Here is a 57,671-nt window from a genome sequence, read left to right as displayed (position 1 = left end):
AGGATGCGGGGGATTCCCAGGTGTGGGTCGTGGCCGTACCGGCCGACCCTCTCGTGCGTGCCCGGCGTAGCTGCAGGGCTGCCTTCGTGCGCGGTGTCACCGTGGTCGTGCGTCCAGCTCATACTCCGAGCTGTGCCCGGGCCCCAAGGTCCGTAATCCCCCGCGGGGCGGCCAATTGGCCTATGCGCCGGGCAATTGAATGCTCATAAGACGAACGGCCGGGTGAACTGCCGTTCGTGCAGCGGGTGGTCAGCGGTCCGGCTCGGGGTCCTTCAGCCAGTTGACCAGCTCGGTCGAGAAGGCGACGGGGTCCTCCTCGTGCGGGAAGTGCCCCAGCCCGTCGAACAGCCGCCACCGGTAGGGGGCTTCGACGTACTCGCCGGATCCCGCGGCGCTGCGGGTGCGCATCACCGGGTCGAGCGAACCGTGCAGGTGCAGCGTGGGCACCCGGACCGGCCGCTTCATGCGTCGGTTGAACTGCAGGCCGTCGGGCCGGGCCATGGACCGCATCATCCAGCGGTACGGCTCGATCGAGCAGTGGGCGGTGGACGGGATGCACATCGCCCGCCGGTACACGGCGAGGTCCTCCTCCTCGGGAGGTCGCGGCCCCGACCAGTCGCGGATCAGGTCGCCCACGAGGGCCCCGCCGTCGGCGACGAGCTGCCGCTCGGGCACGAACGGCCGCTGGAAGCCCCAGATGTGCGAACTCGCCCGGGTCTGACCGAAGTCCGACAGCATCGCCGAGCGCCACCGCCGGGGATGCGGCATGGAGGAGACGACGAGCCGGCGCACCAGCTTGGGCCGCATCACGGCCGCCGTCCAGGCGAGGTACCCGCCCAGGTCGTGCCCGACGAGCGCGGCGTCCGGCTCGCCGAGCGACCGTACGACTCCGGTGATGTCGAGGGCCAGGTTGGCGGGGTCGTAACCGCGCGGGGTGCGGTCGCTGCCGCCGACCCCGCGCAGGTCCATCGCGACGGCCCGGTACCCGGCGTCGGCGAGCGCGGTCAGCTGGTGCCGCCAGGTCCACCAGAACTGCGGGAAGCCGTGCAGCAGCAGGACCAGCGGGCCGTCACCGAGCTCGGCGACGTGGAAGCGTGCGCCGTTGGCGGCCACGTCCCGGTGCGTCACCGCTTCCCCGCCGGGGAGGTCGAGCCGCACCGCCGTGGCAGCGGTGGGCGGAATGCTGGGGTCCGGCGTGGGCGCTGTCATGAGGACGAGCGTGCCACACCCACAGCCTTGTCACTGACCGGCCGCGGGTGCGGCTTGACGGTCCCGACCAGCGCGGCGGTCTGCTTGACCGAGGCGATGGACTTCTCCGGCGGCTTGACCTTCTTGAACTTCCGCACGGCGATCAGCGCGAGGACGCCCGCGATCAGCAGGAACGCGCCACCGACGATCAGGAAGGACCAGGCGAGGCCGAGCCCGAGGTTGTGGATCCCGTACGCCGCGGCGAAGGTCAGCACCGGGAGGGAGAAGACCGCGAACACCCCCGCGGCGGCGATCGAGGCGGAGCCGCTGCCCACGCGCTTGGCGTCCTCGCGCAGTTCCGCCTTGGCCAGGGCGATCTCGTCGTGAACCAGGGCGGACATCTCGGCGGTGGCCGAGGCGACCAGCTGGCCGAGTGTGCGCTCGGCTCCCTGCGCCTCTTGGTCCACTGCGCTCATCGCTCTCTCCCTCTGTCGTCTGCTGCCGGGCGGCTGTCCCCGCGGCCGCCGACCGGCCGGCGTGCGGCTGTCCCGCGTCGGTCCTGCGTCGTCACTCAGATCATGCCGGACGGTCGGCCTCGGTGGTGGACCCGGCTGCGGTTTGGAGCGCGGCGGCGGCCGCCTCCTCCGCCTTGCGGCGGTGTTCCGCGGCCCGGTCCTCGTAGATCTTCGCCATCCTCAGGTGGTACTCGGGTTTGTCCTCCTCGTAGATGTCCGGGATGCCGTCGTGGTCCTCGTCGCGCTCCTCGGCCTCGGTGAGCAACCGGTAGCGGCGGTTGCGGAGCTTGAGCAGGACGCAGGCGATCAGGGCGGAGATCAGGGAGCCGAGCAGGACGGCGGCCTTGATCTCGTCGGTGAGGGTCGCGTCGCCGGCGAAGGCGAGTTCGCCGATGAGGAGGGAGACGGTGAAGCCGATGCCGGCGAGCGTGGCCACGGCGAGTACGTCCGGCCAGGCCAGGTCCTCGTTCAGTTCGGCCCGGGTGAAGCGGGCGGCCAGCCAGGTCCCGCCGAAGATGCCCGCGGCCTTGCCGACGACGAGGCCGAGGACCACGCCGAGGGTCTCGGGGCGGGTGAAGACCTGGGCGATGGCCTCGTCGGAGAGGGAGACCCCGGCGGAGAAGAGCGCGAAGAGGGGCACGGCGAGACCGGCGGAGACGGGCCGGACCAGGTGCTCGATGTGCTCGCCGGGAGAGGTCCCCTCGCCGTCCCGGCGGGTGCAGCGGAGCATCAGGCCCATGGCCACGCCGGCGATCGTGGCGTGGACGCCGCTGTTGTACATGAGGCCCCAGATGACCAGAGCGAGCGGTACGTAGACGTACCAGCCCCGGACGCCGCGGCGCAGCAGGAACCAGAAGAGGACCAGCCCCACGAGGGCGCCGCCGAGGGCCAGGAAGTCGATCTCGCTGGTGAAGAACACCGCGATGATCAGGATCGCGAAGAGGTCGTCGACGACGGCGAGGGTCAGCAGGAAGGCGCGCAGGGCCGAGGGCAGGGAGGTGCCGATGACGGCGAGGACGGCGAGCGCGAAGGCGATGTCGGTGGCCGTCGGGACGGCCCAGCCGTCCATCGATCCGTTGCCGGTGAGGTTGACCAGTGCGTAGACGAGCGCGGGCACGGCCATGCCGCAGAGGGCGGCGATCACCGGGAGGGCGGCGGCCTTGGGATCGCGCAGGTCGCCCGCGACGAGTTCGCGCTTGAGCTCGATGCCGGCGACGAAGAAGAAGATGGCGAGGAGTCCGTCGGCGGCCCAGTGCTGGAGCGAGAGGTCCAGGCCGAGGGAGGCGGGTCCGATGTGGAAGGACCGCACGCTGGCGTAGCTGTCCGCGAGGGCGGGGATGTTGGCCCAGAGCAGGGCGGCGATCGCGGCCACGAGCAGCAGGACGCCACCCACCGTCTCGGTGCGCAGGGCATCGGCGATGTAGCGGCTCTCGGGCAGCGAGAGACGGCCGAGCAGCTTGCGGCTCTTGTGGTGGGCGGGGCTGGGCGCGGCCACGAGGGGCACCTCCGGGGGCGGTTGGACGGCATGGCGGAACTCGTTGCCGACCAGACTTCCCGGCGCACCCTGTGGTCTTTCTTTTACGCTTTCAATATTTTACAGGGTGTACGCGAGGGCGTATCCGGCGATCATCACTTTATGCGCGAAAGGGGCACCCGGCGCGTCGCGCCGCATGCCCCTTCCGGTCCCGGAGTGTCGCGGAGAGTTCCCGAGTGTCTCGGCGCGTCAGTCCTCGCTGCCCGCGGCCGGGAGCTTGCTCTGGATCAGGTCCATGACGGACGAGTCCGCCAGCGTGGTGACGTCGCCGACCGCGCGGTTCTCCGCCACGTCGCGCAGCAGGCGACGCATGATCTTGCCCGAGCGGGTCTTCGGCAGCTCCTGCACCGGCAGGATCCGCTGGGGCTTCGCGATCGGGCCGAGCGTGCTGCCCACGTGGCTGCGCAGGTCCGCGACCAGGCCCTCGGTCTCCGAGGCGCTGCCGCGCAGGATGACGAAGGCCACGATGGCCTGGCCGGTCGTCTCGTCGGCGGCCCCGACCACGGCCGCCTCGGCGACCGACGGGTGCGAGACGAGGGCCGACTCGACCTCGGTGGTGGAGATGTTGTGGCCCGACACCAGCATCACGTCGTCCACCCGGCCGAGCAGCCAGATGTCGCCGTCGTCGTCCTTCTTGGCGCCGTCGCCCGCGAAGTACTTGCCCTCGAAGCGCGACCAGTAGGTGTCGATGAAGCGCTGGTCGTCGCCCCAGATGGTGCGCAGCATCGACGGCCACGGCTCGGTGAGGACCAGGTAGCCGCCCCCGCCGTTCGGGACCTCGTGCGCCTCGTCGTCCACCACGGTGGCGGCGATCCCGGGCAGGGCGCGCTGGGCGGAGCCGGGCTTGGTGTGCGTGACGCCCGGCAGCGGGGAGATCATCATCGCGCCGGTCTCGGTCTGCCACCAGGTGTCCACGATCGGGCAGCGGTCGCCGCCGATGTGCTTGCGGTACCAGACCCATGCCTCGGGGTTGATGGGCTCGCCGACCGAGCCCAGGACGCGCAGGCTCGACAGGTCGAACTTCGCGGGGATGTCGTCGCCCCACTTCATGAACGTACGGATGGCCGTGGGCGCCGTGTAGAGGATCGTGACGCCGTACTTCTGCACGACCTCCCAGAAGCGGCCCTGGTGCGGGGTGTCCGGGGTGCCCTCGTACATCACCTGCGTGGCGCCGTTCGCGAGCGGCCCGTAGACGATGTAGGAGTGTCCGGTCACCCAGCCGATGTCGGCCGTGCACCAGTAGACGTCGCTCTCCGGCTTCAGGTCGAAGACGGCGTGGTGGGTGTACGCCGCCTGGGTGAGGTAGCCGCCGGAGGTGTGCAGGATGCCCTTGGGCTTACCCGTCGTCCCCGAGGTGTAGAGGATGAACAGCGGGTGCTCGGCGTCGAAGGCCTGCGGGGTGTGCTCGGCGGACTGGCGGCCGACCACGTCGTGCCACCAGACGTCGCGGCCCTCGGTGAAGGCGGTGTCCTGGCCGGTGCGGCGCACGACGAGCACGTGCTCGACCTGCGGGCACTTGGCGACGGCCTCGTCGATGGCGGGCTTCAGGGCGCTGGGCCTGCCGCGGCGGTAGCCGCCGTCGGCGGTGATGACCAGCTTGGCGTCGGCGTCCTGGATGCGGGAGGCGACGGCGTCGGCGGAGAACCCGCCGAAGACCACGGAGTGCGCGGCGCCGATGCGGGCGCACGCGAGCATGGCGACGACCGCCTCGGGGATCATCGGGAGGTAGACGGCGACGCGGTCGCCGGCCTGGACGCCCAGTTCGGTGAGGGCGTTGGCGGCCTTGGAGACCTCGTCCTTGAGCTCGCGGTAGGTGATCGCGCGGCTGTCGCCGGGCTCGCCCTCGAAGTGGATGGCGACGCGCTCGCCGTTGCCTGCCTCGACGTGGCGGTCGACGCAGTTGTACGCGACGTTCAGCCTGCCGTCGGCGAACCACTTCGCGAAGGGCGGGTTCGACCAGTCGAGCGTCTCGGTCGGTTCGGTCGCCCAGGTCAGCCGCCGGGCCTGCTCGGCCCAGAAGCCCAGCCGGTCCGCGTCGGCCTGTGCGTACGCAGCCTCTTTCACGTTGGCGGCGGCGGCCAGATCGGCGGGCGGTGCGAACCGCCGCTCCTCCTTGAGCAGATTGGCCAGGCTCTCATTGCTCACGACATCTCCCTTTCCCAGGGTGTCCGTTGTGTCCCCGGGCATAGCTCATCAGTCTGCGGCCCAGGTGACAAGGGGTAACCTGAAATTGGTTTAGACCTATATCACGCAGACGGCCCGCACGAGAACGGCGTGCGAACGGCCCCTGCCCGCTGCAGGGCGCGGGAAGGGGCCAGTCGATGGCACGGATACCGGAGGGTATCGGTTCAGGCGTGCTGGCCGACGGTGTCGAAGACGCGGCAGTCGAAGAAGTCCTCACCCTCGGACAGCAGGTACGCCTGGGCCTCGCCCACGTGGAAGTACATCCCGTGCAGCTCCAGGGTGCCCTCGGCGAGCCGTCTGGCCACGGCTTCGTGGGCCTTCAGGTGCTCCAGCTGCTGGACCACGTTGGTCAGGCACAGCTGCTCGACGGCATCGGCGGGAGCCGGCCCGAGATCCGGGCCCAGGCGTGGTGGCGGCTGCCCATCCGCTCCAGGCTCGGCAGCCCGTGGCGCAACCAGCGGCGCAGCGGGGTCACGGGCGCGTCGGGCGTCGAGCTGAGCAGGGCCTGCATGGCACCGCAGCCCGAGTGCCCGCAGACGGTGATGCTGTCGACCTTCAGCACGTCCACCGCGTACTCGATGGCCGCCGCGACGGAGTCGTCCGTGGACTCGGCGCCGGGCAGCGGCACGAGATTGCCGACGTTGCGGACGGTGAAGAGGTCTCCCGGGCCGCTCGCCGTGATCATGCTGGTCACCAGCCGGGAGTCCGCGCAGGTGATGAAGAGCTGCGAGGGGCGCTGCCCCTCGCGGGCCAGCCGGGCCAGCTCGTCCCGTACGTGCGGTGCGGTGTCCCGCTGGAAGGCGCTGATCCCGCTGGCCAGTTGGCCGGCGCCGCGCCGCCGGCGCGCCGGCGAGAGCTCCGGCGTTCCGTCGCCCCGGGCCGCGTCCTGCCCGTCCGTGGCTGCTGCTGCCGCCGTGGACGCGGCGGTGGCGGCACGGGTGCTCGTCGCGCGGTGGTCGCAGTGGTTCTGCCATGGGGTCCAGGGGCGGCAGCACGCGTGCGTCCCGCGGTGCTGGCCGCGACGGGACCGGTCCGACCGGTCGGGGCGGCCGCCCGGGTGGTCGGCTTCGGCGTGGGGGGTGACGTGGCCGCTCCCGGTGCCGTCGGCCCCGTCCGCCGCGTCCGGCCCGTCGGGGGATCCGGCTCCGCCGGCCGCGGCCGGGTCCGCCCCGGTGATGCGGGCGGCCTGCCCGGACCGGCCGGTGACCTCCAGGGTGCCCCCGTGGGCCAGGTGGGACTGCTGCCAGTCCTGGATCGTCTCGTACGCCGCGTGGTCCATGAAGGAGCCGTCGAGCTCGACCACGGCGTGCGCGTCGTGCGGGATCTGGTTCAGTGCCCGGCTCAGCCGCGGCACCGCCAGGAAGGTCAACTGCCCGCGAGCCCGCACCCGGTGGACCCCGCCGTCCAGGTGCTCCAGACTGATCCGGGTCCGGGCGAGCCGGTGCAGGGCCAGCGCGACGGCCACCGCGATGCCCACGGCCACGCCCTCCAGCACTCCGCCGAGCACCACTGCGACGATGGTCGTCCCGTAGACGAGGGCCTCCCGGTGCCGGGTGACGCTGCGCAGGTGCGTGATGTTGACCATCTGCACGCCCACCGCCATCACCAGGGCCGCCAGCGTGGCCAGCGGAATCAGATCGAGCAGCGGGACCAGCAGGAAGGCCGCGAGCAGCACCCAGAAGCCGTGCATCATCGACGACTTCCGGCTCGCCGCACCGGACTTGACGTTCGCCACGCTGCGCACGGCCACACCGGTGATGGGCAGCCCGCCCAGGGCTCCGGAGACGATGTTCGCCGCGCCCTGGCCGCGCAGTTCGCGGTCGAGGTCGGCGCGCGGCGGGCGGTCGTCCGTGCCCCGCTCGGAGGCGATCAGCTTGTCGGTCGCGACGGCCGAGAGCAGGGACTCCACGCTCCCGACCAGGGTGATGGTCAGGACGGCGGCGATGAGCCCGAGGACCGGCCCCTCGGGCATCTCGGGAAGTGCGTGGCTGCGCCAGGACGGCAGGTCCACCCGGGGCAGGCTGAGCCCGGCCAGAGCGGCGAAGGCGGTGGCCGAGGCGACGGCGGCGAGGGGCGCCGGCAGCTTGCGCAGGGCGCGGCCGGTCCGTCCCGGCAGCCGCGGCCAGCCCAGCAGGACGATCAGGGTCAGGGCGCTGACCCCGAGCGCCACCGGGTGCAGGTCGGCCAACTGCGCCGGCAGGCCGAGCACGTTCGCCACGGCCGAGCTCTGGGGTGTGCCGCCGAGCACGATGTGCAGCTGGGCCAGTGCGATGGTCACGCCGATGCCCGCGAGCATGCCGTGCACGATGGCCGGGCTGACCATGAGCGCGGAGCGGGCGGTGCGCAGGGCGGCGAGGCCGAGCTGGCAGATCCCGGCGAGCACGGTGATGGCGCACGTGGTGCGCCATCCGTACCGCTGGATCAACTCCGCGGTGACCACGGTCAGTCCGGCGGCGGGTCCGCTCACCTGGAGCGGAGCGCCACCGAGGCGTCCGGCCACGATCCCGCCCGCCGCGGCTGCGACCAGACCCGCCTGGAGCGGGGCCCCGGTGGCCAGGGCGATGCCGAGGGAGAGCGGCATGGCGATCAGGAAGACGGCGATGGAGGCGGAGAGGTCCGCCGGGAAGTCCTTGCGCACCGTGCGGGGCGCGCGGGTGGGGGAAGTGGCTGTCATCGGGTCCCGTCTCCTCTGGGATGAGGGTCGAAGGGGCGGGAATCTCAACACTCGGTAAATGAACGGTAATGGAGAGTAAAGATGAGTGGTGGAGAATTCGGGCAAATGGCTTACGAATTAGCACCCAGGAGTGATTAAGCATTTTGTCCGGCTTGTCATACCTTCCTCACGGTGGACCGCATGGGACGTTGCGGCGCGGAAGTCCTGCGATGGAACTGCGAGGGAGAGGTGGGGCGGATGATCGCCGCCACGAAGAAGATCGCCGGCGGCCTGGTCGCCACGGCGCTGGTCCTGGGTGTGGCCGGGTGCACCGCCTCGGAACCCGCGAAGTCCCCGCCCGCCGGCGGTCCGAACGCGCGGAAGGGCGCTGCCGAGGCTCCCGGCAGTGTCAACCGCCCCATCGGCGACGGTTCGACCGCGTACACCGGCCCGCAGCCGAACGTCGTGAAGCCGCAGAAGCTGAAGCCCGGTGAGAAGCCCCCGCAGTTCGTGGTGTTCTCGTGGGACGGGGCCGGCGAGGACAGCCAGAAGCTGTTCTCGCACTTCCGCGAGGTCGGCAAGAAGTACAACGCCCGCATGACGTACTTCCTCAGCGGCGTGTACATGCTTCCGGAGGAGAAGCGTTTCCTCTACACCGCCCCCCAGCATGCGCCGGGCCGCTCCGACATCGGTTTCGGTGACCTCCAGGGCATCAAGGACACCGCCGCACAGGTCCGCGGGGCCTGGCTGGAGGGCAACGAGATCGGCACCCACTTCAACGGCCACTTCTGCGGGCCCGACGGCGGTGTCGGCACCTGGTCCGTGGAGGAGTGGAAGAGCGAGATCAGCCAGGCCAAGTCCTTCGTCAAGAACTGGAAGACCAACGCGGGCCTGAAGCAGGAGGAGGCGCTCCCCTTCGACTACGACAAGGAACTCGTCGGCGCCCGCACCCCCTGCCTCGAAGGCCAGAAGAACTTCATGCTGGCGGCGAAGGGCATGGGGTTCCGCTACGACTCCAGCGGGATCAGCAAGCAGATCTGGCCCAAGAAGACGGACGGGCTCTGGGACGTCCCGCTCCAGCTGGTGCCCATGCCGGGCCGTGCCTTCGACACGCTGAGCATGGACTACAACTACATGGTCAACCAGTCCGGGACGACGTCGCAGGGCGACCCCTCGCAGCACACCTACTGGGGCGACCAGATGCGGGACGGCCTGCGGCAGGCCTTCGACCGCGTCTACCAGGGCAACCGGGCGCCGCTGATCATCGGCAACCACTTCGAGTCCTGGAACGGCGGCACCTACATGCGTGCCGTCGAGGAGTCGATCAAGGGCATGTGCACCCAGAAGGAGGTCCGCTGCGTGCCGTTCCGGGAGCTGGTGGACTGGCTGGACGCCCAGGACCCGAAGGTCCTGGAGTGGATGCGCACCCTCGACGTCGGCGAGGCACCGAAGGAGGGCTGGACGAAGTTCCTGACGGCGGGGCCGCCGGCGCCGCCGGCCGCCCCCGCGGGCGTCAAGCCGGCTGCGGAGCCGGCCGAGGGGTCTGGGGACGAGGGCTGACGATCTCCTCGACGCCCGCGCCGTCGTCGAACGCATCGAGGGCGTCGAGGCCTTCGCGCAGGACGAAGTCGGGGTCGACCTGTTCCGCCAGGTCGGCACCCGTCTTGGTGTTGCCCCAGCTCTCCGCGTTCTTGAGGTGGAAGTCCACCATCTGCTCGGTGTACCGGGCCCAGTCGCGGTGCGCGTAGGAGTCGTCGGCGGCGTCCTGCAGCGCCTGGAGGGCGAACCGGTTGGTCGCCTCCAGCAGTTCGAAGGGCGCCGGGCGGCCCTTCTCCATCGCCCGCACCCAGTCGGAGTGCCCGACGGTGACGAGCAGGTCCTCGCCCACCTCGTCCTGGAGGAACTCGATGTCCTCGGGGCCCTGCACCTTGTTGCCGATGACCTTGAGCGCGACGCCGAAGTCCCGGGCGTACTCCTTGTACTGGCGGTAGACGGAGACGCCCTTGCGGGTCGGCTCGGCGACGAGGAAGGTCACGTCGAAGCGGGTGAACATGCCCGAGGCGAAGGAGTCCGAGCCCGCCGTCATGTCGACGACCACGTACTCGTCCGGACCGTCGACGAGGTGGTTGAGGCAGAGCTCGACCGCCCCGACCTTGGAGTGGTAGCAGGCCACGCCCAGGTCGGCCTCGGTGAACGGCCCGGTGGCCATCAGCCGTACGGGGTCCCCGTCGAGCAGGACCGTGCGCGCGCAGGCCTCGTAGACCGGGTTGTCCTCGGTGACGCGCAGCAGGCGCGAGCCCCGTCCGGGCGGAGTGGTCTTGATCATCGTGTCGGCGGACGCGATGCGCGGGTTGGAGCCCCGCAGGTACTCCTTGATCAGGGGCAGGTGCGCCCCCAGGGCGGGCAGCGCGGCGGCCTCGTCCTCGGCGAGCCCGAGCGCTGCGCCCAGGTGCTGGTTGATGTCGGCGTCCACCGCGACGACGGGGGCTTCGTTGGCGGCGAGGTGGCGGATGAAGAGGGAGGACAGGGTCGTCTTGCCGCTGCCGCCCTTTCCCACGAAAGCGATCTTCATGTTCACCAAGCGTAGTGGGTAAGTAGCACTGTGTTGTCAAGCTGAGTGAAGAAGACCACTCCAAGGAGGGGTCGGTACCGTGCTCGCGCGGTCGTAGGCTCCCTACTTATGAGTAGCGCTTCTGACCCGTTGGCCGCCCTGGCCGGGCTGCCGGGTGTCGCCGATTCCGTGGATTCCGTACGCAAGGCCGTGGACCGGGTCTACGGGCACCGGGTGATGCGCCGCCGCAGCGGTGAGATCACCTCGGAGGCCGCGCTGCGCGGCGCCCGTGGCAGCGCGGCGCTGTCCGGGGCGGACTGGGCGCTGGAGGAGGTGCGCCGGCGGACCGACTTCGGCTCCGAGCCGGAGGCGCTGACCGTGGGCGCCGCCCTGCGCCTCACGGCGGAGGCCGGCCAGCTGCTGAGCATCTGGCGCCAGTCGCCGCTGCGGGTCCTGGCGCGCCTGCACCTGGTGGCGGTCGGCTCGACGGCCGAGGGGGACGTGGTGGGACGTCCGCGCCTCGCGGGCGAGCCGGTGGACGAGCCCCTGGTGGAGTCTCCGTTGCCCGATGCCGACGAGGTCGCCGGACGGCTGGACGGCCTCTCGCGGATCGTCATCGCGGGCGGTTCGGCCCCGGCGCTGGTGACGGCGGCGGTGGTGCACGGCGAGCTGCTGGCCCTGCGGCCGTTCGGCTCCTACAACGGGCTGGTCGCGAGGGCCGCCGAGCGCATCGTCCTGATCAACAGCGGGCTGGACCCCAAGGCGATCTGTCCGGCGGAGGTGGGTCACGCGGAGCAGGGGACCGAGGCCTACCTGGCGGCCTTCGGCGGCTACCTGTCCGGGACCGCGGAGGGCATGGCCGCCTGGATCGGTCACTGCGGTCGGGCGATCGAGCTCGGGGTGCGTGAGTCGACGGCCGTCTGCGAGGCGCTGCAGCGCGGCGCGGCCTGAGCCTGCGCGGGGCCCGCGGCCGGTCCGGGATCGGTCGGCCACAGGCCCCGACATGGGTTGCGGCGACACCGTCTAGCTCTGGTGTCGCCGCTGGCATTCACGCCCAGGTACCAAGCGTCCTCGAAATGTGCCCATCAGGTCGGGTGCTTTGCCCGCTACCTGGTGCGGCTGGCCCGTAATCGACGGGTCGACGTCGCGTGGGTGCTCGGCGTTCATGCTTCGGTCCGTGGGCCTTACTGCGTTTTAAAGATGATCCTCTCGGATGTTCTTTGGTCTCGCGGGCCGTTGCTTTATTTGTACTCCGCTTTGCTCCCGGGCGAAACCCCTGGCTCCACTTTTTACTTTCCAGGACGAGCGGGGATGAACCGGACAGCCCGAACCGGTACAGGTGGGGCCGTTTCAGGCGGACGCGGCCGAGAGGGCGGCCCGGCGCCGGCTCGCGTACCAGACCAGCCCGGCGGTGGCGGCGGCCGCGCCTACGGCGGCCGCCGCGATCAGTGCCGGGCGGGCCGGCATCGACAGTCCGGGGAGGCGCTGCTTGAGTCGCACCGGCCGGTTGAAGACCAGCACCGGCCAATCCCGCGCCGTGGCCTCGCGGCGCAGCGCACGGTCGGGGTTCACGGCGTGCGGGTGTCCGACCGCCTCCAGCATCGGGATGTCGGTCGCCGAGTCGCTGTAGGCGTAGCACCGGGAGAGGTCGTAGCCCTCGGACTCGGCGAGCTCCCGCACGGCCTCGGCCTTGGTGGGCCCGTAGGCGTAGTAGTCGATCTCGCCGGTGAAACAGCCGTCCTCGCCCACGACCATGCGCGTGGCGACGACCCGGTCGGCGCCGAGCATCTCCCCGATCGGCTCGACCACCTCCGCGCCGGACGTCGACACGATCACCACGTCGCGGCCGGCCGTGTGGTGGGCCTCGATCAGGGACGCGGCCTCGTCGTAGATGATCGGGTCGATGAGGTCGTGCAGCGTCTCGGCGACGATCTCCCGCACCTGCTGCACGTTCCATCCCTTGCAGAGGGCGGACAGGTACTCCCGCATCCGCTCCATCTGATCGTGGTCGGCGCCGCCGGCGAGGAAGATGAACTGGATGTAGGCGGTGCGCAACACGGCTCGCCGGTTGATCAGGCCGCCTTGGTAGAAGGACTTGCTGAACGTCAGGGTGCTCGACTTCGCAATGACCGTCTTGTCCAGATCGAAGAAGGCTGCGGTGCGGGGCGAGGAGTGCGGCAAGGGCTGATTTTCCACGCCCCGAGCATATGCGCCCACCATTCGGCGTAAGGTGTGGCGCGTGGGTTTGCCTGAGAGGGCTCTCGGGTACACCATGGAAGTCACGGATCGTTCGCGACCGTGCTAACCCGGTCTGGCTCCTCCCCCCCCGAGTCGGACCGTGGGGACGACCCCCGCTCTCCCCCCCGGCGGGGGTCGTCGCTTGTCCGGACGCGGTTCGCGTCCACGGCCTCGGCCCCGAACGACCATTCTCCTGGTCCTTCCTCTTCGGTGCGGCCCGTCCGCCGCACGCCCTCACCACGTCGAACTCGTCACGCTGCGTAGTGGTTCCGCCGCGCTCCGGAACTCACCTGTGAGGGTGACCGGGTTATTCACAATCGATGGGTTGTCCACAGTTATTGGGCAAGATCCACTTCTTTTTCCGGATCGCTGCACGGTGATTCCAGCCGCGAAGTCCGCGGCGCTGGGATTTGCAGTGAGAAGGGGGCGGAGATCGTGGCTCGATCGAAGTCGTGCGAAACGCCGAAGGCCGTGATGACCGGAAGGGCGGCGGGTGGGGAGAGGGCGGCTGCGGGAGCGGTCGCGGCCGCGCCCGCCGGGGGGCGGCCGCTGATCATCACCGAGGACCCCCTGCTGCTGGACGACTTGTTGAGGCTGTGCGCGGCGGCGGGAGCCGATCCGCACGTGCTGCACGCACCGCCGGGCTGTGGTGGCGGGGGCGTCGAAGCGGAGGCCGCTCCCGAAGCGGGCGACGGTGCGGCGCCGGTTTCGCCAATTGGCCTCAATGAAACGGGAATTGGCTGGGAGTCGGCCCCACTGGTGCTGGTCGGGGACGACGCCGCGCGCCGCGTGCGGGGCGCGCCGCGCAGGGCCGGGGTCTTCCTCGTCGGCCGGGACCTCGACGACCCCCTCGTATGGCAGCGGGCCGTGGAGATCGGGGCGGAGGGGGTGCTGCGCCTTCCCGACGCCGAGAGCCGGCTCGTGGACCGGATCGCCGACGTCGTCGAAGGGGCCGGCCGCCCGCCCTCGCGGTCGGCGTGATCGGGGGCAGCGGCGGGGCGGGAGCCTCCACCCTCGCCTGCGCCCTGGCCGTCCGGGCCGCCCGCGCGGGTGAACGGACCATGCTCATCGACGGTGATCCCCTCGGCGGCGGCATGGACGTGCTGCTCGGCGGCGAATGCGCCGAAGGGCTGCGGTGGCCGGACTTCGCGGCTTCCCGGGGGCGGGTGGGCGCCGGTGCGCTGGAGGAGTCCCTGCCCGAACTGCACGCGCTGCGCGTGCTCAGCTGGGACCGGGGGGACCGGGTGGTCGTGCCGCCCGCCGCCGTGCGGTCGGTGGTCGCCGCTGCGCGCCGCCGGGGTGGCGTGGTCGTGGTCGACCTTCCCCGCCGGGTGGACGAAGCGGTGGCCGAGGTGCTGTCCCAGCTCGACCTGGTGCTGATGGTCGTCCCCGGCGAGCTGAGGTCGGTGGCCGCGGCGGGCCGGGTGGCCGCCGGGGTGCGGATGGTGGCCCGGGACGTCCGCGTCGTCGTACGGGGACGCTGCCCCGGCGGGCTGGATCCCGAGGACGTCGCCGGGCTGCTGGGGGCGCCACTGGCCGGTGAGGTGCCGGTCGAGGTGGGACTCCCGGGGCGGGTGGCCGAGGGGGAGCCGCCGGGGTCGCAGGAGCGCGGAGCCCTGGCCCGATTCTGCGACGGCTTCTGGCAGCGGGCCCTCGGCGCCGCCCAGGGGGTGCCGGCATGAGCGCCGTACTGCTGGACGCGGTGCGCAGGCGGCTCGCCGAGAGCGGGGCGGAGCCGACGCCGGCGCGGGTCGCGGCGGCCCTGCGCGCCCAGGGCAGGCTCCTGGGCGACGCGGAAGTGCTGGGAGCGGCGGCCGAGTTGCGCTCCGAACTGGTCGGCGCGGGTCTCCTGGAGCCGCTGCTGGCCGATCCGGCGGTGACCGACGTCCTGGTGGCGGCCCCCGACCGGGTGTGGGTGGACCGCGGCGGCGGACTGGAGCTGACCGGGGTGACCTTCGCCGACGCGGGGGCCGTGCGCAGGCTCGCCCAGCGGCTGGCCGCCGTGGCCGGCCGGCGACTTGACGACGCCCGGCCGTGGGTGGACGCCCGGCTGCCCGACGGGACCCGGCTGCACGCCGTGCTGCCGCCGGTGTCGGTCGGCTCGGCCTGCCTGTCGCTGCGGGTGGTGCGACCACGGGCGTTCACGCTGGAAGAGCTGGTCGCGGCGGGCACGCTGCCGCCCGGCGGGCAGCGGCTGCTCCGGGACATGGTGGAGGCCCGGCTGTCGTTCCTCGTCTCCGGCGGAACGGGGACCGGCAAGACCACCCTGCTCAGTGCCTTGTTGGGGCTGGTGGGGCCCGCCGAACGGATCGTGCTCGCCGAGGACTCGGCCGAACTGCGCCCCGACCATCCGCACGTGGTGCGGCTGGAGACCCGCCCGGCCAACCAGGAGGGGGCCGGTCTGGTCACTCTGGCGGACCTGGTCCGCCAGGCGCTGCGGATGAGGCCCGACCGGCTGGTGGTCGGCGAGGTGCGCGGAGCCGAGGTGGCGGACCTGCTCGCCGCCCTGAACACCGGCCACGAGGGCGGCTGCGGCACGGTGCACGCCAACGCCGCCGCCCATGTCCCGGCCCGGCTGGAGGCGCTGGGCACGGCCGCCGGACTCGACCGGGGCGCCCTCCACAGCCAGTTGGCCGCCGCGCTGACCCTGGTACTGCACCTGGTGCGGGACCGGGAGGGGCGGCGCCGGGTGGCCGAGGTGCACGTGCTGGAGCGGGATCCCGCCGGACTGGTGGTGACCGTGCCCGCGCTGCGGTGGGGCGCCCGGGGTTTCGTACGGGAGCAGGGCTGGGAGCGGCTGCGGCCACTGCTGCGGGGTGCCCGGTGAGCGCCGGGGCGGGGCTGCCCGTGCCGCTGTTCGCCGGGGTGTTGTGCGCGGGCGCGGCCGTCTGGGGAAGCGCCGGAGGCGACCGTGTGTCCCGGCGGGCCCGGGCGGTACTCGCCGGAGGGGGGCGGGCGCCGCTCGGGTGCGGGCCGCCGCGGCGCGAGGTGCTGCTGGGCGCCGTCCGGGTGCGGGCCGAGCGGTGGCGGGAGTGGGCCTGCCTCGGGGGCGCCCTGGTGATCGCGGTCCTGGGCGGGTCGGTGCTCCCGCTGCTGGCGGGAGCGGCCGCGGTGCCCCTGGTACGGAGATGGCTGCGGGTGCGGGCGCGCGAGCGGGCCCGGTCCGCTCGGGCCGCCGAGGTGGTGGCCCTGTGCGGGGCGACCGTGGGAGAACTGCGGGCCGGGGCTCAGCCCGGCCAGGCACTGATGGCGGCCCTGCGGAGGACGGCCGCGGCTCCGGGCGGGCCGGGTGCGGCCGAGGCGGGGGTACTGGCGGCTGCGGCATTCGGCGGGGACGTGCCCGGAGCCCTGCGGCAGGCGGCGCGGGAGCGGGGGGCGGAGGGGCTGGCCGGGATGGCCGCCTGCTGGCGTGTGTCGGTGGACGGAGGAGCGGGGCTGGCCGCCGGACTGGACCGGCTGGAGGGAGCCCTGCGGGCCGAACGGGACCGGGAGGAGTCATTGCGGGCCCAGTTGGCGGGGGCGCGGTCGACGGTGCTGGTGCTCGCCCTGCTGCCGCTGGTGGGCCTCTTGATCGGTACCGGCCTGGGCGCGGATCCGCTGCGGGTGCTGCTGCACACGCCCATGGGATGGGGCTGTCTGGCGGCGGGCGGGGTGCTGGAGGCGCTGGGGCTGCTGTGGTGCCGGCGGATCGTCCGGGCGGGGGAGCGGTGATGGGCGGGCTCTTCGTCCACAGGCTGGGGATCGTTCTGGGCGTGGCGGCGGCCCTGTGGATGGTGTCGGCCATGGTGGCGCGGGTCCGGGCGCGTGCCGTCCGGCGCAGGACCGCCGCACTGCTGGGGGCGCGCCCCCGGCCGCGCGGGCCGGTGGCCGGTGCCGCGCTGCGGCGGGCGGCGGTGGCGTGGGCCGGTCCGGGCGGGGCGGTGCTGGCGGGCTGGGTGCTCGTGGGCGGGGTGGCCGGGGTGGTGGTCGGCTGCCTGCTGGCGGTCGGGGTGGGGCGCTGGCAGGCCCGGCCACGACGGCCGGCCGGGCTGGATCCGCGGGAGGCGGAGCGCCAGCTGCCGTTCGCCGCCGACCTGCTGGCCGCGTGCCTGGCGGCCGGAGCCGGGCCGGTGGAGGCCGCGGAGGTGGTGGGCGAGTCGCTGGGTGGCCCGGTGGGCGAGCGGCTTGCGAGCGCCGGGGCGGAGCTGCGGCTCGGCGGCGAACCGGGCGCCGGGTGGGGAAGGCTGGCGGAGATACCGGGGGCCCGGGCGCTTGCCGACTGCTTGGAGCGTGCCGCCCGGACCGGGGCGCCCGCGGCGGAGCCGATGTCCCGGCTCGCCACCGGGCTGCGGGAGGAGCGGGCCCGCCGGGCCGGAGCCAGGGCGCAGCGGGCGGCGGTCCTCGTCACCGCCCCGGTGGGGCTGTGTTTTCTCCCCGCTTTTCTCTCGATCGGGGTCGCGCCGGTGGTGATCGGTATGGCCTCGGGACTTCTCTCCAGTCACTGAAGTCGCATTGACCACACATCAAAAACGGAAATACACAGGAGGTTGCCATGAGGATCATCTGGTTTCGTGTGCGGACGGCGCTCGGCGGTCGCCGGAGCGACGCGGGGATGTCCACTTCGGAATACGCCATGGGCACGATCGCGGCCTGCGCATTCGCGGCTGTTCTCTACAAGGTGGTGACGAGTGAAGTCGTCGCCACGGCCCTTCAGTCGACCATCGGGAAGGCACTCGATGTGCCGTTCTGAGGGGAAGTCCCGGGGAGCCCGTGGAATGCGCGACCGTGGATATGTGACGGCCGAGGCCGCCCTGGTGATTCCGGCGCTGGTGCTCTTCGCGGCCATGCTGGTGTGGGCGCTGATGGCGGCCGCCGGGCAGATCCGGTGCGTGGACGCGGCCCGGGCCGGTGCCCGAGCGGCGTCGAGGTCGGAGCCGACGGAGGTGGCGGTGGCGGCGGCTCGCGAGGCCGCGCCACCGCGGGCGCGGGTGGAGCTGGAGCGGGTGGGCGATCTCTGGCGGGTGCGGGTGATGGCGCCGGCTCCGGGGCCGGCCGGGGTGCCGCTGAGGCTCGGCGCGCAGGCGGTGGCGCTCGCCGAGGACAGCGTGGGGCCGCCGCCGTGAGCCGGGACCGGGGCTCGGCGACGGTCTGGGCGGCGCTCGTGGCGACGGTGCTGGGGGCTGTCTTCGGGGGCGTGCTGCTGCTCGGACAGGCCGTCGTGGCCCGCCACCGGGCGGCGGCGGCAGCCGACCTGGCAGCGCTCGCGGCGGCGGCGACCTGGGCGCACGGCCCGGACACCGCCTGCGGCACGGCGCGCCGGGTGGCCCGGGCGCAGGGTGCGGAGCTTGCCGTGTGCCACGTCGGCGGCGAGGTCGCCGAGGTGGAGGCTCGGGTCTCGGCGGGCCCCTTCACCCCCGGCATCCGTGCCCGCGCAGGCCCGCCCCGAGACCCACCGCCCCGAGACCCACCGCCCCGAGACCCACCGCCCCGAGACCCACCGCGCCGAGACCCACGGCCCCGAGACGCACTGCCCCCAGACGCACCGCGCCGAGACCCACCGCCCCCAGACGCACCGCCCTGAGCCCCGGCGGGACTGCGGGCCGGCAGCCGTCCCGGCGCGGCCACGGACACGCCCGGACCGGCAGCCGGCCCGGAGCGGCCGAGGACACGCCACCCGACCCGGCAGGCCGGCCCGGAGCGGCTGGCGACACGCGCGGGCCGCCGGGCGCCCTGGGGCCTACCGTTCCCGCTCGCCCCCCGGCGGGTGGCGGTCCAGGGCAGCCGGGGCCTCGGCAGGGGGCGGCGGGCACTGGAAGGCAATGCAGGGCCCCGGTCAGGGGCTTTCGGAGAGGAGGCGGGTCAGGAGGCGGATGGCGCCGCGCTTGTGGAGGGGGTCGTTGCCGTTGCCGCACTTGGGGGACTGGATGCAGGAGGGGCAGCCGGCCTCGCACTCGCAGGCGGCGATGGCATCGCGGGTGGCCGTCAGCCAGGCGCGGGCCGTGTGGAAGGCCCGCTCCGCGAAGCCGGCGCCGCCGGGGTGGCCGTCGTAGACGAAGACCGTGGGGAGGAGGGTGTCGGGATGCAGCGGCACGGACACGCCGCCGATGTCCCAGCGGTCGCAGGTGGCGAACAGCGGCAGCATGCCGATGGAGGCGTGCTCCGCCGCGTGCAGGGCGCCGCCGAGGATCTCCGGGTTGATCCGGGCCTCGTCGAGCTGGTCCTCGGTCACCGTCCACCAGACGGCCCTGGTGCGCAGGGTGCGGGGAGGCAGGTCCAGTTTGGCCTCGCCGAGGACCTCGCCGGTGATCAGTTTGCGGCGCAGGTAGGAGACGACCTGGTTGGTCACCTCCACGGAGCCGAAGCAGAGCCGGGCCGAGCCCCATGGGATCTCGGTCTCGGTCTCCAGGACGGAGATGGAGGTGGTGTCACGGGCCGTGGTGGAGAAGGGCGGATCGGCCGCCTCCACGAGGGCCGCCGAGCCCTCCAGGTCCAGGTGCCGCACGAGGTACGTGCGGCCCTGGTGGAGGTGGACGGCCCCCTCGTGGACGGTGGTGTGGGCCGCCGACTCGTCGACCGTGCCCAGCAGCCGGCCGGTGGAGGCCTCGACGATCTGGACCGGGCGGCCGCCGCCGCCCCGGATGTCGGTCAGGTCCGAGGCCCGCTCCCGGCGGGTCCAGTGCCAGCCGGACGCCCGGCGGCGCAGCAGCTTCGCCGCTTCCAGCTGGGGGAGGAGCTCCTCGGTGGTCGGGCCGAAGAGGTCCAGGTCGGCCTCGGTCAGCGGGCAGCTCCTCCGCCGCCGCGCACAGGTGCGGGGCGAGGACGTAGGGGTTGTCGGGGTCCAGGACGGTGGCCTCCACCGGTTGGCGGAACAGTGCCTCCGGATGGTGGACCAGGTAGGTGTCCAGCGGGTCGTCGCGGGCGACCAGCACGGCCAGGGCTCCCTGGCCCGAGCGCCCGGCCCGGCCCGCCTGCTGCCACAGGGAGGCACGCGTGCCCGGGTACCCGGTGATCAGCACGGCGTCCAGGCCGGAGACGTCCACGCCCAGCTCCAGGGCGGTCGTGGCGGCCAGCCCCAGCAGCTCGCCGGAGTGCAGGGCCCGCTCCAGGGCCCGCCGCTCCTCGGGCAGGTAGCCGCCCCGGTAGGCCGCGACCCGCCGGGGCAGGGACCGGTCCACCTCCGCGAGGCGCTCCTGCGTGATCACGGAGATCAGCTCGGCGCCGCGCCGGGAGCGCACGAAGGCGACCGTACGGACGCCCTGCACCACCAGGTCGGTCAGCAGGTCGGCGGTCTCCGCGGTGGCCGTACGGCGCACGGGAGCGCCCTTCTCGCCCCGCAGCTCGGTGAGCAGCGGGGGTTCCCAGAGGGCGAAGACGACCTCGCCCCGCGGCGAGGCGTCGTCGGTGATCTCGGTCACTGGCACGCCGGTCAGCCGGGACGCGGCGGCGGCGGGGTCGCTCGCGGTGGCGGAGGCCAGCAGGAACACCGGCTGCGAGCCGTAGCGGGCGCACAGCCGCCGCAGCCGGCGCAGGACCTGGGCCACGTGGGAGCCGAAAACCCCGCGGTAGGTGTGGCACTCGTCGATCACCACGTAGCGCAGCGCGCGCAGGAAGGAGGCCCAGCGGGGGTGGGCGGGGAGGATCCCGCGGTGCAGCATGTCGGGGTTGGTGAGGACGTGGTTGGCGTACTGGCGGACCCATTCCCGCTCCTCGAAGGGGGTGTCCCCGTCGTACACGGCCGGGCGGACGGCGTTGCCCAGCGGGGCGGCCAGCTCCCGCACGGCGCGCCGCTGGTCGGCCGCCAGCGCCTTGGTGGGGGCCAGGTACAGGGTGGTGGCGCCCCTGCCGTTCGGTGCCTGAGCGCCGTCCACGAGGGCGGAGAGCACGGGTGCCAGGTACGCCAGGGACTTGCCGGAGGCCGTCCCGGTGGCCACGACGACGGATTCGCCGTCCAGCGCGTGTTCGGCGGCCGCGGCCTGGTGTTCCCACGGATGGCCGATCCCGGCGGACTGGATGGCGGCGACGACATCCGACCGGATGCGGTCGGGCCAGACTGCATGACGGCCCGCCCGAGGGGGCAAGTGCTCCGTATGGGTGATGCGCGCAGAGCGGAAAGGCCCCCGTGACAGGCGGTCCAGGACCGTGCCGGGGGTGGGTCGGGAGTCCGCGTCTGCCGTGGGCCGTCCGGGACCGTGAGTGTTGGCCATCGGAACCGAGTGTGTCACCGGCGTGCGGGACAATGGTCGGAAGGCGTCGTGCGCGCCTGCCGGTAAGTGATTGAATGCCATTGCGGCAGCCAATCCCTCACCTACCTTCGGGTGGGGAGGCCCCTGGGGGGCGCCGCTCGATAGCAAGGTGCTGGAGGATCCGTGGACCTGTCCCTGTCGACTCGCACTGTCGGCGACCGTACGGTCGTGGAGGTCGGTGGCGAGATTGATGTGTATACCGCGCCCAAGCTGCGCGAGCAGTTGGTCGAGTTGGTGAACGACGGCAGCTACCACCTGGTCGTCGACATGGAGCGAGTGGACTTCCTCGACTCCACCGGACTCGGTGTGCTCGTGGGCGGACTCAAGCGCGTCCGCGCGCACGAGGGTTCGCTCCGCCTGGTGTGCAACCAGGAGCGCATTCTGAAGATCTTCCGTATCACCGGTCTGACCAAGGTGTTCCCGATCCACACCTCGGTGGACGACGCCGTCAACGCCACCGACTGACGGCTCCAGGCGGCCCCCGGCAGTCTCCGGGCAGCTGGGGGCCGGCAAGGAGAGCGGGGGTACCGGACCACGGATGGCCCGGGCCCCTGTCAAGGCACGCCCGTAGTCCGAGGGGGACGCGCATGGCCACCGTTGAACTGCGCTTCAGCGCCCAGCCCGAACACGTCCGGACGGCCCGCCTGGTCGCGGCCGCCGTGGCGCGCAGGGCCGGTGTGGAGGAAGCCGTCCTCGACGAGGTCCGCCTCGCCGTGGGTGAGGCCTGCTCGCGTGCCGTCGGACTCCACCGGACGAACGGGCTGACCGCGCCCGTGCGGGTGGTGCTGACCGAAGAGGACAAGGCGTTCTCCATCGAGGTCGGCGACGAGGTTCCCGGCCCGGGCGGGGGCCCCGCAGAGACCGTGTCCGGGATCGAGGCGGTCCAGGACCCCGACGTGGAGACCGAGGACGAGATGGGTCTCGCGGTGATCAGTGGGCTCGTCGACGACGTCGAGGTGACCAGTGGGGAATCGGGCGGGACCATCCGGATGAGCTGGCCCGTTTCTCCGTCCCCCGATCTTCACTGAGATCACCGGCGCGCTTGAACCTCTTATCTTCTGATCTTTATCAAGGCCCTGCTGAGCAGGGCCTTTTTCATTCCTCTGGATCAATGAGGATCCGTCAATGCCTTTGCCCCATTACCGCTTTCGAGGGTATTGGAGTGACGCGATCTATTGCTGAGGAGCAGGAGCACGCCAATTGTGTTTCCTGCGCACTGTTTTGATCGGGGCGCGCTCCCTACAATCCGTCCACATCTTGAGCTCATCACGTCAAGGAGGACGAATGACGGGGCTCTTCACCCCTCTCGCGCCGGACAGCACCGCTGAACTGGCATCCGCAGTACTAACCGATGACAATCGGCTCATCGTGATGGTCATTGCGGCCGTGGCACTCGTCGCTCTCGTCGTCGCGCAGTTCCTGGTCCGCCAGGTCCTCGCCGCAGACGAGGGGACCGACAGCATGAAGAAGATCGCCGCGGCCGTCCAGGAAGGCGCCAACGCCTATCTCGGCCGACAGCTGCGCACCCTCGGCATCTTCGCCGTCGTGGTCTTCTTCCTGCTCTTCCTGCTCCCCGCCGACGACTGGAACCAGCGGGCCGGCCGCTCCGCCTTCTTCCTCGTCGGCGCCATCTTCTCGGCGGCCACCGGCTACATCGGCATGCGCCTCGCGGTCCGCGCCAACGTCCGCGTCGCGGCCGCGGCCCGGCAGGCCACCCCGGCCGAGGGCGAGCCCGCCAAGGACCTGACCGAGGTCTCCCACCAGGCGATGAAGATCGCCTTCCGCACGGGTGGCGTCGTCGGCATGTTCACCGTCGGCCTCGGTCTCCTCGGCGCCTCCTGCGTCGTCCTGGTCTACGCCGCGGACGCCCCCAAGGTCCTGGAGGGCTTCGGTCTCGGCGCCGCCCTGATCGCGATGTTCATGCGCGTGGGCGGCGGAATCTTCACCAAGGCCGCCGACGTCGGCGCCGACCTGGTCGGCAAGGTCGAACAGGGCATTCCGGAGGACGACCCGCGCAATGCCGCGACCATCGCCGACAACGTGGGCGACAACGTCGGAGACTGCGCCGGAATGGCGGCCGACCTCTTCGAGTCCTACGCCGTCACCCTCGTGGCCGCGCTCATCCTCGGCAAGGCGGCCTTCGGTGACCTGGGCCTCGCCTTCCCGCTGATCGTCCCCGCCATCGGCGTCGTCACCGCGATGATCGGCATCTTCGCCGTGTCGCCGCGGCGCAGCGACCGCAGCGGAATGACCGCCATCAACCGCGGCTTCTTCATCTCGGCCGTGATCTCCCTGGTGCTGGTCGCGATCGCCGTCTACGCCTACCTCCCGGCCACCTACAAGGACCTCGTCGGCGTCGAGAACGCGGCCATCTCCAACCACTCCGGTGACCCGCGCGTCCTGGCCGTCGTCGCCGTCGCCATCGGCATCGTGCTGGCGGCCCTGATCCAGCAGCTCACCGGCTACTTCACCGAGACCAACCGGCGCCCCGTCCGGGACATCGGCAAGTCCTCCCTCACGGGCGCCGCGACCGTCGTCCTCGCCGGCATCTCCGTCGGCCTGGAGTCGGCCGTCTACACGGCGCTGCTCATCGGTCTCGGCGTCTACGGGGCGTTCCTCCTCGGCGGCACGTCCATCCTGCTCGCCCTCTTCGCGGTGGCCCTGGCCGGCACCGGTCTGCTCACCACCGTCGGGGTCATCGTCGCCATGGACACCTTCGGGCCCGTCTCCGACAACGCCCAGGGCATCGCCGAGATGTCGGGCGACGTCGAGGGCGCGGGGGCCCAGGTCCTCACCGACCTGGACGCCGTCGGCAACACCACCAAGGCCATCACCAAGGGCATCGCCATCGCCACGGCCGTGCTCGCCGCCGCGGCGCTCTTCGGCTCGTACAACGACGCGATCGCCACCGCAGTCAAGGAAGTCGGGGCCAAGGCCGGGGAGATGAACCTCAGCCTGGACATCGCCCAGCCCAACAACCTCGTCGGGCTGATCCTCGGCGCGGCCGTGGTCTTCCTGTTCTCCGGCCTCGCCATCAACGCCGTCTCCCGCTCCGCGGGCTCGGTGGTCTACGAGGTGCGCCGCCAGTTCCGCGAGCACCCCGGGATCATGGACTACAGCGAGAAGCCCGAGTACGGGCGCGTCGTCGACATCTGCACCAAGGACGCGCTGCGCGAGCTCGCCACGCCCGGCCTGCTCGCCGTCCTGACGCCGATCGCGGTGGGCTTCAGCCTCGGCGTCGGCGCGCTCGGGTCCTTCCTCGCCGGCGCCATCGGCACGGGCACGCTGATGGCGGTCTTCCTCGCCAACTCCGGCGGCGCGTGGGACAACGCGAAGAAGCTGGTGGAGGACGGCCACCACGGCGGCAAGGGCAGCGAGGCGCACGAGGCGGTCGTCATCGGCGACACGGTCGGCGACCCCTTCAAGGACACCGCCGGTCCCGCGATCAACCCGCTGCTCAAGGTCATGAACCTGGTGGCGCTGCTGATCGCGCCCGCCGTCGTGCAGTTCAGCTTCGGCGAGGACACCAGCGCGACCGTACGGGCGATCGTCGCGGTCCTCGCGATCGGCGTCATCATCGGCGCCGTGTACGTCTCCAAGCGCCGCGGCATCGCCGTCGGCGACGAGACCGACGGGACGGCCGAGCGGGTGGCCCAGTCGGCGGACCCGGCGACGGTCTCCTGACCGAGGCACCGACCGGAGAACGGGCCGGGCCGGGCAGGGCCGGTCGTGCGCCCGAACGGCGGACGGGCGGCGCGGACTGACGCGCCGTCCGTCCGCCTTTCTGCGTCCCCCGATGGCAGGCGTGTATCTTCCGGGCCGAGAGCCTTCGAAGGGACCAATCCGGTGAACAAGAAGCTTGCGGCCGCGTTGTCGGGCAGTGCGGTGCTGATGCTCGTCCTGTCCGGCTGCGGCGGAGACGACGGCGACGAGAAGGCCAACGCCTGGGCCAAGAAGGTCTGCGACCAGTGGCAGCCCGAACTCAAGAAGATCGAGACCGCCAACGCCGACATCAAGCGGGTGGCGACGGAGAGCAGCAAGCCCGACGAGGTCAAGCAGACCGACGCGGCGGCCTTCGCGACCATGTCCGAGTCGTACAAGACGATGGGCAGCGCCCTGCAGCAGGCGGGGGTGCCGCCGGTCAAGGACGGCGCCACGACCCAGGCGGCGGCGGTCAAGGGCTTCGAGTCGACCTCCAAGGGGTACGCCGACCTGAAGGCGAAGATGGACACCCTCGACCCCGCGGACCAGACGAAGTTCGCCGACGGCCTCAAGGAGGTCGCGGGCGGTCTGGAAGCGGCGACGAAGGGCGGCCAGGACGCGCTCGCCACGCTCAACGAGGGCGGCCTGGACAAGGCCATCAACAGCCAGAAGGGCTGCCAGGTCGCGGCGCCCTCGGCATCGCCCAAGTAACCCTGACCCGCAGGGCCGCGCAGCGCCGTACGAAGACCCGGGCGGCCGGGGCTCCCGCGAGGGGCCCCGGCCGCCCGTTCGTGCGTACGGGCCCGTGGTGACCCGCAGGACGGTGCCCAGCGGACACAATGGACCCGTGAGTACCACCAGCCTCCCCACCCCCGACCACGCCGCCGGGCTCCGCAGCGCCATGCTGGCCGCCGGCTTCACCGCCGACGGGCTGCTCGACCTCCTCGGCGCCCCCGCCTACGCCGCGCTGGCCCGCAGTGAGACCGTGCCCGCCCTGTGCGCCACCCGGGGCGGCGGCGACGGCCCGCTCGCGACCCTGGTCCGGCTGTTCCTGCTCCAGCAGCCCGTGCCCCACGCGCACGCCGCGGCGGCGATGCCGGTGGAGGCCGCCCTGGCCGACGGCTGGCTGCGGCGCGGGGATGCCGCCGACGGCGGGGACACCGTGCACGCCACCGTCGACGTGCGCCCGTACGGCGGCCCGGACGGCGAGGACTGGTTCATCGTCTCGGACCTCGGCTGCGCCGTGGGCGGGGCCGGCGGCATCGGCAGCCGCGAGGAGGGCGTCGTCCTCGGTGTCGGCGGAGCCTCCACCACCCTGGCCGGGATCACCGTGCGCACCCCGGTCGGCTCGGCCCTCGACGTCGGCACCGGATCCGGCATCCAGGCGCTGCACGCCACCCGGCACGCGACGCGGGTCACGGCCACCGACGTCAACCCCAGGGCGCTCGGATTCACCCGTCTGACGCTGGCGCTCTCCGGGGCGCCGGAGGCCGAGCTGCTCACCGGCTCGCTCTTCGAGCCGGTCGGCGGGGCCACGTACGACCTGATCGTGTCGAACCCGCCGTTCGTGATCTCCCCCGGCGCCCGTCTGACCTACCGCGACGGCGGGATGGGCGGCGACGACCTGTGCCGGACCCTGGTCCAGGAGGCGGGCGCGCGGCTCAACCCCGGCGGCTACGCGCAGTTCCTCGGCAACTGGCAGCACGTGGAGGGCGAGGACTGGCACGACAGGCTCCGCTCCTGGGTGCCGCGCGGCTGCGACGCCTGGATCGTGCAGCGTGACGTGCAGGACGTGACGCAGTACGCGGAGCTGTGGCTGCGTGACGCGGGCGACCACCGCACCGACCCCGCCGAGTACGCGCGGCGCTACGAGGACTGGCTGGACGAGTTCGACGCCCGTAGGACGAAGTCCGTCGGCTTCGGATGGATCACCTTGCGCCGGACGGACGCGGCCGAGCCCTCGATCGTGATCGAGGAATGGCCGCACTCGGTGGAGCAGCCGCTCGGCGATGCCGTCCTCGCCCACTTCGCCCGCCAGGACTACCTGCGCCGGCACGACGACGCCGCCCTGCTGGAGGCCCACTTCACGCTGGTGGAGGAAGTGGTCCAGGAGCAGGTCGGCCCGCCCGGCGCGGAGGACCCGGAACACGTCGTGCTCCGGCAGAACCGCGGCATGCGGCGCGCCACGAAGGTCGACACGGTCGGCGCGGGCTTCGCGGGGGTGTGTGACGGCTCACTGAGCGCCGGGCGGATCCTGGACGCGATCGCCCAGCTGATGCAGGAGGACCCCGTGGTGCTGCGGGACCGGACCCCGGAGGCCATCCGGCTGCTGGTCGAGCAGGGCTTCCTGGAGCCCGCGGCGCGCCCGGGGCAGGAGCCGACACCCTGATGTAACCGGGGGTTCGCCCTGCGTATGCCCGGGGTCGGCAGGGTGGAGGACAGCGGGGTCCGGGGGGGTCCCGGGAGTGGCCCCGGGGGGTGAGGGGAACGGCGCGGAACGCGGTCCGGCGATCTTCGCGGGGGCCGTGTTCCCGCTGTTCGGGGCCGCTCTGCGGGCCTGGACGGGAGCGCGCGCCGCCCGTGGTGCGCCGGGGCGCCGGTGCGCGCCCCGTCATGGTCGAAGCAGTGGTTCCGCATGGTCGAAGCAGTTGTTCCGCTTTCGGCGGGGCCTCGCGGGGTGCTGCCGGCGGAGCCTTTCGGTAGGCCTGCGGCGGGGTCCGCGCAAAGGCTGCGGCCGGGCTCGCGCGAGGGCTTTCAGGGGGGGCTCCGGTGAGGGCTTCGCCACCTTTCGGGTTCGGCGCGCCGCACGGCCGGTGCGCCGCCGCGGGGAGTCCGCCGCGGCCGCGGCACCGGCCCCGTGAGCCCCCGCGGGGCGGGGTGCGGGGGCGGGGCCAGACGGCCCCCCGGCCACCCGGCCCGGTGATCGGGAAGGGTCGGGCGCGGCATCCGGGCGGCAGAAACGGCACTTGTCGGGTTACCGTTCGAGTGGCCGTTGCGGGCTTGTGCCGTTTGACACGGGGGCGGGTTGTACCGTCACACTCCGCAGCGTCGCCGTACTGCGACCGAGTGCCGACCGGAGAGAAGAGCCAAGTTGTCCCCGACTAGCGAGACCGCAAAGGGCGGCCGCCGACTCGTCATCGTCGAGTCCCCAGCCAAGGCGAAGACGATCAAGGGCTACCTCGGCCCCGGATACGTCGTCGAGGCGAGCGTCGGGCACATCCGCGACCTCCCCAGCGGCGCGGCCGAGGTCCCCGACAAGTACACCGGCGAGGTCCGCCGCCTCGGTGTGGACGTCGAGCACGACTTCGCACCGATCTACGTCGTCAACGCCGACAAGAAGGCCCAGGTCCGCAAGCTCAAGGAGCTGCTGGCCGAGTCCGACGAACTCTTCCTCGCCACCGATGAGGACCGCGAGGGCGAAGCCATCGCGTGGCACCTGCAGGAAGTCCTCAAGCCCAAGGTCCCCGTCCACCGGATGGTCTTCCACGAGATCACCAAGGACGCCATCCGCGACGCCGTCGCCAACCCGCGCGAGCTCAACCAGCGCATGGTCGACGCCCAGGAGACCCGCCGCATCCTCGACCGCCTCTACGGCTACGAGGTCTCGCCGGTCCTGTGGAAGAAGGTCATGCCGAAGCTGTCGGCGGGCCGCGTCCAGTCGGTGGCCACCCGCCTCGTCGTCGAGCGGGAGCGCGAGCGCATCGCCTTCCGCACCGCCGAGTACTGGGACCTGACCGGAACCTTCGCCACCGGCCGCGCCGGCGACCCCTCCGACCCGTCGTCGCTGGTCGCCCGCCTGAACACGGTGGACGGCAAGCGCATCGCGCAGGGCCGTGACTTCGGTGCGAACGGGCAGCTCAAGAGCGAGGTGCTGCACCTCGACGAGGCGGGCGCCCGGGCGCTGGCCGCCGCGCTGGAAGGCGCCTCGTTCGCCGTCCGGTCCGTCGAGTCCAAGCCGTACCGCCGCTCCCCGTACGCCCCGTTCCGTACGACGACGCTCCAGCAGGAGGCCTCGCGGAAGCTGGGCTTCGGCGCGAAGGCGACGATGCAGGTGGCGCAGAAGCTGTACGAGAACGGCTTCATCACCTACATGCGTACGGACTCCACCACGCTGTCCGACACCGCGGTGGCGGCCGCCCGGGCGCAGGTCACCCAGCTCTACGGGGCCGACTACCTGCCGGAGAAGCCGCGTGTCTACGCGGGCAAGGTCAAGAACGCGCAGGAGGCGCACGAGGCGATCCGTCCTTCGGGTGATCGTTTCCGCACCCCGGCCGAGACGGGCCTGACCGGCGACCAGTTCCGCCTGTACGAGCTGATCTGGAAGCGCACCGTCGCCTCCCAGATGAAGGACGCGGTCGGAAACAGCGTCACCGTGAAGATCGGCGGCCGGGCGTCCGACGGCCGCGACGCCGAGTTCAGCGCGTCCGGCAAGACCATCACCTTCCACGGCTTCATGAAGGCGTACGTCGAGGGCGCGGACGACCCCAACGCCGAGCTCGACGACCGCGAGAAGCGGCTGCCGCAGGTCGCGGAGGGCGACGCGCTGTCCGCCGAGGAGATCACGGCGGACGGCCACTCGACCAAGCCGCCGGCCCGCTACACCGAGGCCTCGCTGGTCAAGGAGCTCGAAGAGCGGGAGATCGGCCGGCCGTCGACGTACGCGTCGATCATCGGCACGATCCTCGACCGCGGCTACGTCTTCAAGAAGGGCACGGCCCTGGTGCCGTCCTTCCTCTCGTTCGCCGTGGTCAACCTGCTGGAGAAGCACTTCGGCCGGCTCGTCGACTACGACTTCACCGCGAAGATGGAGGACGACCTCGACCGCATCGCGCGGGGCGAGGCCCAGTCCGTGCCGTGGCTGAAGCGGTTCTACTTCGGCTCCGAGGACGCCACCGAGGTCGTACCGGCCGGCGGTGACCACCTCGGCGGCCTGAAGGAGCTGGTCACGGACCTGGGCGCGATCGACGCCCGGGAGATCTCCTCCTTCCCGGTCGGCGAGGGCGTCGTGCTGCGCGTCGGCCGCTACGGGCCCTACGTGGAGCGGGGCGAGAAGGACGCCGAGGGCCACCAGCGCGCGGACGTCCCCGACGACATGGCGCCGGACGAGCTGACGGTCGCGTATGCCGAGGAGCTGTTCGCCAAGCCGAGCGGCGAGTTCCAGCTCGGGAAGGACCCGGTCAGCGGGAACGAGATCGTCGCCAAGGACGGCCGCTACGGGCCGTACGTGACGGAGATCCTGCCCGAGGGCACGCCGAAGACCGGCAAGAACGCGGTCAAGGCCCGTACGGCCTCGCTCTTCAAGTCGATGAGCCTGGACACGGTCACCCTCGACGACGCCCTGAAGCTGATGTCGCTGCCGCGGGTCGTCGGCGCCGACGCCGAGGGCGTGGAGATCACGGCCCAGAACGGCCGCTACGGCCCGTACCTGAAGAAGGGCACGGACTCGCGGTCGCTGGAGACCGAGGACCAGCTCTTCACGATCACGCTGGACGAGGCGCTCGCCATCTACGCGCAGCCCAAGCAGCGCGGGCGGGCCGCGGCCAAGCCGCCGCTGAAGGAGCTGGGCACCGACCCGGTGAGCGAGAAGCCGGTGGTGGTCAAGGACGGCCGCTTCGGGCCGTACGTGACGGACGGCGAGACGAACGCGACGCTGCGGCGGGACGACGACGTCGAGACGATCACGCCGGAGCGGGGCTACGAGCTGCTCGCGGAGAAGCGGGCGAAGGGCCCGGCCAAGAAGACGGCGAAGAAGGCCGCCAAGAAGGCTCCGGCGAAGAAGGCGACCGCGACGAAGACCGCGGCCGCGAAGAAGACCGCCGCCACGAAGACGACGACGGCCAAGAAGACGGTCGCGAAGAAGACGGTCGCGAAGACGGCGGCGAAGAAGACGGCGGCGAAGAAGACGGCCGCCGCTCCGGCCGCGGACGAGTAGTCACCCGGCAAGCAGTCACCACGAGAGCCCCGTGCCCCGGCGCGGGGCTCCCGTGCGTCCGGGCCGGGCTCGCCCCGGCGAGCGGGGTACGGAGGGCGGGTGCGGCAGGTGGCCTGCGTGAGGTGGGTCGGGGGTCACACCCGGGCTTGTCCACAGGCCTCCGCAGCCGCCAAGCGCAGCGGATAGGCTGGGCGGATGACGCGAGCCGAGCAGCCGGCGGTCGTGACCGCCCCGGCGAACCCCACCTACGACGAAGCCCTAGCCGCGGATTCCCGCGAGCGTGCGGTGCGCGCACTGCTGCGCACCCCCCGGCTGCGCCGGCTGTGGAGCGCCCAGCTGGTGAGCGGCATCGGTGATGCCCTCGCCCTGCTGGTGCTGGTTCTGCTGGCCCTTCAGGCAGCCGCCACCGAGGGAGCCTTCGGCGGCGGATACCGCGGTGCCGCCCTCGCCGTCGCCGCCGTCTTCGGCGTCCGGATCCTCGCCACCCTGCTCTTCGGCGCCGTCCTGCTCGGCCCTCTGACCGGACTCGTCGGCGCGGGCGGCAAGCTGGACCGCCGCTGGACGATGATCGGGGCCGACGGGGTCCGCCTCGCGCTGTTCGTCGTCGCTCCGCTGTGGCTCGACTGGATCCCGGCCGACGCGCTCATCGCGCTGCTGGCCACCGTCTTCGTCTCCGGCGCCGCCGAACGGCTGTGGACGCTGGCCAAGGAGAGCGCGGCGCCCGCCCTGCTGCCGGAGCCGCCGCCGGAGGGGGCCACCGTACGGCCGCTCCCGGACCACCTGGACGCGCTGCGCCGGCTGACCCTGCGGACCGCGTTCGCGGCGCTGCCCGTCGCGGCGGCCGCGCTGCTCGCCGCGACCCTCGTCGGCAAGGCCCTCGGCCTCGGCGTGGACTGGTTCGCCGCGAACCAGGCCGCGCTCGGCTCGTACGTGGCCTCCGGCCTGTTCGCCGCGTCGGTCTCCCTGCTGCTGCCGCTGGTGCTGCCCACCGGGACGACCCCGCGGCCCCGTTCCCCGCTGGAGGGCCTGCGCGCGCCCAAGGCGGGCGACCGGCCCGACAAGGGCCGAACCGGCGCCGTCCCCCTGCTGGTCCTCAGCTGCGCCGCGGTCGCCGGAGCGGTGTCCAGCGCGGCCGCCGTGGCGGTCCTGCACGCCTTCGACCTGGGCGGCGGCCCGGCCGCCTTCGCGCTCTTCGTCCTCGCGCTGGTCGGCGGCACCGCCGTCGGCATCCGCGCCACCCAGGCCGGCAAGGTGCTGCCCGGCCTGTCCCGGCGCCGGCTGCTGGCCCTCGCCATAGCGGTGACCGGTCTGGCGCTGCTGCTGAGCGGTCTCGTCCCGGACACGGCGACGGTGCTGCTCCTCTCGCTGCTCGCCGGCACCACCGCGGGCATCGCCGCCAACACCGGGCACACGCTGCTGGACCAGGAGACCGAGGAGTTCCGCCGGGCCCGGGTCACCGAGCACCTCCAAGCCGTCGTACGCGTGGCCGTGGCCGTCGGCGCCGTCGCCGCACCGGTCCTGGCCGCGGTGATCGGCCCGCACCGGCTGACCGGCGCCGAGATCGTCTTCTCGCACGGCGGCGCCGCCTTCACCCTGATGCTCGTCGGCGCGCTCCTGCTGCCCGTCGCGGTCGTCGTCCTCACCAAGGCCGACGACCGCAGCGGCGTGCCGCTGCGCCGTGACCTGCGGGACGCACTGCGCGGCGGGGAGCCGCTCCAGGCCCCGGCCGCCACCGGCTTCTTCATCGCCCTCGAAGGCGGCGACGGAGCGGGCAAGTCCACCCAGGTCCAGGCGCTCGCCGACTGGATACGGGGCAAGGGGCACGAGGTCGTCGTGACCCGCGAGCCCGGCGCCACCCCGGTCGGCAAGCGGCTGCGCTCCATCCTGCTCGACGTCTCCTCGGCCGGACTGTCCAACCGCGCCGAGGCGCTGATGTACGCGGCCGACCGCGCGGAGCACGTGGACACGGTGGTGCGCCCGGCCCTGGAGCGCGGCGCGGTCGTCATCTCCGACCGCTACATCGACTCCTCCGTCGCCTATCAGGGCGCCGGCCGCGACCTCTCCCCGACGGAGATCGCCCGCATCTCGCGCTGGGCCACCGACGGGCTCGTACCGCACCTGACCGTGCTGCTCGACGTGTCGCCGGAGGCGGCGCGCGAGCGGTTCACGGAGGCGCCGGACCGGCTGGAGTCGGAGCCGGCGGAGTTCCACCAGCGGGTGCGGGCCGGCTTCCTGACCCTCGCCGCGGCCGACCCCGGCCGCTACCTGGTGGTCGACGCCGGACAGGACCCGGACTCGGTGACCACCGTCGTACGGCACCGGCTGGACCGGATGCTCCCGCTCTCCGAGGCGGAGGTGGCCGCGCAGGCGGAGGCCCGGCGCCTCGCCGAGGAGGAGGCGCGGCGCAAGGCCGAGGAAGAGGCCGCGCGCAAGGCCGAGGAGGCGCGGCTGCGCGCCGAGGAGGAAGCGCGCCTGGCCCGCGAGGCCGAGGAGGCGCGGATCAGGGCCGAGGCCGAGGCCGCCCGCAAGGCGGAGGAGGAGCGGCTGCGCCTGGAGGAGGAGGCCCGCGCACGGGCCGAGGCCGAGCGGCTGCGCGCGGAGGCCGAGGCGAAGGCGCGCGCGGCGGAGGCCGAGCGGCTGCGCAAGCAGGCCGAGGAGGAGGCCCGGCTGCGGGCCGAGGCCGAGGAACGGCGGCTGGAGAAGCAGCGGCGGGCCGAGGAGGCCCTGCTGAAGGCCGAGGAGGCGCGCCGGCTGGTGGAGGCGCAGGCGGCCGAGGCGGCCGCGAGGGCGGCGGCTGCCGCAGCCGCGGCCGAGGCCCAGGCCGCCGCGGCGGCCCAGGCGGCTCAGGCCGCTCCGGCCGCCGGTCCCGGCACGGGTTCCGCCGCGGCGCCGGCGCCCCGGATCGACATGACGAAGGAGCCGCACCCCGACGACGCGGTGACGGTCGAGACCCCGGCGGTCAAGCGGGTCGTGCGGCCGGACGACGTCACCCAGACCGTCCCGGTGCCGAAGGTCGACCCGGCGGCCGCCGCGCCCGACGCGGCGGAGACGGCCGTGCTGCCGCCGGTGCGTCCGGCTGACGAGACGGCCGTGCTGCCACCGGTGCGTCCGGCCGATGAGACGGCCGTGCTGCCACCCGTACGCCCCGACGACCGTCGCGGCTCCGGCCAGGGCGGCGGCTCCGGCGGCGGCCCGGCCGGTGGCTCCGGTGGCGGCGCGCGGGCCCATTCCGCCACGCGGCCGACGGCCCGGCGCCCCGAGGAGGACCCGGCCGACCGGGTCCCGTCGGGCATCTTCCGGGATTCGAGCAACGACCGGACCCGCGAGCTCCCCGTCGTCGACGACGAAGGGCGGCCGCGCCGCCCCCGCCCGGACTGGGCGGAGGAGACCCCGCTCGACGACCTGCCGACACTCGCGGACGAACTGCTCGGCCGCCGCGGGGACGACGAGGACGACGACGAGGGCGGACGCGGGGCGCGCCGCCGCCGCTGAGGCGGGCGTACGGAAGTGTCAGTGGCGCCCGCGACAATGGGGGCACGGAGAGTGAGAGGTGGTGGGCGGCATGCCCGTATGGGACGAACTGGTGGGTCAGGAGCGGATCCAGACGCAGCTGGCCGCCGCCGCCCGCGACGCCGATGCGCTGGTCACGGCCGCCACGGACGGGACCGCGCCGCCCGCCGCGTCGAAGATGACCCACGCGTGGCTCTTCACCGGCCCGCCCGGCTCCGGGCGGGTCACCGCCGCCCGGGCCTTCGCGGCGGCCCTGCAGTGCACCAGCCCGGACCGCGCCCTCGGCGGTGAGCCGGGCTGCGGGTTCTGCGACGGCTGCCACACGACGATGGTCGGCACGCACGCCGACGTCTCCGGCATCGCCGCGGTCGGCAGCCAGATCCTCGTCGACGACATGCGGGACACCGTCCGCAAGTCCTACACGTCCCCCGCCACGGGCCGCTGGCAGATCATCCTGGTCGAGGACGCCGAGCGGCTGAACGAGAAGTCCGCGAACGCGGTCCTGAAGGCGGTGGAGGAGCCCGCGCCGCGCACGGTCTGGCTGCTGTGCTCGCCCTCCCTGGAGGACGTGCTGCCCACCATCCGGTCCCGCTGCCGGCACCTCAGCCTGAGCACCCCCTCCGTCGCGGCCGTCGCCGACACACTGGTGCGCCGCGACGGCGTCGAGCCGGCCGTGGCCCTGGCCGCCGCCCGCGCCACGCAGGGGCACGTCGACCGTGCCCGCCGCCTGGCCACGGACGAAGCGGCCCGGGAGCGCCGGGCGACGGTCCTGAAGCTCCCCCTCCGGGTGGACGACATCGGAGCCTGCCTCAAGGCCGCCCAGGAGCTGGTGGACGCCGCGGGCGAAGACGCCAAGCAGGTGGCCGAGGTGGTCGACACCAAGGAGACCGAGGAGCTGCGGGCGGCCCTCGGCGCCGCCGCCGGGACGGGCGGGCGGATGCCGCGCGGCACGGCGGGCGTGATGAAGGAGCTGGAGGACAAGCAGAAGCGGCGCCGGACCCGCACCCAGCGCGACAGCCTCGACCTCGCCCTCACCGACCTGACCGGCTTCTACCGCGACGTCCTGGCCCTCCAGCTCGGCTCTTCCCTCGCCCTCGCCAACGAGGACGTGAGGCAGGACCTGGAACGCATCGCCAGGGCCTCCGGCCCGGAGCGGACCCTGCGCCGGATCGAGGCGATCATCGCCTGCCGGGACGCCCTCGACCGCAACGTCGCCCCGCTCCTCGCGGTGGAGGCCATGACCATGTCGCTGCGCGCGGGCTGACCCCGCCAGGGGATAGGTCCCCGGCTGACGGGCTCACCCTTACGGGGGAACCGGCCGCCGCAGCGGGAGCGGGCCCGGTCCGTGCGTCGCCCGGCGGCCGCCCCGGAAGGCCCGGCCCCGTCCGGCGCAGCGGGCCCGCCCGCGTCCGCCGCCAGGACGTAGGCTCCGAGGATGGACACCAGTCGCGCGCTGCGTACCACCGGGACCGTGATCGCAGCGGCCGGGCTGCTGCTCTCCGGATGCACCTCGGGCGGATCGGAGAAGCTCCAGGTCGCCGCCTCCGCGCGGGGGGAGGCCGGCGGGACGCCGTCGGTGCAGCCGTCCCCCGACGCCGCCGCGATGCGCCCGTACTACGAGCAGAAGCTGACCTGGCGCGAGTGCGGCGTCCCCGGCTTCCAGTGCTCCACGATGAAGGCCCCGCTGGACTACGCGAACCCCGGCTCCGGCGAGGACGTGGACATCGCGGTGGCCCGCCGCGCAGCGACCGGCCCCGGCAAGCGCCTCGGCTCGCTCGTGGTCAACCCGGGCGGCCCGGGCGGCTCCGGCATCGGCTACCTCCAGGCGTACGCGGGCATCGGCTATCCCGCCCCGGTCCGCGCCCAGTACGACATGGTCTCCTTCGACCCGCGCGGCGTGCAGCGCAGCAGCCCCGTCGAGTGCCTGACGGGCCCGGAGATGGACAAGTACACCCGGGTGGACCAGACCCCGGACGACGAGGCCGAGCGGGCGGAGCTGGTGGCCGCCTTCAAGGAGTTCGCGGCCGGCTGCCAGGCCCGCTCGAAGCGGGTCCTGCCGCACGTGTCCACCGTCGACGCCGCCCGCGACATGGACCTGTTGCGGGCCGTGCTCGGCGACTCGAAGCTCCACTACGTCGGGGCCTCCTACGGCACCCTGCTGGGGGCGACGTACGCGAACCTCTTCCCGGACCGGGTCGGCCGGCTGGTCCTGGACGGCGCGATGGACCCCACCCGCGCCGCACTCGACCTCAACCGGGACCAGACCGCGGGCTTCGAGACGGCCTTCACCTCCTTCGCCAAGGACTGCGCGAAGCAGCCCGACTGCCCGCTGGGCACGGGCACCCCGGAGCAGGTGGGCGCCCGCCTGCAGGACTTCTTTCGCAAGCTCGATGCCCAGCCCGTGCCCAGCGGCGACGAGAGCCGCCCGCTCGGCGAGGCCCTGGCGACGACCGGGGTGATCGCGGCGCTCTACGACGAGAACGCCTGGCCCCAGCTGCGCGAGGCACTGACGTCGGCGATGAACGGCGACGGGGCGGGCCTGCTGGGCCTGGCCGACAGCTACTACGAGCGCGGCGCGGACGGCAAGTACGCCAACCTCATGTTCGCGAACGCCGCCGTGAACTGTCTCGACCAGCCCGCGGCCTTCGACGGCCCGGGCGCGGTCGACGCGGCGCTCCCCTCCTTCAAGAAGGCCTCCCCGGTCTTCGGCGCGGGCCTCGCCTGGGCCGCGCTGAACTGCGCGTACTGGCCGGTGAAGCCCACGGGCCAGGCGGGCCCGCTGACCGCGAAGGGCGCCGCGCCGATCGTGGTGGTGGGCACCACCCGCGACCCGGCGACCCCGTACAAGTGGGCCCGGTCGCTGGCCGGCCAGCTCGACTCGGGCACCCTCCTCACCTACGACGGCGACGGCCACACGGCGTACGGCCGCGGCAGCGACTGCATCGACACGGCGATCAACCGCTACCTGCTGGAGGGCAAGCCCCCGGCGGCCGGCAAGAAGTGCTGACGGGCCGCCGCCCGGACACGGCAGACGCCGGATTTGCGGCGAATGCCCGGCCGGGCGGAACCTGGTTCGGTGCACACCCCCGCACCCTGTAGACTTGGCGCCGCTGCTGATGAGAGCACCTCTCCGGGGGAATTCTTGTCGAACCAGCGGTGCCGCCTTAGCTCAGTTGGCCAGAGCAACGCACTCGTAATGCGTAGGTCTCGGGTTCGAATCCCGAAGGCGGCTCAGTCGAAACCCCAGGTCTTGTGACCTGGGGTTTCTTGTTTGCGTCAGCTGGTGGCGTACGGGGTGGTGGGGGCGAAGTCGGTGGCTGCCAGGGCCGTCGAGGCGCTGCCGTAGCCGCGGGGGCTCCACTCCGCCAGGCTCAGTTCCCCGTAGGTCCGCCGGTCGGTGAAGTACTCGCCGCGCAGCCCCTCGCCGGGGACGGCGCCGATCCACAGTTCCGCCAGGCCGCGGTGGCGCTGGCTGCGCTGCCGGGCGCCCGGGCGGGGCTGGTTGGTGAACTGCCAGCGCAGGCACCACCGCCCGTCGTCCCCGCGCAGCAGCGAGGCGTGGCTGGAGGTGGACAGGGAGTCCGCGGTGAACAGGGACACGCTGATGCGGGAGGCGGTCTGCACCACGTGCAGGACGGCGGGGATCGGGGGCACGGGGGTGCCGTCCTCGCGGAGGACGGAGGTGACGACCTCGCCCCGCCACGTGCCGTGGAGCAGGGGGGTGCCGGTGAAGCGGCGTACGAGCTTCCACCGCCACAGGGACCTGTCGTAGGCCAGTGCCGCGATGGCCACGGTGGTTCCGGCGGCCGAGAAGAGCCGCAGCGGTGTCGGGGACAGGGTCTCGCCGGTGAGCAGGGCGAGCGCGAGCCACACGAGGCAGACGATGCCGACGGTGACCTGCTGCCGGATGTCCCTCACGGCCGCCGCCGCCCCGCGCTCCGGACGTGGTCCGCCGGTATCGGGAACGCCGTGCGGAACACGTACCCGCGCGGATCATCGGTGTCCCTGGCCAGCACCACGCGGACGCCGGTCACCTCGATGCCGTCCGCGTGGTCGCTCCCGCGGGCCCAGCGGCCGGTCGCGCGGCCCAGGTCGGCGTCGCAGACGAAGGGGCGCGGGTCGTCGCCGACCAGCCAGGTGACGAGCTCGTCGGTGGAGTCGTACAGGGCGTCGTTGACGGCGTCCGCGGCCTGCCCGGGGGTGTCGAAGGAGGAGGCGCCCGCCTCCGAGGCGTACGAACCGAACTCCCGCAGTTCGTCGAGGGAGCATCCCGTGTGCTTGTCGATGGCGTGCCCCACGTCGCGCAGTTCCTCGCGGTAGAGGTCGCTCAGCACGTCGACGCCGGACGGGGGCAGCCGGTCGGCCGGTTCGCGGTACTCCGGGCCCCGGTCCTGGAAGTCCGAGACCCGGCCCCGCTCCCGGTGGTGGTCGGGGTGCAGGTCCAGGTGGTCGTCGAGGGCCCCGCGCAGCACCTCCTGGTGGTCCGCCTCGTCCTCGGGCGTGTCGTGGAGGATCACGGTGTGCCTCCCGTCCGGGCCGCCTGCTTGTGGACGACCGCCGTGAGATCGGACTGCCGGCGCTGGGGGGTCAGGCCGGGCAGCGGCCGGTCGAGGTCGACGTGGACCATCGCGCAGTACGTACCGGCGACGTCGCCGGCGCAGGCAACGGCCATGGAGCGGGCGAGGTCGCCGAGGGCCGGCGCGCGGCGGGGCTCGCCGCGCGGTGTCCGGTACGCCTCGGCGCGCTCCGCACGGCGCCGGGCGAAGGCGAGGGCCCGGCCCCGTCCCCTGCGCTGCGGTGCGCAGCCGTCCCGGCAGATGTCGCGGGAGCACAGCTCGTACGGCAGCAGCCGGGACAGGGCACGGGTCGGCTCCGCCATGTGACGTACGACGGCGTCGTCGTCGATGGTGCGCGCGGTGTCCACGGCCGGGTCGGGCCGGATCGCGGCGAGCAGGGGGTCGGTGGTGCGGGGTGTGGCGACGAGGGCCTGGCCGCGGCGGAGCGCGGCCGCGTCCTGCGCGGAGCGGGGCCGGCGCCCATGTCGCCGAGCACGGCCTGCCGGCTCTGTTCGCTGCGCAGCGCATGCATGATCTTCACGCCGGTGAGGGCGGTGGCGGCCTCGTCCAGGCGCTCGGGCACCTGGTCGAGGAGGACGAAGCCCTGCCCGAAGGAGCTGAGTTCGGCGAGTGCGTTGGCGAGGGCGGAGACCGCCTCCGCCGACCGGCGCTCGGGGCCGCCGGTCGGACGGGCGAAGACGCGGTGGGCCTCCTCCAGCACGATGAGGTGGCGCAGTCGGCGGTTCTGGCTGCCGCGCAACCGGGCGAAGGCGGACACCTGGGAGAGCAGGAAGCCGAGGGTCATGTCGATCGCGGCGGGGTCCGCCATGGAGGCCAGTTCCAGTACGGCGGGCCGGTCGAGGAGACCGGCCCAGTCGGTCTCCTCCACGGTGTCGAACATGTAGCCGTGCTCGCCGCCGAGCAGGGCCCGGACGCGGGTGGCGAGGGCGGGGAAGACGTTGAGGGCCTGGCCGCGGTAGTCGCTGTCGTCCTGGAGGGTGTCGAGGACGGGGAGCAGGGCGCGCAGGGTCGGTACCCGGCCGGACAGGGTGCGCCCGCCGTCCCAGCCCGCCCGGACGTAGGTTTCCTCCAAGGCCTGTTCGAGGATGAGCGGCAGTGCGCCGTCCATGTCCGGCACCACGGCGCGGAAGACGGCCATCAGCGACGAGATGTGGGCGTGGACGGTGGTGCCGCCGGGCGGCTGGAGGGGGTTGAACCGCCAGGGGGCGCGCCGGGAGTCGCCCAGGGTGTGGATGCGCAGGGCCTCCATGCCCGGTACGGCGAGCATGCCGCGGTGCTCGGTCTTGACCGGCTCGATGACCAGCCACGGCACCTTGTGGTCCCGCCAGAGCTGGACGAGCAGGCTCTGCAGGGTGGTCGACTTCCCGGTGTTGGGCGCGCCGACGATCAGGCCGTGGCTGACGAGGTCGTCGAGGGGGAGGCGGACGGCGGCCGCGGGGCCGCCGCTGATCCGGTCGCCGAGGGTGAGCACGGGGGTGTCCGGCTCGGTCGCGGGAGCCGGAGTGACCTGCTCCAGCGCGGACGGAGACACCTCCAGACCGGGGCAGCCGTCCGGTCCGGGGACGGGCAGGACGAGCATCGAGGCGGCTTCCTCGGCCCCGAACAGGTAGGGCACGCGACGGATGGACTCGGGTGCCTGCGGGAGCCCCCAGAGGAAGTGGCCGCCCCAGGGCGCGATGGAGCCGCCGGCCAGGCACTGGGCGGCCAGCCGGAGTTCCCCCGCGTCACCGGGCCGGACGATGCTCACACCGCCGGACCTGGCCCGTTCGGTCACGTCGTACGACGATCCGACGGCCGCCGCGAGCGTGGCGGCCACCGTGTCGGTGGTGGCCCGGTCGCCGACGACCGTGGCCCGTGCCAGGACCTTGGCCGGGCTGTCCCCGAAGCGGCGCCAGGCTTCCAGGGCGCGGCGGGCGTTGTCGTCGGGCGGCAGTTCCAGCGGTCCGAGGTAGTCCTGCACGGTGCGGGGCGTGGACTCGTACTCCAGGGCGGAGCACAGGTGCCCGTACGCGTCGCTCTCCAGCGCGGACAGCGCGGTCGGCAGGAACACCAGGCTGACCAGTACGGGGGAGGGTGCGTGCAGCAGGGCGCGCTGGAAGGGGTCCCAGGCGGAGCCGTCGCCGTGCAGCCGACCGGGCAGGTAGTAGTACTCGGCGGCGGAGTAGCCGTCGAGGGCGGGTACGACGACCTCCTCCAGGCGGCGGACCTCGGCGCAGGTCACCGCGCCCGCGGGGACGACGAGGGCGGCCGGTTCGGCCGGTTCCACGACGAATCCCGGGGGCAGCAGCCGTGCCACCGCGCCAAGTAACTGTGCGGCGGCCGCCTCGGCGTCGTACGGCGTGCCGCCCGCGGCGCGGGCGACGAGGTGGCAGTCGATGCCCAGGGGGCGCCCGGGGGCGGGCGAGGTGTAGCGGACCTCCAGAGCGGCTCGGTTCACCCAGCCCTCCAGGGCCCGCACGATGCGCGTGGACACCGCGCGCATCGCCGCGCCGCTCTCCACGGGGCGGTCCGTCTCGGGCGCGCGGGGTCCGGCGACGATCCGGGCCGCCGCGGTGGCCCAGCAGGGCGGCTTGGCGAAGGAGTCGCTGTCGGCCCAGATCACGGCCGTGTCCTGGCGGACGTTCGGGGGCCACTGCACGGTGTCACCTCCTCGGGAGGGGGTCGGGAGAGCGTGTCCTCGGGAGTGGGTCGGGAGAGCGTGCGCAGAGCGGGCGCCGACGGCTCAGACGTCGTCGAACGGGTTGCGGGTGCGGTGCTGGGGCTGCGGTGCGGGGGCGTTGCGAGGGGCCTCGTCGCCGCCCATGAGGTCGGCGACGTCCTGGCGGGAGGCCCGGCGGCGCTCCTGCCGCTGCTGCGCCACGAGGAGGAGGATCGGCAGGCCGATGGGCCAGAAGGCGCCCGGCACCATCGTCTTGAAGCGGGAGCCGATGCCGTTCAGACCGGATCCGTTGATGTCGGCCCAGTGCAGGCCGAAGAGGTTCATCGCGTAGCGGGTGGTGCCGATGATGCCGGCGACGTAGAGAAAGAAGAGGACCCAGCCCATGGCTGTCCTTCCGTGCGGCTCGGGTGGTCGGGGACGCGGAGGGTGGCGCGGTGCGGCTCAGACGCCGAAGAACCCGCTCTGGTACTTGCGGATCTCCGCGCGGGCGAAGCCGGTGCTGTCCGCGACGCTGTAGAGCGCGGGGACGACGGCGAGTCCGTGGACGGACTCGATGACCGCGGTGAGGTCGAGGTAGTCGAAGAGCTTGAGGCTGCCGGTGGTACCGGTGAGGAGCCAGCCGGCGGTGAGGTTGGTCCCGACCGGGAACCCGAAGTGCATCATCCGCAGGCCCCGGGCCTTGCGGTCCAGGGGCTGGACGACGAGGAACCGGCGGGCGCCCTGCCCGCGCATCGCGGCGAACAGGCCGTCGGAGTTGTTCTCCAGGTTCATCTCGACGGGCAGGCCCTGCTCCTGGGTCGCCTTGGCGACCTCGCGCAGGTAGCCGTCCGAGTGTCCGGCCGCGCCGGGGATGAGCTGGTTGAAGGAGTCGATGACGTCGAACTGGTTGAGGATTCCCACGGTGTCCCCCCGAGATCGTCCGATTGACTGACAGGGGGAGTGAACACGCCGCATGGCGCACTTATGGCGCACGGCGCGTGCGTACGGCGCATCGCGGCGGCGCCTGACCGGCCAAGTGGTGCCCGCCGCTCACCAGTTCCAGCGGAATCCGACCACCGACCGCTCGACGATGGGCACGTAGCGGTGCGCGCTGCCGTTGTCGTACACCTGGACGGGCTCCAACTGCACCGGCTCGCCGAGGTGGTGGTCCGACCAGGTCGCCCACCAGAGCCGGCGGGGCAGTCGGCGGGGCGTGAAGTGCACGGCCATGTCGAAGTTCTCGATGCGGCCGCGGGCGGGGCGCCGTACCTCCTGGGGCGGATGCGGGGCGGGCCGGTAGAGGGTCCGGTATTCGAACGAGGTGCGCTGACCCCGCTTGAGGGGGTGCGGGAGCATGATCTCGTGGGACACCAGGCCGTCGTAGCGGTGCTCCGGCCCCAGGGTTCCTCCGTGCGTCACCTCGATGGACCGAACGGAGGGCTCGTGGTTGAACAAGTAGCTGTCGACCCCGTCCTCCAGGGCCATGATCACGTGCTTCGTCCGCCGTTCGGCCAGCTGCCGGTCATGGTCGAGGAAATAGCGTTCGAATACCGTCACCGTTCGATGCCATTGGCGCCTGAACATCTTCCGGGGTTCCCGGACGGCGTCGGAGATTCCGTCGGGCCGGCTGCCGGAATCGCTTTCATGAGTGGCCCGCAGGCATTCCGCGTCGCGCTCTTCCATCCGGAAGGCGTCGATGAGCCATGCGAGCGTCTCCGCCGTGATCGACGTGCCGTCGAGCGCCCGGCGGACGCGGTCCTTCAGGTTGCGGGCGAGAGAGTGCTCCGACTCGGGGAACTCGCCTGATTCCCACAGGTGTTCGGCCAGTACCTGGGCCACGGCCGCGATGCTCACCCGGCCGCCCGAACGGTCCCGCTGGACGCGGGCGCGCCACCGGCTCCGGTACCGCGGCTGGGTGTCGAGCAGTTCGGTGAGCAGCACCGAAGTGGCCTCGAAGGTATTTTCCTTGATCAACGCTGCACCACCCGCGAGAAACCGAATCACGGAGCGTTCATTGAACCACAGCGAAAAGATCGAAAAACTCGAACCCCGGGTCACCGAATACGTGACCCGGGGCGGGAGTTGTTCAGGAAATCAAGGCCGGACCGGCTCCTGTCAGTGCTGGTCCGCGGTGCGGAGGGCCTCGGCGGCGCCCTGTACGCCGGGGGTGCGGAGGAAGGTGTAGTGGTCGCCGGGGACCCGGACGGTGCGGGTGCCCGTGCCCAGGAGGGCCGTCCACTCGGCCGAGAGGTCCGGGGACTGCTCGGCCGAGACCACCACGACGGGGGCCGACACCGGCTCGGGGCGGTGGCCGCCGATCAGGGTGATGTGGGCCTTGAAGACCTGGAACCTGCGGTTGATGTCCGCCTGGACCTCCTCCGCGTCGCCCGTCCCGCCGGTCAGCTTCTCGCCGAACCAGCGCAGCTGCTCGGCCACCGGCGTGGTCTTCGGGTCGGGCAGCTCGCCCGCGTCGGGGCCGAGGGCCCGGGCGCCGTCCAGGACGAACTGGGCGGCGAAGGCCTGCTCGCTCACCCCGGAGACGTCGTCCGCGGAGTACGGGGTGTCCAGCAGGCCGACCAGGGCCACCTCGGCGCCCGAGGCCTCCAGCCGGCGGGCGATCTGCAGGGCCAGCAGGCCGCCCATCGACCAGCCGGCCAGCCGGTACGGGCCGGAGGGCTGGGCCTGGCGGATCGCCTCGGTGTACGCGTCGGCCATCTCCGCCAGGTCCTGGCGCGGTGCGGTACCGGCCCGCAGGCCCGAGGCCTGCACGCCGAGCACCCGGTAGCGGTCCTGGAGCTCCTGCATCAGACCGAAGTACGGGTACACGGTGCCGCCGACGGCGTGGACGAGGAACAGCGGGTCGCCGTCGGTGCGCTCCGACAGGGGCACGATCGTGTCCGAACCGGGCGTGACGGACACGGTGTCCGGGGCGGCCGGGCCGGCCACCTCCTCCAGCGCCTCGATGTCGTCCAGCTCGTCGAGCGGGGCGTCCTCCAGGCCGTGCTTGGAGACGAGGGCCGCGGCGAGCCGGGCGGGCGTGGGCGCGAGGAAGATCGCGGTCACGTCCGTGTCGACGCCGAGGTCCTTGCGCAGGCGGGTGATGACCTGCATCGCCTGGAGGGAGTTGCCGCCCATCTCGAAGAAGTTGTCCTCGATGCCCACCCGCTGGAGCTTGAGGATGTCGGAGACGATGTCGGCGAGGACCGTCTCCAGGATGGTCCGCGGGGCGACGTAGTCGCCCGCGTCCCCGGCGCTGTCCGGGGCGGGCAGCGCGGTGCGGTCGACCTTGCCGTTCGCGTTGAGCGGGAAGGTGTCCAGGATGATCAGGTGGGCCGGGACCATGAACGCGGGCAGGGCCTCGCCCAGGTGCGCCCGGAGGTCGCCGACGGTGATGGCGGGCGCGTCGGGGTTGGTCCGGGCGTAGCCGATGAGGTTCTTCTGGCCGGCCTGGTCCTCACCGACGATGATGATGGCCTGGGCGACCGAGGGGTGGGCGGCGAGCACGGCCTCGATCTCGCCGAGCTCCACCCGCAGGCCGCGGATCTTGACCTGGTGGTCGAGGCGGCCGAGGTACTGGAGGTTGCCGTCGGGCAGGCGGCGGGCCAGGTCGCCCGTCTTGTACATGCGCGCGTCGGGAACGTCGCTGAAGGGGTCGGTGACGAAGCGCTCGGCGGTCAGCTCCGGCCGGCCCAGGTAGCCGCGGGTGACGCTGGCGCCGCCGATGTGGAGCTCGCCCGCGACGCCGACCGGGACCGGGTTGAGGTGCTTGTCCAGTACGTACGCCGTGTAGTTCGTCAGCGGCAGGCCGATCGGCGGCGGGTCGATGCCGTCGTCCTGGCAACGGGCCATGGTGGAGCCGACCGTGGTCTCGGTCGGGCCGTAGCCGTTGATGAAGCGCATGCCGGGGCGCGCCCAGTTGCGGACCAGCTCGGAGGAGAAGGCCTCGCCGCCGGCGATGACGACGCGCAGGCTCGGGAACTCCTCCTCGGCCAGCAGGTTCAGCACGGCCGGGGGCAGGCACATGAAGGTGATGCCCTCGCCGCGGATCAGGTCGGCCAGCCGCGGCGGGGAGAGCAGGGTCTGCGTGCTTCCGAGGACCAGGGTGGAACCGGACAGCAGCGCGCCGAAGATGTCCAGGACGGACACGTCGAAGTTGAGCGAGGCGAACTGCAGGATCCGGTCGCCCGGGCCCAGCGGCCAGAACTCGATCTCGGCGTAGCAGAAGTTGACGGCGTTGCGGTGCTCGACGACCACGCCCTTGGGGCGGCCGGTCGAGCCCGAGGTGTAGATGACGTACGCGACGTCCGAAGGGCTCGCGAGGGCCTCGACGGGGGAGTCGTCCAGCGCGGTGAGTTCGCTCCAGGACCGGTCCAGGTCCAGCACGGTGACGTCCTGGGTCGGCACCGCGGACGCGCTGGCCTCGTCCGTGAGGACGACGCTCATCTTCGCGTCCTCCACCATGAAGGCGAGGCGGTCGGCCGGGTACTCCGGGTCCAGCGGCACGTAGCCGCCACCGGCCTTGAGGATGCCCATCAGACCGACGATGCGGCGCACCGTGCGCTGCATGCTGACGCCGACGAGCGACTCCGGGCCGACGCCGAGCTCGCGCAGCCGGCGGGCGACCTGGTTGGCGCGGGCGTCGAGCTGGGCGTAGGTCAGGCCCTCGCCGTCGAGCTCGACGGCCATCACGTCGGGGTGCGCCGCGACCTTGGCCTCGAAGGCCTGGTGCAGGTTCCAGTCGGGGAAGTCGGCCTTGTCGCTGTTCCAGGTGACGAGCTCTGGTGGAGCTCCGCCTCGGTCATGATCGGGAGCTGCGAGATGCGGGCGTCGGGCTCGGCCAGCAGGCCGTCGATCAGCGTCTCGAAGTGGCCCAGCAGACGCTGCGCGGTGGCCGCGTCGTACAGGGCGGTGGCGTAGCTGAGGTTCAGCCCCAGCCGGCCGCCGCTCTCGACGGCGGAGACCAGCAGGTCGAACTTGGCCGCCTCGGCCGGGAGTTCCTCGGAGGCCCAGGTCATGCCGGCGGGCCGCAGGTCCCGCTTCTGGTCGTCGGAGAGCATGAAGCCGACCTGGAAGACGGGGGAGCGCGAGGGGTCGCGGGGAGCCTTGGCGGCCTCCACGATCTTGGCGAAGGGCAGGTCCTGGTGACCGAAGGCGCCCAGCGTGGCGGTCTTGGTGCGTTCCAGGACCTCGCGGAAGGTGGGGTCCCCGGACAGGTCGACCCGGACCGGCAGGGTGTTGATCAGGTACCCGATCACCGGCTGCAGTTCGGGGCGGCTGCGGTTGGCGCTGACGGTGCCGACCACGATGTCGTCCTGGCCGCTGTAGCGGTGCAGCAGGACGTGGTAGGCGGCCATCAGGGTCATGAACAGGGTGGCGCCCTCGTCCCGGCCCAGCGCGGTGAGCCGGGTCAGGACCTTGTCGCCGAGGTCCCGGGACTCCGTCGTGCCCTGGTACGTCTGCACCAGCGGACGGGGGCGGTCGGTCGGCAGCTGGAGGACGGGCGCGCCCTGGAGGTTCTCGCTCCAGTAGTCGGTCAGCTGCTGCAGGGTCTCGCCCTGCAGGCGGTCGCGCTCCCAGACGGCGAAGTCGGCGAACTGAACGGGCAGTTCGGCCGGCCGCGCACCGGTCCCGGCGACGGCGCCGGCGTACGACTCGGACAGCTCCGCCAGCAGCACGGGGAAGGAGGAGCCGTCGAAGACGGTGTGGTGGACGGTGATCAGCAGGACGTGGTGCTCGTCGGCCAGCTGCTGCAGCAGGGCGCGGAAGAGCGGGCCGCGGTCCAGCTCGAACGGGCGGGCCGTCTCCTTCTGGGCGGCCGCGCGCCAGGCCTCCTCGACCTCGTCCGCGGCGACGTGCCGCTGGTCCACGAAGGCCAGGTCGACCGGCGCGGCCGGGTCGATGACCTGGACCGGCGCGCCGTCCACGGTGACCAGACGGGTGCGCAGCGCCTCGTGGCGGGCGACGAGGGCGTCCAGGGCCGCGCCGAGGGCGGCGCGGTCGAGGGCGCCGGTCATGCGGACGGCGCCGGCGATGGTGTAGGTGGATTCCCCGGGGGCCAGCTGGTCGATGAACCAGAGCTGCTCCTGTCCGTACGAGAGCGGCAGGTCCTGCAGCGCGGGCGAGCGGCGGGGGATCGAGGAGATCGGAGGGGCCGTGCGACGCAGCCTGGCGGTCAGCGCGGCCCGCTGGGAATCGGTCAACATGACTGGGTAGTCCTTCTTTCAGGCAGTGGATGGTGCAGCGTCCGGGGCGCGGTCACGACTCGGCCGCGCGTGACTACGCGACGCTTGTGGGCTGGTCCGCGTCGACGGGACCCCGGGGCATCTCCCGCAGCCGGTAGACGGGCGAGAAGGTGATCCACGCCGCCGGCAGGGCGATGCCCGCGACGCCGACGGCCAGGGCGGCCCGGAGTCCGAACACGGAGGCCAGCGAGCCGGCGAGCAGCGCGCCGAGCGGGATCGTGCCGTACAGGATGAGCCGGTAGCTGGCGTTCATCCGGCCCAGCAGACGGGCCGGGGTGACGGTCTGGCGCAGGGTGAGCGAGTTGACGTTGAACACGGCCAGGTTGAAGCCGTGCACGGCCAGCGTCGCGCCGAGGAGCACCAGGGAGAACAGGCCGCGGTCACCGGGGATGAGCAGCAGTACCGGGGACAGGCAGGCCAGCAGCGTGACCAGGCGCAGCGCCGGGCCGAAGCCCAGCCGCTTGCTGATCCGCCCGGAGAACGTCGCGCCCAGCAGGGCCCCGACGGAGCCGGCGCCGACGACCAGGCCGAGCTGGAAGGGGCTCATGTCCAGCGTCCTGACCGCGTAGACCAGGAAGACGGTGGTCATGACGTTCTCGAACAGGTTGAAGACGGCCGACTGGGTCGCCAGGTGCCGCAGGATGCGGCTGCCGACCACCGTGCGCAGGCCCTCGACGATGTCGGCGCGCACCGACTTCGTTTCGGCGGGCCGCTCGGGTTCGGCCTCCGGCCTGCGGATCCACCACAGGGCGACGGCCGAGGCCAGGTAGGTGGCGGCGCCGACGGTCAGCGCGACGGGCGCGGTCAGCGCGCCGACCAGGAAGCCGGCCAGCCCGGGGCCGGCGATGCCGGCCACCGAGTAGCTGGCCGTCATCTTGCTGTTCGCGTCCGCCAGGTCGTCCTTGTCGACGAGTCCCGGGATGTAGGAGAGGATCCCGACGTCGAACAGGACCGTCGCCACGCCGGCCAGGAACCCGACGACGTAGAGCCACGGGAGCGAGAGCACGCCGAGCAGGTGGGCCGCCGGCAGGGCACCGATCAGCAGCACCCGGACCGCGTCGGCCGCGATCAGGGTCGGCCTCCTGCGCCGCCGGTCGAACCAGACCCCTGCCAGCAGGGTCACCAGTACGTACGGCGCGAACCGGGCGACGTTGAGCAGGCCGATCTGGAACGCGCTGGCGTTCAGGGTGATGACCGCCGCCAGCGGCAGCGCGATGTCGGTCACCTGCGAGCCGACGAGGGAGACCGTCTGCCCGCTCCAGAGCTTGACGAAGTCCCGGTTGGCGAGGACGCCGCGTCGGCCCGCGGTGTCCTCACGCCCCTGCGTGGTGGTCAATGCTCCCGCCCCCTCAGCCCGCTCGTCCGGCGCCGACGGGCTGCGGGGCGGCCGCGTCGGTGTGCAGGCCGAAGGCGCTGTGCAGGACCCGGGCGGCCTCGTCGACCACGCCGGAGGCGACGTGGCAGGAGACCCGGCTGGGGGTGCTGGTGACCAGCACCGGCCGGATCCCCGTGCGCTCCAGGGATTCCAGGATCCGCAGGGTGACCTCGGAGCGGTTGCCGCAGGCGTCCCCGGCCACGCTCACGCTGCCCAGCTCCTCGTCGTGCACCGCGACGGCGGCACCGATGTCCCCGAGGGCGGCGATGACCGCCTGCGGTTCGGCTCCCGGCGAGGTGAAGCGGAGTTCGCCCGGGCTGCCGATGATGGATCCGACCGGCAGGCCGTGGCCGTCGAGGGCCGCCGAGACCTGTGCGGGCGTCAGGCCGTCGACCTGGTAGAGCGGGTCGTGGCGGCGGTGGGCGACGCCGATGATGCGGGCCGTCTCGAACATGTCGTTCTCCTCCCTGACTTCTGTGATCCACGTGCCGGGTTCGCCGGTGAACGAGGAGCGGACGTGGATGGCGACTCCGTGCGCCGCCGCGAGCTCCACCGCGCGCGGCTGCATCACCTGGGCTCCGGCCTCGGCGAGCTGGAGCATGGCCTCGTGGCTGAGCCGGTCCAGGCGCCGTGCGTCGGGGACCACCCGGGGGTCGGCGGTGAAGACCCCCGGGACGTCGGTCCAGATGTCGCATGCGGGCAGCCCCAGCGCGGCCGCCACGGCGATGGCCGAGGCGTCCGAGCCGCCGCGGCCCAGCGTGGTGACGTCACCGTCGTCGGTGACGCCCTGGTAGCCGGTGACCAGGACGATCAGGCCCTGTTCCAGGGCGGCCACGATCCGGGCCGGGTCGATCGACTGCATACGGGCGTTGCCGTGCGCCGTGTCGGTCAGCACTCCGGCCTGGCGGCCGTTGAGGGAGACGGCGCGCTCGCCGAGCTCGTGCACGGCGATCGCGGCGAGCGCGCACGACATGGACTCGCCGACGGCCAGCAGTGCGTCCAGCTCGCGGGCGTCGGGCTGCGTCGTGAGGACGTTCGCCATCTCCAGCAGGTCGTCGGTGGTGTCCGACATCGCGGACAGGACCGCGACGACGTCCGCCCCCGCGCGCCTGGCCTCCACCAGTCGCTGGGCGACCCGGCGCAGCCGGTCCATGTCGCCGACCGAGGAGCCGCCGAACTTCCACACCACCGGGCGCAGCGGGCGTCCGGACGGGCCCGTCGCGGACGGGGGTGACAGGGGTGACACAGGTGACACTGGTCCTCCCCGTCCTCTAGCGCGCGGCCGACTGGTCGCCGACCAGCCGGACCCAGCTCGCGAAGAACGCCAGGCTGTGGCTGCGCCACAGCCGCAGCGGCCGGTCGAGGTCGACGCCGACCGGTGCCCGTACGCCGGCCACCTGCTGGTCCACGTCCCGGCGGTACTCCTCCGCCAGCCGCGAGCCGTAGTACTCGGGGTGGCCGGTGTGCATGAGCACGGAGTGGTCGTAGGACTCGGCGATCACCGTGCCGGCGCCCTCGGCCCGGGCCAGCGCGCGGACGGTGGTGCTGGCGTCCAGCGCCTTGTCGTCGAAGCCGGCGAAGCGGCTGTGCGTCGACCAGAACCGGTCGTCGAGGGAGGAGGCGACGGGACCGTCGTGCGCCAGCAGCTCGGTCTCGTACATGCCGGAGATCTTGGCGCTGTAGATGTCCTTGGGCAGCCCGTAGACCAGGTGGCCCACGCCCATCGCGCCCCAGCACAGGCCGAGCAGCGGCGATCCCTGCGCGTGGACGTCCTGCACCATGTCGTTCAGTTCGTCCATGAACCGCACCTCCTCGAAGGGGAGGTGCTCCACCGCGGCGCCGCTGACGATCAGGCCGTCCAGCGGGGCGTCGGCGGTGGCTTCCTTGTAGGTGCGGTACGTCGCGGCGATGCGGGCCGGGTCGTCCAGGTGGTAGCGGCGGGAGGAGATCCTGATCCACTGCAGTTCGAACGGTCCCGACAGGGACAGCTGCGGCATCAGCCAGTTCTCGTACTGCTCGGCGTTCGGCATCAGGTTGACGATGCCGATGCGCGGCGCGGCCGGCCCGTCCGGACACGATCGTGCTCATCGGCCGGCCTCCGCGGCGAGTTCCGCCTCGAGGGTGCCGAGCGCGTCGCGCAGGATCGCCACGGCGTCGTCGGCGACCTCGACGGTGATGTTCAGTGGCGGGAGCAGCCGGACGACGCTGTCGCCCCGGCCGCCGAGCTCGACGATCAGGCCCCGGCGCAGTGCCTCCTGCTGGAACCTGGCGGCGACCTGGGTGGCGTCCGCGGTCGGAGCGGCGGCCATCTCCATGCCGAGCATCAGGCCCAGGCCGCGCACGTCGGAGACCAGCGGGCTGTCACCGAGCACGGTCAGCTCGCCGAGCAGGTGGTCGGCGATCTTGCGGACGTGGGCCAGCAGGTCCTCGCGCTCGACGACGTCGAGGAAGGCGTTGGCGCTGGCGAAGGCGAGGTTGTTGCCGCGGAAGGTGCCGATGTGGCTGCCCGGCGTCCAGGTGTCCAGGTGCTTGCGGTACAGGATGGCGGCGACGGGCAGCCCCATCCCGGACAGGCCCTTGGAGGCGACGACGACGTCGGGGGTGATGCCGTACTGCTCGAAGGCGAACCAGGTGCCGGTGCGGCCGCAGCCGGTCTGGACCTCGTCCACGATCAGCGGGATGCCCAGCTCACGGGCGGTGTCGGCGACCCGGTGGACGAACTCGCGGCGGGCCGGGATGGCGCCTCCCTCGCCCTGGACCAGCTCCATGATGATCGCGGCGGGCAGCTGCACGCCGCCGTGGGTGTCGGTCAGCGTGTTGACCAGCACCTCGGCGCAGTTGGTGCTGCAGTTGTCGGGGGCGAGGCCGATCGGGCAGCGGTGGCAGTAGGAGTACGGCGTGAAGTGGATGCCCGGGAGGAGGTTGTGCAGACCGGTCTTGGGCGCGTGCTCCGAGGTGAGGGACATGGCCCCCTGGGTGGAGCCATGGTAGGCGCCCTGGAAGACGACGACCTGGCCGCGGCCGGTCGCCTTCTTGCACAGTTTGATCGCGGCCTCGACGGCGTCGGAGCCGGTGGGCCCGCAGAAGTGCATCTTGTAGTCGTCCCGGATGTGCTCCGGGAGCATCCCGATCTGCCGGCGTTTGAACTCGTCGCGCACCGGGGTCGGGAAGTCGAGGCCGTGCGTCAGTTTCGGCAGCTGCGCGGTCACCGCCGCGACCAGCTCCGGGTGGTTGTGGCCCAGGGCGAGGACGCCCGCGCCGGAGAGGAAGTCGATGTAGCGGCGGCCGTCGACGTCGGTGATGTGGGACCCGGACGCCTCGGCGATCGCGACCGGGATCCGGCGCGGGTAGGTACGGGCGTTGGACTCGGTGGCGGCCTGGCTGTCGAGCAGCACGCGTCCGTTGGGTCCGGGCTGGGTGAGGTCGACCGCCGGTCTCGGTGAGGTCGCTTCGAGCGTCTGCATGATCGTCTCTCTCAGATCTCGGAACCGGACGCCCGGGCGGCGACCAGGTCGGCAGCGCCCTGCTCGGCGACCAGGCGCCGCTCAAGGCTTTCGACGATGGCCTGGGAGCGCAGCGCCAGCAGGCTGAACGAGCCCGCGTCGCCGAGCCCGTGCGTGGACTCGCACAGCCCGTTGACGAAGATCGGCGGGACCTCGCCCTCGAAGGCCGGGTGGGGGACCACGCCGTAGTCGTAGCCGACGGACAGCGGCCGGCCGTCCGTCACGCCGAGCACCTGCGTCAGGTCCTTGAGCAGCGGCGGCAGCTGCTCCGTCCGGCCGGTGATCCCCAGGTCGAGGTAGCCGGTGGCGAGGACGACGCGGTCGGCGTGGATGCGCTCGCGCTCACCGGTGATGTGCTCGGTGAGGTCCAGCGCCACGCCCTCGGGGGTGCGCTCCGCGGCCTCGACACGGCGGTTGGTGCACAGGCGTATGCGCTCGCGGCCGTCGAGCTCGTCCTCGTACATGCGCATGTAGAGGGCGCTGACCACGTCCGCGTCGGCGGCGGAGTAGTTGGTGGGCCGCAGCTGGTCGCGCAGCCGCTTCTTGCCCTCCTCCGAGGCGTGGAAGTAGTACTCGACGAACTCCGGGAAGTAGACCTCCTCGGAGAAGGGGCTGGTGTCCTTGAGCCGGTAGCCGAAGCCGGTCATCACGTTGACGATGCGGGCGGCGGGGAAGCGCCCGATCAGGTCGAGCACCACCTCGACCGCGCTCTGGCTGGCGCCCACGACGGCGAGCGTGCCGTCGAAGTCCCGGTCCAGGTCGGCGATGTTGGGCAGGAACTGGGAGGTGTGGAAGAGGTGCGGGGCCGGCACGCCGGCGAAGACCTCGGGGACGTTCGGGGTGCGGCCGGGAGCCACCACGACGGAGCGTCCGCGGTAGGTGGTGCCGTCGGCGGTGCTGACCTCGACGAGCGGGCCGTCGCCGGTCGCGGTCACGTCGATGCCGGTGACCTCACGGCCGTAGTCCACGTCCGCCCGCACGTTCTGGGCGACCCACTGGACGTAGCGCGCGTACTCCTTGCGCAGCGGGTAGTGGGAGGGCAGGTTGAGGTGCTTGAAGAGCCGGCCCTGCTCGTGCAGGAAGTTGGTGAAGGTGTAGCGGCTGCGCGGGTTGCGCGGGGTCACCAGGTCGCGCAGCGGGTTGTTCTGGATGTCGGAGCCGTCCAGGAGCATGGCGCGCTGCCAGTAGGGGCCGGGCTCCCGCTCGATGAACTTCACCCGGGCCTGCGGCCACAGCTCCTCGAACGCGACGGCGACGGCGACGTTCGCTGGTCCGTATCCGACGCAGAGAACGTCATAGGCATCGTGCACGCTGATCCTCCAAAGTTGAATGGCACGGGCATGCCGGAGGGCATGCCGGCTGGGTCACGGACGGGAGACCGCCTGCACATCCGCGCAAGCGCCGTCGGAGAACGGCCCGGCCGCGTGGCGGCCGGCGAAGAACGCGCCGTCGCTGAGGGCCCCCGCTGCGTGCGGGACCGCCCACCCCGTGGCTTCCGGGCCGGTGAGGTCGCTTGCCGGCGCGATGCCGGCGGTGTCCGTAGCCGCACCTTCGGTGTCCGCATTTCTGGTCATTTGAACTGCAGCTTCCGTCGGCGTCCGGGATGTAATGAGCTTTTCACTCACCGCTACCGGTTGGCTTCCGCCGGGCTTCCGACCGTGCGGTATCGTCCACAAACGCAGGTCAACAGGTGGGGGGCGGTGTCCCGTTGCCGCCCAAGGCGGACGGGGCCAGGAGGGAGCTGAGTGACATTCGAGTTCCGTGTTCTCGGGCCGATCACGGCATGGCGTGACGGACTCGCAGTCAGACTGCACGGGCGCAAGACCAGATCGGTGCTCGCCGCGTTGCTGCTCCGCTCCGAACACGTCGTCCCGGTGGAACGACTCGTCGCGATCCTGTGGGGGGAATCGCCACCACCGACGGCCGTGGCCCAGATCCAGAAGTGCGTGTCCCAGCTGCGCGGCGAGCTGGGCCCCGAGCTGATCATCCGCTCGGGCAACGGCTACCGCCTGCAGCTCGGCGAGCACCGCTTCGACCTGCGGACCTTCGACCGGGCCGTCGCCGACGCGAGGGCGGCACTGGCCGAGGACCGCCGGCTCGACGCCCTGGAGGCGTACTGTGCCGGGCTCGCCCAGTGGCGGGGGGAGCCACTGGCCGACGGTACGGAAGAGCTGATCCGGACCGAGTCGCCGGCGCTGGAGGAGCGGCGGATCGGCGTCCTCATGGAACGCATCGAGGCGGAACTGGCCCTGGGCCGGCACGGCGAACTCGTCAGCGAACTCAAGGCGCTGGTGGGGGAGCACCCGCTGCGGGAGCGGCTGCGCGGCCAGCTGATGCTGGCGCTCTACCGCTGCGGCCGGGTGGCCGACGCCCTCGCCGTCTACCAGGCCGGGCGCACCCTCATGGCCGAGGAACTCGGCCTGGAGCCGGGCGGCGACCTCCAGCGCCTCCACGAGGCGATCCTGGTCGGCGGCCCCGGCCTCGACCTGCCCCGCAAGACGCCCGACGAGGCGCCCGAGCGCGTCTGGTCGCCGATCGTCCCGGTCGTACCGGCACAGCTGCCGCCCTCCATAGCCGACTTCACCGGACGCGCCGACCAGGTCGCCCGCATCCGCGAGACGCTGATGACGGGGGACAAGGAGTCCCTGGCCCTCGTCGCCCTCTCGGGCAAGGGCGGGGTCGGCAAGTCCACCCTCGCGGTGCAGGCCGCCCGGCGCGTCGCCGAGCAGTTCCCCGACGGGCAGCTGTACATACGCCTGCGCACGGCCGACACCCGGCCGCTGGACCCCCTGGTGGCGCTCAAACGCTTCCTGCGCGCGCTCGGCGTCGGCGAGGAGGGCATCCCCGACGGGCTGGAGGAGTGCAGCGAACTCTTCCGCAGCCGGACCGCCTCCTCCCGCATGCTCATCCTGCTCGACGACGCCGTCAGCGAGGCGCAGGTCAGACCGCTCCTCCCCGGCTCACCCGGCTGCGTGGTCCTCATCACCAGCCGGCCCCGGCTCAGCGGCCTGGAGTCCGCCACCCACGTCGACCTCGACGTGTTCGACGCGGAGGAGTCCGGGGCGCTCATCGAACGGATCGCGGGACGCCACCGCGTGCTCGGCGACGAGGCGACCACCGCGGAGATCGCCCGGCTGTGCGGCTACCTGCCCCTCGCCGTACGGATCGCGGCCGCGCGGCTCGCCCAGCACTCCCAGGGCGGCATCACCCGCTTCGCCCGGCGCCTCGCCGACGAGCGGCGGCGGCTGGACGTCCTGGTCTCCGGCGACCTGGAGGTGCGGGCGACGCTCGCGACCGGCTACCAGGAGCTGGGGCCGCGCGAACGCGAGGCGTTCTGCCTGTTGGGCCTGATCGACGCACCGGACTTCGCGTCCTGGTTACTGGCACCGTTGCTGCGCATCAGCATCGACGAGGCCGAGGACCTGATCGAGGAACTCGTCAGCACCCAGCTCCTCGACGTCATCGGGTGCGACGTCGCCGGACAGACCCGCTACCGCTACCACAACCTGGTCCGCCTGTACGCCAAGGAGCGGGCGCAGGCCGAGTACTCGCAGGCGCAGTGCCGCGAGGCGCTCGCCCGGGTGCTGGACGGGTGGCTCACCCTGTCCACCACGGCGGCGCGGCGCATCTCCGGTGAGCGCTCCCAGGAATGGCCGGCCGCGGCGCGGGGCGCGACGGAACGCTACGACGGCTTCGACCGCTCCGACGTCGACTACATCGTCGAGGACCCCTACCTCTGGTTCGAGGCCGAGCGCCCCGCACTGGCGTCCGCGGTCGCGATGGCCTGCTCCAACGGCTTCGGCCGGACCGCGTGGGAACTGGCCGACAGCACGACCGACTTCCTGGAGCTGCGCCACCTCTACGACGACTGGGAGGCCGGCCACCGGCTCGCCCTGGCGGCGGCCGAGGCCGACGGCGACGCCCTCGGCGTCGGCGTGATGTCCCTGCGGCTGGCCAACCTGCGGTGCATCCGCAGGGACCCCGAGGCCGGCCTGGAACTCGTCGACCGGGCGGCCGCCGTCTTCGAGGAGCTGGGCGCCGCCGCCCCGCGCAGCGAGTGCCTGGTGATCCGTGCCGGGGCACTGCGGGCGCTGGGCCGCCTGGGACACGCCCTCACCGAGGTGACGCGGGCCGCGGAGCTGGCCGAGGACTGCTCCGGCCGGCTCGCGCAGGCCCTCGCCGCCCGGGAACTGGGCACGATCCGTTACGAGCAGGGGCGCTGGGACCTGTCCTCGACGGCCTTCCAGGAGGGGGTCCGGCTCGCCCGGCTGGCCGGCAACCGGCGCGAGGAAGCGCTGGCACTGCGCCACTGGGCCGTCGTACTGCGCCACCGCGGGGAGCTTCAGGAGGCGAGGGAGAAGGCGGAGACCGCCCTCGCCGCCTTCCACGAGCTGGGCGACCGCCCCTACGAGGCGTTCAGCGGCCTCACCCTCGGCCTGAGCCTGCTGGAGCTGCGCGATCCGTCCGCGCGCCGGTTCATCGAGGAGGGGCACGCCGTCCTGCGGGACATGAACCTGGAGTTCGGGATGGGTGAGCTCTTCTACGTACTGGCCTCGCTGGAGCTCGCCGACGGCCACATCGACCGGGCCGTCGACCGGCTGGCACAGTCGATCCGGCTGCTGGGCGCGGAACCGGTCCACCACGTCCTGCTCTCCGCCGTCGAGCTGCTCTGCCGGGCACTGGACGCGGAGGACCGGGCCGCGGGACAGGTGCTGCGACTGGAACTCGCCGAACTGGCCGCCTGCATCGGCACGCCCGCCCCGGCCCACCGACTCGATGCGATCCTCGCCCTGGTTGCACGCAGAGTGACCGGAAGGAATCCGGTAGTGACGCTGTCTAGAGTTCCGGTTCTGCAACCGCTCCACTGACCACGGAAACGGACGGCGATCCATCGTGAAGAAGACCACCATCGTCAGCGACCCACGCGCGATGGCCGCGGGCAAGAGATCCGGCACGGACGTCATCGGCGTGCGCAGGACCCTTGCGGTGGAAGGACTCTGAGAAAGGCCGGAGGGCTGCTCCGCACATGCGTGTGACTCTGGTGAACATGCCGTGGGCCTCATTGGACACGCCGTCCCTCGCGCTGGGGATCCTGCATTCCGTCGGC

The 57,671-nt window shown here is 72.6% G+C and carries 40 protein-coding genes, 1 tRNA gene and 2 pseudogenes (1 of these 43 cut by a window edge); 21 read left to right on the top strand and 22 right to left on the bottom strand.

Annotated features, from left to right (window positions below; all coding sequences use genetic code 11):
• Window positions 1-249 precede the first annotated feature (249 nt).
• From AC2RP6_RS19165 to AC2RP6_RS19140, 6 genes are all read right to left on the bottom strand, one after another.
• Window positions 250-1,209: an alpha/beta fold hydrolase gene (locus AC2RP6_RS19165; protein WP_030648133.1), complete on the bottom strand. Its 960-nt coding sequence runs from the start codon at window positions 1,207-1,209 to the stop codon at window positions 250-252.
• The gene (locus AC2RP6_RS19160) at window positions 1,206-1,664 is read right to left on the bottom strand and encodes a phage holin family protein (protein ID WP_405423888.1); all 459 of its coding nucleotides are present in this window, start codon (window positions 1,662-1,664) and stop codon (window positions 1,206-1,208) included. Before AC2RP6_RS19160 ends, AC2RP6_RS19165 begins: the two co-directional genes overlap by 4 nt.
• A gap of 100 nt (window positions 1,665-1,764) precedes the next feature.
• Window positions 1,765-3,198 carry a Na+/H+ antiporter NhaA gene (nhaA, locus tag AC2RP6_RS19155; protein ID WP_486447298.1) on the bottom strand — a complete coding sequence of 478 codons (1,434 nt, stop codon included), beginning with the start codon at window positions 3,196-3,198 and terminating at the stop codon, window positions 1,765-1,767.
• 228 nt (window positions 3,199-3,426) lie between these two features.
• Window positions 3,427-5,424, bottom strand: coding sequence for an acetate--CoA ligase (acs, locus tag AC2RP6_RS19150; protein ID WP_486447297.1), 1,998 nt, complete (start codon window positions 5,422-5,424; stop codon window positions 3,427-3,429).
• A gap of 161 nt (window positions 5,425-5,585) precedes the next feature.
• Window positions 5,586-5,765, bottom strand: coding sequence for a hypothetical protein (locus AC2RP6_RS19145; protein ID WP_486447296.1), 180 nt, complete (start codon window positions 5,763-5,765; stop codon window positions 5,586-5,588).
• A 5-nt stretch (window positions 5,766-5,770) separates the two neighbouring features.
• Complete coding sequence (locus AC2RP6_RS19140; protein ID WP_486447295.1) at window positions 5,771-8,095, bottom strand: bifunctional SulP family inorganic anion transporter/carbonic anhydrase; 2,325 nt, start codon at window positions 8,093-8,095, stop codon at window positions 5,771-5,773.
• 237 nt (window positions 8,096-8,332) lie between these two features.
• On the opposite strand from AC2RP6_RS19140, the gene AC2RP6_RS19135 reads away from it, so the two are divergent.
• Window positions 8,333-9,634, top strand: coding sequence for a polysaccharide deacetylase family protein (locus tag AC2RP6_RS19135; protein WP_486447294.1), 1,302 nt, complete (start codon window positions 8,333-8,335; stop codon window positions 9,632-9,634).
• Here the strand turns inward: AC2RP6_RS19135 and AC2RP6_RS19130 are convergent.
• Window positions 9,588-10,646 (bottom strand): ATP-binding protein, encoded by a 1,059-nt coding sequence (locus AC2RP6_RS19130; protein WP_486447293.1) that lies wholly within the window; start codon window positions 10,644-10,646, stop codon window positions 9,588-9,590. The genes AC2RP6_RS19135 and AC2RP6_RS19130 overlap by 47 nt on opposite strands.
• A gap of 108 nt (window positions 10,647-10,754) precedes the next feature.
• Here AC2RP6_RS19130 and AC2RP6_RS19125 point away from each other — a divergent pair, with 108 nt between their 5' ends.
• Window positions 10,755-11,576 carry a Fic family protein gene (locus AC2RP6_RS19125; protein ID WP_486447292.1) on the top strand — a complete coding sequence of 274 codons (822 nt, stop codon included), beginning with the start codon at window positions 10,755-10,757 and terminating at the stop codon, window positions 11,574-11,576.
• 399 nt (window positions 11,577-11,975) lie between these two features.
• Here AC2RP6_RS19125 and AC2RP6_RS19120 read toward each other — a convergent pair whose 3' ends face one another.
• A complete protein-coding gene (locus AC2RP6_RS19120; protein WP_486450379.1) occupies window positions 11,976-12,806 on the bottom strand; it encodes an HAD family hydrolase in 831 nt (276 codons plus the stop codon).
• 531 nt (window positions 12,807-13,337) lie between these two features.
• On the opposite strand from AC2RP6_RS19120, the pseudogene ssd reads away from it, so the two are divergent.
• The 7 genes and pseudogenes from ssd to AC2RP6_RS19085 all read left to right on the top strand — a co-directional run bounded on the left by ssd (window position 13,338) and on the right by AC2RP6_RS19085 (window position 18,423).
• Window positions 13,338-14,545: pseudogene (gene ssd, locus AC2RP6_RS19115) on the top strand (septum site-determining protein Ssd).
• Complete coding sequence (locus tag AC2RP6_RS19110; RefSeq protein ID WP_486447291.1) at window positions 14,542-15,690, top strand: TadA family conjugal transfer-associated ATPase; 1,149 nt, start codon at window positions 14,542-14,544, stop codon at window positions 15,688-15,690. Before ssd ends, AC2RP6_RS19110 begins: the two are co-directional and overlap by 4 nt.
• Window positions 15,687-16,574 (top strand): type II secretion system F family protein, encoded by an 888-nt coding sequence (locus tag AC2RP6_RS19105; protein WP_486447290.1) that lies wholly within the window; start codon window positions 15,687-15,689, stop codon window positions 16,572-16,574. Before AC2RP6_RS19110 ends, AC2RP6_RS19105 begins: the two co-directional genes overlap by 4 nt.
• Window positions 16,574-17,347, top strand: a complete 774-nt coding sequence (locus AC2RP6_RS19100; RefSeq protein WP_486447289.1) for a type II secretion system F family protein — start codon at window positions 16,574-16,576, stop codon at window positions 17,345-17,347. Before AC2RP6_RS19105 ends, AC2RP6_RS19100 begins: the two co-directional genes overlap by 1 nt.
• A gap of 47 nt (window positions 17,348-17,394) precedes the next feature.
• Window positions 17,395-17,592, top strand: coding sequence for a DUF4244 domain-containing protein (locus AC2RP6_RS19095; protein ID WP_486447288.1), 198 nt, complete (start codon window positions 17,395-17,397; stop codon window positions 17,590-17,592).
• A gap of 25 nt (window positions 17,593-17,617) precedes the next feature.
• Window positions 17,618-17,965, top strand: a complete 348-nt coding sequence (locus AC2RP6_RS19090; protein WP_486447287.1) for a TadE family type IV pilus minor pilin — start codon at window positions 17,618-17,620, stop codon at window positions 17,963-17,965.
• Window positions 17,962-18,423: an Rv3654c family TadE-like protein gene (locus AC2RP6_RS19085; protein ID WP_486447286.1), complete on the top strand. Its 462-nt coding sequence runs from the start codon at window positions 17,962-17,964 to the stop codon at window positions 18,421-18,423. The genes AC2RP6_RS19090 and AC2RP6_RS19085 overlap by 4 nt, the downstream gene beginning before the upstream one ends.
• A gap of 252 nt (window positions 18,424-18,675) precedes the next feature.
• On the opposite strand, the pseudogene AC2RP6_RS19080 reads toward AC2RP6_RS19085, so the two are convergent.
• Window positions 18,676-21,127 (bottom strand): annotated as a pseudogene (locus AC2RP6_RS19080) (DEAD/DEAH box helicase).
• A gap of 81 nt (window positions 21,128-21,208) precedes the next feature.
• Between AC2RP6_RS19080 and bldG the strand changes: the two are divergent.
• The 10 genes from bldG to AC2RP6_RS19030 all read left to right on the top strand — a co-directional run bounded on the left by bldG (window position 21,209) and on the right by AC2RP6_RS19030 (window position 37,461).
• The gene (bldG, locus tag AC2RP6_RS19075) at window positions 21,209-21,550 is read left to right on the top strand and encodes an anti-sigma factor antagonist BldG (RefSeq protein ID WP_042812494.1); all 342 of its coding nucleotides are present in this window, start codon (window positions 21,209-21,211) and stop codon (window positions 21,548-21,550) included.
• A gap of 122 nt (window positions 21,551-21,672) precedes the next feature.
• Window positions 21,673-22,113: an ATP-binding protein gene (locus AC2RP6_RS19070; RefSeq protein WP_486447285.1), complete on the top strand. Its 441-nt coding sequence runs from the start codon at window positions 21,673-21,675 to the stop codon at window positions 22,111-22,113.
• 256 nt (window positions 22,114-22,369) lie between these two features.
• Window positions 22,370-24,769, top strand: coding sequence for a sodium-translocating pyrophosphatase (locus AC2RP6_RS19065; RefSeq protein ID WP_486447284.1), 2,400 nt, complete (start codon window positions 22,370-22,372; stop codon window positions 24,767-24,769).
• Between the two features lie 162 nt (window positions 24,770-24,931).
• On the top strand, window positions 24,932-25,498 hold the full coding sequence (locus AC2RP6_RS19060) for a hypothetical protein (RefSeq protein WP_030648192.1): 567 nt from the start codon (window positions 24,932-24,934) through the stop codon (window positions 25,496-25,498).
• A 136-nt stretch (window positions 25,499-25,634) separates the two neighbouring features.
• A complete protein-coding gene (locus AC2RP6_RS19055; protein WP_486447283.1) occupies window positions 25,635-27,176 on the top strand; it encodes a DUF7059 domain-containing protein in 1,542 nt (513 codons plus the stop codon).
• A 702-nt stretch (window positions 27,177-27,878) separates the two neighbouring features.
• Complete coding sequence (gene topA / locus AC2RP6_RS19050) at window positions 27,879-30,719, top strand: type I DNA topoisomerase (protein WP_486447282.1); 2,841 nt, start codon at window positions 27,879-27,881, stop codon at window positions 30,717-30,719.
• Between the two features lie 195 nt (window positions 30,720-30,914).
• Window positions 30,915-34,211: a dTMP kinase gene (gene tmk / locus AC2RP6_RS19045; RefSeq protein ID WP_486447281.1), complete on the top strand. Its 3,297-nt coding sequence runs from the start codon at window positions 30,915-30,917 to the stop codon at window positions 34,209-34,211.
• Window positions 34,212-34,281: 70 nt separating this feature from the next.
• The gene (locus AC2RP6_RS19040) at window positions 34,282-35,493 is read left to right on the top strand and encodes a DNA polymerase III subunit delta' (RefSeq protein WP_486447280.1); all 1,212 of its coding nucleotides are present in this window, start codon (window positions 34,282-34,284) and stop codon (window positions 35,491-35,493) included.
• Between the two features lie 171 nt (window positions 35,494-35,664).
• The gene (locus AC2RP6_RS19035) at window positions 35,665-37,236 is read left to right on the top strand and encodes an alpha/beta hydrolase (RefSeq protein ID WP_486447279.1); all 1,572 of its coding nucleotides are present in this window, start codon (window positions 35,665-35,667) and stop codon (window positions 37,234-37,236) included.
• Window positions 37,237-37,387: 151 nt separating this feature from the next.
• A tRNA-Thr gene (locus AC2RP6_RS19030) sits at window positions 37,388-37,461 on the top strand.
• A 44-nt stretch (window positions 37,462-37,505) separates the two neighbouring features.
• Here AC2RP6_RS19030 and AC2RP6_RS19025 read toward each other — a convergent pair.
• From AC2RP6_RS19025 to AC2RP6_RS18965, 13 genes are all read right to left on the bottom strand, one after another.
• Window positions 37,506-38,147: a Cap15 family cyclic dinucleotide receptor domain-containing protein gene (locus AC2RP6_RS19025; protein ID WP_486447278.1), complete on the bottom strand. Its 642-nt coding sequence runs from the start codon at window positions 38,145-38,147 to the stop codon at window positions 37,506-37,508.
• Window positions 38,144-38,746, bottom strand: a complete 603-nt coding sequence (locus AC2RP6_RS19020) for an RNase A-like domain-containing protein (RefSeq protein ID WP_486447277.1) — start codon at window positions 38,744-38,746, stop codon at window positions 38,144-38,146. The genes AC2RP6_RS19025 and AC2RP6_RS19020 overlap by 4 nt, the downstream gene beginning before the upstream one ends.
• 70 nt (window positions 38,747-38,816) lie before the next feature.
• The gene (locus tag AC2RP6_RS19015; RefSeq protein ID WP_486447276.1) at window positions 38,817-41,444 is read right to left on the bottom strand and encodes an ATP-binding protein; all 2,628 of its coding nucleotides are present in this window, start codon (window positions 41,442-41,444) and stop codon (window positions 38,817-38,819) included.
• An 84-nt stretch (window positions 41,445-41,528) separates the two neighbouring features.
• The gene (locus AC2RP6_RS19010) at window positions 41,529-41,849 is read right to left on the bottom strand and encodes a hypothetical protein (protein WP_486447275.1); all 321 of its coding nucleotides are present in this window, start codon (window positions 41,847-41,849) and stop codon (window positions 41,529-41,531) included.
• A 57-nt stretch (window positions 41,850-41,906) separates the two neighbouring features.
• A complete protein-coding gene (locus AC2RP6_RS19005; RefSeq protein WP_486447274.1) occupies window positions 41,907-42,365 on the bottom strand; it encodes a hypothetical protein in 459 nt (152 codons plus the stop codon).
• Between the two features lie 129 nt (window positions 42,366-42,494).
• Complete coding sequence (locus AC2RP6_RS19000; RefSeq protein ID WP_486447273.1) at window positions 42,495-43,418, bottom strand: hypothetical protein; 924 nt, start codon at window positions 43,416-43,418, stop codon at window positions 42,495-42,497.
• A 141-nt stretch (window positions 43,419-43,559) separates the two neighbouring features.
• Window positions 43,560-46,130 (bottom strand): non-ribosomal peptide synthetase, encoded by a 2,571-nt coding sequence (locus tag AC2RP6_RS18995; RefSeq protein WP_486447272.1) that lies wholly within the window; start codon window positions 46,128-46,130, stop codon window positions 43,560-43,562.
• A complete protein-coding gene (locus AC2RP6_RS18990; RefSeq protein WP_486447271.1) occupies window positions 46,130-47,647 on the bottom strand; it encodes a condensation domain-containing protein in 1,518 nt (505 codons plus the stop codon). The genes AC2RP6_RS18995 and AC2RP6_RS18990 overlap by 1 nt, the downstream gene beginning before the upstream one ends.
• Window positions 47,648-47,720: 73 nt before the next feature.
• Window positions 47,721-49,022, bottom strand: a complete 1,302-nt coding sequence (locus tag AC2RP6_RS18985) for an MFS transporter (protein WP_486447270.1) — start codon at window positions 49,020-49,022, stop codon at window positions 47,721-47,723.
• A gap of 13 nt (window positions 49,023-49,035) precedes the next feature.
• Window positions 49,036-50,250 (bottom strand): aspartate kinase, encoded by a 1,215-nt coding sequence (locus tag AC2RP6_RS18980; protein WP_486447269.1) that lies wholly within the window; start codon window positions 50,248-50,250, stop codon window positions 49,036-49,038.
• An 82-nt stretch (window positions 50,251-50,332) separates the two neighbouring features.
• Window positions 50,333-51,103, bottom strand: a complete 771-nt coding sequence (locus AC2RP6_RS18975) for a homoserine O-acetyltransferase/O-succinyltransferase family protein (RefSeq protein WP_486450378.1) — start codon at window positions 51,101-51,103, stop codon at window positions 50,333-50,335.
• A 42-nt stretch (window positions 51,104-51,145) separates the two neighbouring features.
• Complete coding sequence (locus tag AC2RP6_RS18970) at window positions 51,146-52,525, bottom strand: aspartate aminotransferase family protein (RefSeq protein WP_486447268.1); 1,380 nt, start codon at window positions 52,523-52,525, stop codon at window positions 51,146-51,148.
• An 11-nt stretch (window positions 52,526-52,536) separates the two neighbouring features.
• Window positions 52,537-53,874: a lysine N(6)-hydroxylase/L-ornithine N(5)-oxygenase family protein gene (locus AC2RP6_RS18965; RefSeq protein WP_486447267.1), complete on the bottom strand. Its 1,338-nt coding sequence runs from the start codon at window positions 53,872-53,874 to the stop codon at window positions 52,537-52,539.
• A 435-nt stretch (window positions 53,875-54,309) separates the two neighbouring features.
• Here AC2RP6_RS18965 and AC2RP6_RS18960 point away from each other — a divergent pair, with 435 nt between their 5' ends.
• Window positions 54,310-57,432, top strand: coding sequence for an AfsR/SARP family transcriptional regulator (locus AC2RP6_RS18960; RefSeq protein ID WP_486447266.1), 3,123 nt, complete (start codon window positions 54,310-54,312; stop codon window positions 57,430-57,432).
• A gap of 158 nt (window positions 57,433-57,590) precedes the next feature.
• Window positions 57,591-57,671: the 5' end (the start) of a RiPP maturation radical SAM C-methyltransferase gene (locus AC2RP6_RS18955; RefSeq protein ID WP_486447265.1), read on the top strand. It continues 1,833 nt past the right edge of the window; only the first 81 of its 1,914 coding nucleotides appear in the window; it begins with the start codon at window positions 57,591-57,593; its stop codon lies off the right edge, out of view.

The sequence above is a fragment of the Streptomyces sp. WAC03905 genome, from assembly GCF_057371075.1.
This window is presented reverse-complemented; position numbering and strand designations above follow the sequence as displayed.

Excerpts from the sequence above, each read along its gene's own strand:
- AC2RP6_RS19165 (WP_030648133.1), bottom strand. The coding sequence starts at position 1,209 with ATGACAGCGCCCACGCCGGACCCCAGCATTCCGCCCACCGCTGCCACG.
- AC2RP6_RS19160 (WP_405423888.1), bottom strand. The coding sequence starts at position 1,664 with ATGAGCGCAGTGGACCAAGAGGCGCAGGGAGCCGAGCGCACACTCGGC.
- acs (WP_486447297.1), bottom strand. The coding sequence starts at position 5,424 with ATGCCCGGGGACACAACGGACACCCTGGGAAAGGGAGATGTCGTGAGC.
- AC2RP6_RS19140 (WP_486447295.1), bottom strand. The coding sequence starts at position 8,095 with ATGACAGCCACTTCCCCCACCCGCGCGCCCCGCACGGTGCGCAAGGAC.
- AC2RP6_RS19135 (WP_486447294.1), top strand. The coding sequence starts at position 8,333 with ATGATCGCCGCCACGAAGAAGATCGCCGGCGGCCTGGTCGCCACGGCG.
- AC2RP6_RS19130 (WP_486447293.1), bottom strand. The coding sequence starts at position 10,646 with ATGAAGATCGCTTTCGTGGGAAAGGGCGGCAGCGGCAAGACGACCCTG.
- AC2RP6_RS19125 (WP_486447292.1), top strand. The coding sequence starts at position 10,755 with ATGAGTAGCGCTTCTGACCCGTTGGCCGCCCTGGCCGGGCTGCCGGGT.
- AC2RP6_RS19110 (WP_486447291.1), top strand. The coding sequence starts at position 14,542 with ATGAGCGCCGTACTGCTGGACGCGGTGCGCAGGCGGCTCGCCGAGAGC.
- AC2RP6_RS19100 (WP_486447289.1), top strand. The coding sequence starts at position 16,574 with ATGGGCGGGCTCTTCGTCCACAGGCTGGGGATCGTTCTGGGCGTGGCG.
- AC2RP6_RS19095 (WP_486447288.1), top strand. The coding sequence starts at position 17,395 with ATGAGGATCATCTGGTTTCGTGTGCGGACGGCGCTCGGCGGTCGCCGG.
- AC2RP6_RS19090 (WP_486447287.1), top strand. The coding sequence starts at position 17,618 with ATGCGCGACCGTGGATATGTGACGGCCGAGGCCGCCCTGGTGATTCCG.
- AC2RP6_RS19070 (WP_486447285.1), top strand. The coding sequence starts at position 21,673 with ATGGCCACCGTTGAACTGCGCTTCAGCGCCCAGCCCGAACACGTCCGG.
- AC2RP6_RS19065 (WP_486447284.1), top strand. The coding sequence starts at position 22,370 with ATGACGGGGCTCTTCACCCCTCTCGCGCCGGACAGCACCGCTGAACTG.
- tmk (WP_486447281.1), top strand. The coding sequence starts at position 30,915 with ATGACGCGAGCCGAGCAGCCGGCGGTCGTGACCGCCCCGGCGAACCCC.
- AC2RP6_RS19040 (WP_486447280.1), top strand. The coding sequence starts at position 34,282 with ATGCCCGTATGGGACGAACTGGTGGGTCAGGAGCGGATCCAGACGCAG.
- AC2RP6_RS19035 (WP_486447279.1), top strand. The coding sequence starts at position 35,665 with ATGGACACCAGTCGCGCGCTGCGTACCACCGGGACCGTGATCGCAGCG.
- AC2RP6_RS19010 (WP_486447275.1), bottom strand. The coding sequence starts at position 41,849 with ATGGGCTGGGTCCTCTTCTTTCTCTACGTCGCCGGCATCATCGGCACC.
- AC2RP6_RS18995 (WP_486447272.1), bottom strand. The coding sequence starts at position 46,130 with ATGGCCGTCGAGCTCGACGGCGAGGGCCTGACCTACGCCCAGCTCGAC.
- AC2RP6_RS18990 (WP_486447271.1), bottom strand. The coding sequence starts at position 47,647 with ATGTTGACCGATTCCCAGCGGGCCGCGCTGACCGCCAGGCTGCGTCGC.
- AC2RP6_RS18970 (WP_486447268.1), bottom strand. The coding sequence starts at position 52,525 with ATGCAGACGCTCGAAGCGACCTCACCGAGACCGGCGGTCGACCTCACC.